Genomic DNA, 56,010 nt, shown 5'->3' with positions numbered 1-56,010 from the left:
ATGGAATCTTCAAAGCGCCACGTACTTCGTAACCGCCTTCCCCGTCTTCCTCGAGCCAGCCGCCTAGGATAAGCTCAGCTTCCGAGGAGGTTTCAAAGTGCCACTCCGCAGCCGCTAATTTGTCCGGCTGGTACTTCGCCAAGTATTTCCCTGAGAAGTCCCCGACAAGAGCAGTCGCGATTGCGAAGATGAGTGCGACGGTCATCGTCAAGCGTAGTCCTTTTTTGTGATACTCGATTGACAACTTGTCGAGCTGGTTCCGTCGCTGACGGAGCAGCTGGACGGCCGCGATCGCCGCAAGGATGAACGCCGACGTCAAGATAGCCGACGTCAAGACGTGTGCCATTTTCGTTGGCATCGCTGGGCTGAACATCGCTTCAAGCGGGCTCACGTTGGCAAGCCGTCCGTCGACGATATCAAATCCGACCGGTTGGTTCATGAAGCTGTTCACGGTCGTAATGAAGAAACCTGAGAACAAGGCACCGACCGCGACCGGAATCCCGAGAAGCATATGGTGCCACGGGTTTTTAAATCGATCCCACGTGTACAAATAAATTCCGAGGAAAATCGCCTCAAAGAAGAACGCGAACGTTTCCATGAACAATGGGAGTGCAATCGTTTGACCGGCTACCCGCATCAAGTTCGGCCAAAGTAAGGACAGCTGAAGCCCGATTGCCGTACCCGTCACAACACCGACCGCTACTGTGACAACATAGCCCCGTGACCAACGACGGGCCATCAAGGTATATTTCGGATCTTTCTTTTTAATGCCTAGAAACTCTGCCAATAAAATTAAAAGTGGAACCCCGACGCCGATTGTGGCAAAAATCACGTGGAAACCCAACGTGAGTGCCGTTAACGCCCGGCTCATCAGGACAGGATCTTGAAACATCTATTGATTACCTCCTATCTCTCTCTAGCGCTTTAAACCAATGTCTATCGCGCAACATCACAGATGATTTCCCTTGGATACCCTTATCATAATGATTTTATATAGCGCTGTAATGTCTCAATGCTTGAGTTCGCAAAATGTTCACATTTGAGCATGATTAACAATATCGACGCTTTACAAGTCTTATTTACTTCCCGAATTTTTAACCGTTCACGCACAATTCAACACATTTCGCACAAAAAAGCGGACACCGTCGTGTCCGCTCCCTTCATTTAATGATCGCTGTTCGAAAGAAATGATCGAACAGCTCGATGGCGACATCGATCGCCCGCTCGTCCGGATTGAGCGTTGATTGATGGAGCCCTGAACCCATATCGTTCACGCCGAGCCAGACCATGAAGCCCGGTACTTGCTTCAACATGTAACCAAAATCTTCGCCGGTCATGGCGGGGACACACGTCTTGTACGAATACCCGACTTCTTCGACTACTTCTTCAAACTGGAACAAATAACGTTCGTCATTGACGACCTCGTGATAGCGATTGCCGAACTCAAGGTCGATTTGAACGTTATACGTCATCTCCACTCCGGCGATGATTTGACGGATACGCCCTTCGAGCACGACCATCTCCTTATCCGACAGCGCACGGATCGTCCCGTCGAGTTTCGCCGTATCGGCGATGATGTTCTCTTTCGTCCCGGCCGCGACCTTACCGATCGAGATGACAGCACTTCCCATCGGATCGATGTTCCGTGAGATGACCGTTTGAAGTTGCATGATTAAGGCAGCTTGGACGATCACGGCGTCAATCCCGGCATGCGGGAAGGCCCCGTGCCCGCCTTTTCCGTGAATCGTCAGATGCAGTTCACGCGCACTCGCGAACAAGACACCCGGGCGCGAGGCGATCGTGCCGACCGGATATTCCGGAGCCACATGAAGGCCGAACATCGCATCGGGGCGGAAATGATAGAACAGTTCCGACACGGCCATCGGCTCGGCACCGCCCGGACCTTCCTCTGCCGGTTGGAAAAAAATGACGAGGTCGTGATCGAGCGGCTCCTCAACGGCACGTTTGATCAACCCAAGGGCAATCGCCATGTGAACGTCGTGGCCACAGGCGTGCATCATCCCTTCATGGACCGAGGCGAACTCAAGTCCTGTCTCTTCTGTGATCGGCAAGCCGTCCATATCGGCTCGGTACCCAATCGTCTTCTCACCGACAAGACCATCGACACGGACGAACAGACCGGTGCGCCAGTGTGAAATATGCACCCGTGGCGAGTTCAAGGAACGAATCAACTCCTCAAGCGTCGCCTGTGTCTTGAACTCTTCATAACCTCGTTCTGGAATCAAATGTAACTGCCGTCTTGCTTCAATTGCCCAACTCATTCCACACTCTCCTTTGTCACTTCATCCACGATTTCCCAAAATGCCTTCACTTGCGCCAACTCGAGCATCGATTCGGTCGACAACATCCACGTATCTCGGACGAGCGGTGTCCCGTTCGACGAGGTGAGCGGAATCTTATTGATCGCCTCGACATCGCGGATCGTCGACTCCGGCAAAATCGCGAAGCCGATTCCATGGAGCGCCATCTGTTTGCACGTCTCAATCTGATCAACGACGAGCGTTGTCAGCGGCGGGCTCGAGAATCGTTCCTGCCACCATTCGAGAATCTCTTGATAATAGGTCGAGTCGCTCTTGAATTGAATGAATGAGCGCTCGTTGTTTTTTAATTGTTTCAAATCGGTCATCCGCATATCGACCAAGTGGAGCGAATCTGAGAACAGTTTCATCTTCTCGCCGCGCCAGTCAGGGTTCCCCCGGATGATACCGATATGAAAATTTTCTTCTAGCATATAGCGCATCATCTCGCTTGACCAGCCCGTCACGAGTTTGACCCGGACCGACGGATACCGCTCCATGAATCGTTTCAAGACGCGGGGCAGCCAATACTGTCCCATGATGGACGCGACGGCGATTTTTAATGTACCGTACACCTCACCTTGTTGCGCCGTCAACTCCCCACGCAGCTCCTGTTCTTCGCTGTACATCTTCTTTGCGAAGTCGATGATTTTTTCTCCGTCTGGTGTGAGCGCGAGCCCGCGCGTCGAACGGACGAATATCTTTTTACCCCATTGGTGCTCGATCGTGACGAGACGTTGACTGAGCGCGGGCTGGGAGACGAATAACCGCTCCGCTGCTTTGCGCATGTTCAATTCCTCGGCGAGGACGATCAATACTTCCACTTCTGATACTTGCATGACGTCACCTGTTTCTCTATCGTTTCAAAGATTGTATACTGGATACGTTATTGCTTCACTGTATCATATCATGTTTATCGATTAGTTTTGAATCGTCAGGAGGAAATCAGATGCAACGTCATCATTTTGCCTTTATTGTCGCCACCATCGCGACGCTCGGCAGTCTTTATTTCTCGGAAATCATGCTTTACGTGCCATGCAAGTTATGCTGGTTCCAACGCATATTTATGTATCCGCTCGCCATCTATTATTTGACGGTTATGGTCTCAAACCGTGCTGTGAACAAATTGTTCGTCGGTCTCATGGCCGGGGCGGGTTGGGCGATTGCCCTCTATCACGTCGTTCTCGAACGCATCCCGAACGGCGACGCGTTCTGCAGTAACGACTGTTTGATTCGTTGGGTGAACTATTTCGGGTTCATCACGATCCCGCTGCTCAGCTTGATCGCGTTCACGCTCATCTTGCTCATCCAATTCATGCCGACACGCTCGAAGCGCTAATACGTGATACACAAAAGAACCGGTCTAAGGATCGGTTCTTTTGTGTGATTAAATCGCGCGTCCTTTTCGGCGCCCATGCTTTCCGCGGGCAATCACGGTGCCCCATCGCGACGGTCTGACTGTCCAGTGCCAAGGCCGGCACCCGAACTCCTAGGGGAGAGCGATGCAAGGATGACCCCGTAAAGCGCGATTCGCGCTGCGGAGGCATCGCATCGCCCCAGGAACGGAGGGTGCCGGCAAAGGCAATACAGAACTTGGCTCATCATACAAAAAGAACCAACCCGTGGGCTGGTCCTCTATGGTCACTGCCACCACTCGTCGTAGAGCGAGGCTGGCATATGATGCTTATGGCGCGACCGCTTGAAGATCGTCTCGATCCGCTCGGCGATGGCCGGGTCGATCTCTTTGCCTTCTAAGTAGTCATCGAGCTGATCATACGTCATCCCGAGAGCGACCTCGTCCGGGAGTCCCGGCTTGTCATCTTCTAAGTCAGCCGTCGGCACTTTATAGATTAAACTCTCATGCGCTCCAAGTTCATGGAGTAATGCCTTGCCTTGGCGTTTGTTGAGTCCGGTGAGCGGCGTCAAGTCGGCAGCCCCATCGCCGTGCTTCGTGTAAAAGCCCGTCACATATTCAGCCGCATGGTCCGTACCGACGACGAGCGCGCCGAACGTGGCGGCGATGTCATATTGAACTTTCATCCGCTCGCGTGCTTTCGTATTCCCTTTATGGAAGTCACCGAGTTCAAGACCGGTCGCTTGTGCGAACGCTTCAGCCGAGGCGTCGACGGCCGGCTTCACGTTGACCGTGAACGTCTTGTCCGGACGGATGAATTCGAGGGCGCGCTTCGCATCCGCTTCGTCATGTTGTTCCCCATACGGAAGACGGACGGCGTAGAACGTGTACTCCGCGCCCGTTTCTTGACGCAACTCTTCCATCGCCTGCTGACAGAGTTTACCGGCGAGCGTCGAGTCCTGTCCACCCGAGATGCCAAGGACGAGCCCTTTCGCCCCGGCCCGTTTAACATAAGCCTTTAAAAAATCGGTCCGAAGACGAATTTCTTCGGCCGGGTTAATCGATGGTTTGACATGTGTCGATTCGATAATATGTTGCTGCATACTCAACTTCCTCCCTAACTGATATCGGTTTGCCTAATTGTCTGACAATCTGGCGGTGTCGTCAACTTGTTTCATTCCCGAAAAAAAACGACGGAAACCTCAGTTTCCGTCGTTCGCTTATTGGATGCGGAACGAGGCTACGTCTCCGCCAATCGGTGTCATCTCCAAGAACAGCGTTTTCCCGGCCGGAGGTTCTTCGTCCAATAGAGCGCCGAACGTAAAGCCGCCGCTCGTCACTTCTGCCGCGCCTTGAGCATACAGGTTATGACCGTCCGACACACTCCACTCAAACTCTTCGACGTCCGTGTAGCCAGACACGTCGATCGCGTTACCGTTCAGTTTGATGGCGACATCGCGGAACGCACCGTTCGTTTGGGCCGGCTGATCGCTCGGCTCTTCCGTCGGCTCTTCCGCCGGTTCTTCGCTCGTTCCCTCTTCTGCCGGTGGCTCCGCCGCTTCGACCGTCAATGTCTGTTGATCCGTGACCGCCATTTCAGGTGCACCGTCGACTTGGGCCAGTCCGACGAAATCGACTGTATAGTCCCCGGCTTCGAGCGTGAGCGGGAACACTTCATCGAACACTTTCTTCTCGCCTGGTTCCCACGTCTCTTCGATAATCGATTCCGTGAACATATATTCACTGCCGTAATCGAAGACGGTCGTATCACCGTTCATCACCGTCATCTGAAAGCGTTGCGACGAATTGAACGTCACGTTGACGGGCTCCTCGTTCGGATTCGTCATCGACACCGTCGTCGACAGTTGTTTCGATTCGGCATCGTAGCTCACGTCCGTATCGAGCGTCAATAAAGCAGGCGGTGTCGACGCGGTGTCGTCCACATCGCTCGGGTTCGCTTCTTCTTTGCTGCACGCCGCCACAACCAATATCATCGCCGTGACGATGGCCAATAACCAAGTCTTCTTCACGTATCCCACTCTCCTCTGAAAAATAAAAAAAACGTCTATAGCACTAGTGTAAACGTTCGTGCAGACGTTTGTAATGGGTTTACGTATATTATTCACCTTTATTATGAAACTTGGACGTTTTCCACGTACTGTTGCCAACCAGTCATGAACAACGCGTCGGCGACGTCGATGTCGGAACGAACTTGTGCAGAGATCGAGAACGTCTCACTGTGAATCGACTCAAAGATGACCGTGATCATACCATCGACGACTTCCTTATAGGCTACGAGTTCTGGGGTTTCTGCAAAAAGCATCATGAGTATGGCTCCTTTGTTGGTATAAGATATGTTTAGTGTATCAACGATTCGCAAGGAAAAACGTCCCATCGTTCGACAGGCCAAAAGACCCGTTTACCCAACTGTCGAATAACTGGTATCGATTGTTAGTCATTTGGATGAATTATCAAATTGAATACGAGAAAAGAGAGACGAATCGCATGAGGATTCGTCTCTCTTCCCTGTAACTGTAAAAAAATTAAATATTTGTTTGTCGAATGATTGTTACTTCGTTCGATTCGAAATTTGTTGCCACACCGTCCCAAGCGCTGTCTCTCCACTCGTGATTCGCTCCTTCGCGAGACGAGCTTGAAGGGAAACCTCGAACTCGCGGTCGTCCTCGGCAATTTTCAATGCCGGCACCGCTTGCTCATCTCCACAATCGAACAAGAACCGGGCGGCCCGCCAACGGACAAGCTTGCTCTTATCTTTGAGCGCCTCGATCATCGACGGCTGCGACTGCGGCAACGCCCAATCCGATACCGTATCGCCGGCCGTACGACGGACGATCGGTGACGAGTCCACGAGCGCCTGTTCGATATACGTGACGTACTCTTCGCGGTTCTCTTCGAACATGCCGATCATGACGACCGCTTGTCGACGGATCGCCATCACTTTATCCTCGAGCGCACGGCGGAAGTACACCATGTTGTCCGGAACGATCTCGAGTTCGTCCAAGAACGCCAATCGCGCTTTCCAATCGTCTGATTGCAACTGGTTCGCATTCGCTTCATAGTCGGCTTCCCGGCCGAACGCACGGGCGACGATGCGCGCGACCCGTTCTTCGGGATAAGCCGCCTCGAGTTCTTCTTGCGCGACGACGCTCACGTCCTCGAGCTCTCCGTAACGCGGAGCTTGCTCGACCCAACGCCGGTCTTGAATGACGTTTTTCACTTGTGCTTGCACGTCGAGCGCAGCGTCGACGAACCTCTTCGACAGACCGACACGTTTTTCGGTGTCACCTTTGACGAGTTTTAACTGCATCGGGACGTCGAGTACGAACTGGACCGATACGTGGACCGGTTCATAGTCCGCCGCCATCTGGTTCGCCTCGACTTCCGGGACGTCTTCCCCGAACGCGCGACGAATCTCGTTCATAACGTCGTGCCAATCATGTTTTGGATGGCGTTCGACGGCGAGGAAGTCGGAAACCGCATAGACCGACTTGACCCCTCGCAACCCAACGATGTCCTCGATAATCGGAGGCATGTCACGGCTCGCCTTGTCATACGTGACGCCTCGGCCAGTGAAAGCCGGCTCCACGATAATCTTCAAGTTATTTGGACTTGGAGTTGGTTCAATTGCTACTAGTTTCATCCTCATCACCTCACCTTCAATCGTGACGAAAACGACAAAAAAACGCAAGCGAGTCGCTTGCGTCGTGAACATCAAAATAGGGCGATGAACTGTTGGAGCGAATAACGATCCCCTTCGACGATGAACGTATCGTCCCCGGCGACCGGTTCGAGGAAGAAACGTTTCTCTCCATCGGCCTTAACGTATCCGAAAATATGGCCCGTCTGATAGAATAATTCCACAATCGTGATCCGGCCGAACGTCATCCCGTCATTGATGACTGCCCGGTCCTCTAACTCGCCGCCATTGTACAGTTCAATATACGTTTCCATTTTTGCTGTCGCTCCCTTTGTGTTTGTTTTCACAATTCATTTCTATCAAACAATCAGGGCGACTTCAAGTTAATTTTTTGCTTGACGCTTCCAAAATTCAATCCAATTGTAATACTCCGATAATACTCGGTCGATTTGTTGCCGCGACTTTTCATCATGCAATCCAGTATCATCAATCTTTTCTTTACAATGCGTGATAAAGATTTCATTTCCTGGTAAAACGTTAGCGCGATTTGTGGCAAATACTTGACGGAGATGAATTTGACATCGCGCCGTCCCGAGCATGCCCGGAGACGCCCCGGCAATCATGACCGGTTTCTCACGGAGCGGCGTGCCTGGTTCGAGCGACAGCCAATCGATTGCGTTCTTCAACACACCCGGGATGCTGTGGTTATATTCCGGGGTGACGACGAGCAGACCGTCCGCCTCACGCACAGCTCGTTTGAAGTCGCGCACGACTTCGGGTTCATCCGGGTCGATCAAGTCGCCGTTATAGAGCGGCATCTCAATCGAAGCGATTTCGACATCGAAGCGGTCACGGCCGAGCTCGATAATCGAGTGGAGCAACGCCGTATTGAACGACGCTTTCCGAAGACTCCCTGACACGGCGACAAGTTTGAATTTAGACATGTCGCACCTCCTTAAGCCAATCGTTGATGAGTCGCGCTTCTAATTCAGGCTCCTCCATCATCCCCATATGGCTGCTTGGGACGGTTTGTTTCGTGTGATGTTCTGCGCCTAAGAAAGCACGATCCGCGCCCATGTTCGGATCCTTGTCCCCATAGAGGAATAGTCCGGGCAATCCCGTTTCACGCACGGTCTCCGTTTCGTCGGCCCGATCGCGGATCGCGAGCTGGGCAGACATGACCCCTTCCTTCGACATCTCATACCCGATTTGTTTCGCGCGTTCAATCAAGTTAGTGTCGGAATTAGCCGCAAACACGCCGGGAATCATCGTATCGATGAACGGATGGACCCCTTCTTCCATCACTCGTTCGATCGCTTGATTGCGTTTGGCTTTTGCTTCTTCCGGGTCAGCCGCTGCCGTCGAGTGGATCAAACCGAATCCCGACAACTCGGTCGGATAACGGCGGACGAGGTTTGTCGTGATGTAGCCGCCGAATGAATGGCCGAGCACGATCGGCCGGTCGAGTTCTCGGAGCCGCATCTCGGCGACCACCCAATCCGCGAACTGGTCCATCGTCTCAGGTCCTGCTTCGGTTCCAGCATGACCTGGCAGCGTCAGCGCATATACTTCCGCATCAAGCAACGGGATAAGTTCCTCAAAGTAGTCAGGTGACCCACATAAACCGTGTAACAGCACAAGTTGTCTCATCATCTTTCCTCCCTCTCATTCCATTCCTCTTTCAAGAGACGATACATCGTCAAGTCCATGAAACGGCCATGACTATAGGCATAATCATGAAGTAGCCCCTCTTCCGTGAATCCAAGCTTCTGCACCAACCGGTTCGACCCTTCGTTTTCCGGGGCGACGAGCGCCGAGATGCGATGAAACTTGAACTCGTCGAACCCGTGCCGGATGACGGCCGATGCCGCCTCATGCGCGACGCCGCGACGCCAGTGGTTCGGCGCAACCTCAAAGCCGATCTCGGCACGAAAGTATTGGGGCGTCCAGTTATGAAAGCCGATGGTCCCGACCAGTTCGTTCGTCTCACGGTCGCAGATCGCCCAGCGGATCGCTTTGCCTTGTTGAAACTGGTCTTTGAAATAAGCGATAACGTTCTTCGCCTCATATACGGCCAATAAAGGGTCAGACCCGTAATAGCGCATCACTTCCTCGGTCGAGAGAATCACATAGAGCGCCCTCGCGTCACGGGGTTCGAGTTCTCTTAAGATGAACCGACTCGTTATGAGTTCAGGAAAACTTTTTTTCAACCCCCACATATGGAATCCGCCTTTCTGCTTCTTTTCCTCAATTATAACCATTTTCCCAAAAAAACCATCATCTCAATCCTCCCGAACCGCTCAAACATGGCGCTCTCGATAGGGATTTGCTAAAATCAAACTATAGTGACTTTGAACTGAGGGGATAAACATGTCAAAACAGTTGTTCTATATTAAACAAGACCGAGAACTGCAACGTTTTACACTTCACGGCGTGACGCTGAGCGATGTCACCGAGGCGCTATCACTCGCTCGCCCGATGATCATCTGTCGCACGGACATAAAAGGGATGAGACAGTCGTCCCGGACCCGGTTTCGCTATATCGAGGCGCACGAACTGTCGACGTTCTCGACGAAATACTTAAACAATCAAACAAGCTTCACTGCTATCGACTTTCCCGACTACCACCTGCTCGAATCGTTATCAGACCATGAAATCGCCGAGATTTTGTTCCTCAGCCACATGGAACGAGGTTTGAAGGGGCCGTTCCTCAACTCGATTCAAAACGAGATCGCTTTCTTCAACGAGTCGAACGACCGTCACAGCAGCCTCTACATCAGAGACTGGTCGACGATTAGCCAGTTTCTCCAAAGCGTCTTGCAAAGCAAACTCGATCGGGACATCCGTAACATCAGTTTTGTCCCCATCCCCCTCCCGGTGATCGATGAAATTTTGGCGTTGTCACCGCAAGGCTTGATCATCGATTTTGACCATACGAAACGGAGTCTATTCAATCGCCACGTGTCGATCGCCTTCTATGTCGCGGGACGTTACGAGGACATGTCCGTCCTCGAGGAAGACTTTGACGCGAAGAAGGAATCGATTGCGTTGAAGGGACAATTGACGTATCGCCGGCGCACGTGGGAGATCGAACGCTTTTGAGTTCATCCCTGCATGAATCTTTGTCGAACCTGATCTCATCAGGTTCTTTTTTGTTATCCCACCCATACGGATTACACCTTAAATCCCTTAGCGATGCGCCTGTGACACTATTTTTAAAAATTGATAACAAATTGTCTTAATTTTTCGTTAAATTAAGTCTTTTCTTTTATCGCGAGGACGGTATACTAGGAATAACCTTCTGGAGGAATGGAAGGCAATATAGAGAAAGCGAGGTGAAAATCTATTCATCATGCGGATGGATAGATACACGAGATGGAACAACTGAAAGTACAGGGAATGTCTTCGTTCACCAAGTTTGCGACGAATGGAAAAGTGCTGAAACTAAAAGATGCAGTAGCCGGCGAGCAACGGATTTCGCTTCAAGAAGCGACCAATATTCAAGTATCGATGCTCGACGAGGACCATTCGCGCTTCACTATATTCGGTCAGTCACACCCGCTCGTTGAACTGACCCTTCCTCACCATTCTTGTGAAGTGTTACATGCCTGGTTATTACACAAGTTAAAACGACAAAAAATCAAGTTGGCTTCTAACGCCTAAATGCCTAAACAAACAAAGCGCGTTCCTCTTAAGAGGACGCGCTTTGTTTGTTCTTCCGATAAATTGTGACGCCCCCGTGTTTCGCTTCCCCGACGACTTCAAACATCCAGCCCTTGTCGATCAACAGCGAGCGGACCGTCAAAAAATCGTCTTTTGGCACGAGTAACTCTTCGACCGAACCGTCGAGTAGTGCTTGGATCTTTTGTTCCCACTCGTTCATCGTACGTCACCTCTCTCCGCTTGTTGTCGGTTCGCCCAAGCGAACAGCCGTTCACTTGTCTGCATCACATTTCCCGGTACGCATACGTCATCTGGCACGCGGGGATGCGACGTGATCGCCTCATCGATGGCGAGTATGACCGGTTCACCAAGTTCCCGTTCAAGGTAATCCGCTGCGAACGCGATCCGCTCGCGGTCTGTCGTGACACCTGCGTCGCGCAGGGCGCCTTCATAGGCCTCATCCCGCTCATTGTCCTTCATCAATACATGTCCCGATTCAAGGATGGCGAACGGAGGCTTGGCATCGACATGAAACACCTCGTAGGCTCGATAAGCCGCTTCATCACACGACAAGAGCGGCACGAAGCGGTGTTGCCCTGTCCATTTCTTCAGTTGGAACAATGTTCGCATCGCGGTGAACGATTTGGCTCCGGACGCATCCTTTTCGACCAGGATCGTCGGCGCTTCCGCCGCATCAGCCCGGTCGCGGTCCATAAACAACCATGTTTCGACTTGTGTTACAAGAATCAAATTTGTTTCCTCCTTACCATTTCTGACCCCGCCACGATGACAAGGGCGACGAGCCAGCCTCCGATGACGTCACTAAAATAATGGACGTTCAAGATGACCCGGCTGAACGAGACGGCCAACGTCAGTGTGACGAGCAGAATCAAGCCGGCGACGGTCTCATTACGTCGATACACCAATACGGCGAGCAGTCCATACAACGCGAGTGACCCTGAGGCATGACCGCTTGGGAAACTGTACGTCGTCGCGTCGAGCGCCGCATCGATCGACGGCCGGTCGACACCATAGATGAGTTTCAGCCCTTGCGTCACAAGTAGCGTCGTAATGACGACAATCGGTAAACGAAACGCCTCGAACCGGTCGCCCCGCCACAAAAAATAAAGCATGCCGATAAACGACAGGCCGATCAATACCTTCACGCTGCCGAGCTCGGTCACATAGACGAACAGCGGACCGGCGAGCGGGTCAAGCGTAGACGTGACGAAGCGATCAACCGGCACCACCCAACCTAAAACAACGACCACCGAGAAGAGCACGAAACTGATCGCCCCGGTGATCGCCAACATGTTTGAGCGCGGTGTCATTAATACAAGCCTTTCCGTTCCCGCATCTCGTCTTCGCCAAAGTCGGTCATATCGCGCAAGCGGTGCGCCAAGCGTCCCGATGCGTTCGCCGCGATCGCGCCGACGAGGTCGTCCATGAACGTATGGACTTGACCATCTTCCATTTTCGTGTCGAGCTGTTTGATGATGCCGATTTTCGCTTTGTCTAAGTATCCGAACGTCGTGACGGCGATGGAACCATATGTGTTGACGGCCCCGATGGCAATCGTCTCATCGACACCGAACAAGCCCTCGTCCGATGCCACGATTGACAACAGTGGCTCGGACAACTGTCCGCGTTCGGCGAGAATATCAAGTTCTGATCCGACGAGAATCGCATGTTGGAGCTCTCGTTTATCTAACACGGCCTCGACCGATTCCGTGCAGTCTTTCAATGACAAGTGTGGCGAATACGGCGCCTGCATTTGATAGACGATCTCGGCGATCGATTCAATCGATACGCCCCGTTCAATCAAGCGAGCCCGTGCGGCCTCGCGTACGTCTCGTGAGTGTGGTACATGTTTCATCATCTAGGCGGGAACACTCCCGCTACACATCCTTTCATCTCGAGAAGGTTTCTCCCGAAGTACTCAACCTCTATTATACTGAAAACTCGAAAAAAAGACTAAGCCCGCTTTGACTTCATTCAATAAATCGGTCATCATAAAAAAGTAGACCACTTTATAAAGGGGGAACTGGAATGAAGATTGGGGTAGTCTTATTTCCATCAAAACAAGTTCAAGATTTCGCCAATTCGTATCGGAAGCGGTACGATACGAAGTACGCCTTGATTTCACCACACGTGACAATCAAGGAACGCACGGAGATTGACGAAGCCGATTTACCGAAAGTGCTCGAGTATTTGCAACAAGTCGCGGACTCGACCAAACCGATCCAATTAAAAATTGATGGGGTCCGCTCGTTCGCACCGACGAACAACGTCCTCTACTTAAAAGTGTTGCCGACGCGCGAACTGTCAGCGCTCCAAGACAAGCTCCACGAGGGGCTTCTCAACCAGCCTCCCAAATACGAGTTTCTCCCGCACATCACCATCGGGCAAGATTTGACCGATGCCGAACTGTTCGACGTGCTCGAACGGATGCGCATGGAGCAAGTTCATTTCGAGGAAACGGTCAACCGTATGGCCGTCATGTATGAGCTCGAAAACGAAACATGGAACGTCTATGAGACGTTCCGGTTCCGCGGATAAGATTACACGCTCCGGTCGACAAATCGACCGGGGCTGTTTTGTTGTTCGGCTTCTAGCCATTCTTCTTGGCGCGGCCGGATTCGTTGGACACGCTGAATCCGCGTGACCGGCTCGATATTCGCCCGTTCTGTCGGTTGAACTTGGCGATTTCCATATTGGACGACCGTGAAATCAATCTGATAAGGACCCATGATCCAACCTCCTTCACAGGTCCTTACCCGAAATCAGGTCGGAATAATACAAAAAAGAGCGCATCGCTGCGCCCTTCCCCTATATTTACAAAATATGATAACCGCTGTCGACGTGGATGACTTCTCCTGTCACACCGCTGCCCATGCTCGATAACAAGAACAAGCCCGTCGAGGCCACTTCTTCTGCCGAGACGTTGCGACGCAGTGGCGCCTTCTGTTCAAGCTCAGACAAAATGCTGTTAAAGTCGCCGACACCTTTGGCCGATAACGTGCGAATCGGTCCTGCCGAGATCGCGTTAACGCGGACGCCGTGAGGTCCGTACTCGTTCGCCAAGTATTTGACGCTCGAGTCGAGGGCTGCTTTTGCGACACCCATCAAGTTGTAGTTCGGGACGACGCGCTCACCGCCGAGGTACGTGAGTGTGATGACCGAAGCGTCTTCTGCGAAATACGGCTTGGCCGCTTTGACAACTGCCGTCAAACTGTACGCCGAAATGTCAAGCGCTTGCGCGAACTGCCCGCGCGTCATTTCCGAGAATTCGCCGCGTAGTGCTTCTTTGTCAGCGAATGCGATTGAATGGGCGATTCCTTGAATCGGCCCTGCTTGTTCGTGAATCGTACGGAACGTCGTATCGATCGCTTCGTCGTTCGTGACGTCGCATTCTAAAAGTAGGGCCTCTCCGTTCAAATCGGCCGCAAGCGACTCAAGACCTGATTTGAAGCGTTCGGCCGCATACGTAAGGACGAGCTTCGCACCTGCCGCGTCGAGCGTCTTCGCGATCGCCCATGCGATCGAGCGTTTATTGGCAATTCCCATGACGACATACGTCTTATTCGTTAACGTTGGATAGATTGACATCGTAAACTCCCCTTTTTAGTACCTGGTTATAACATCTGTTATCAGATTACAGAATGGTGTCTGTTTTGTCAACTAGCGCGTAACGTATTGCGATTTTTTTAACTTACGGTAAGATAAAATACGTATAGAAAGGGTGAGACGACTTCATCATGAACCGCATTCAATCTTATTTAAGAAGTTTAGACACGACACTTTTGACAATCGTCTTTTTCTTGATGGTCATAAGCCTTGGCGCCATTTACACGGCACAACCGATGTTGCCGACACGATTACAACATATCAACTTCGCATTCGATCAAGCAATCCGTTACATCATCGGGTTCGTGGCCATGTTCGCCATCATGACGATCGAGTACGAACAGTTGCGAAAAATTCACTGGTATCTCTATTCCTTCGGGCTCTTGCTGCTAGTGGGCTTGATACCGCTCCGGGATACGACACTCGTTCCAAACATCAACGGGGCGTACGGCTGGTACAACGTGCCAGGTTTCAGTTTTCAACCGGCCGAATTCATGAAGTTGTTTTTGCTCATCTCCATGGCTACGATCGTCTACGACCATAATAAACGCTACGGCTCATCCCAACAGGACACGTGGCTGTTAATGAAGCTCGTCCTACTCGCCATTCCGCCGCTCGGACTGATTGTGACGCAACCGGATTTAGGGACCGGGCTGGTTCTCATCACGATGCTCGGGGCCATCATCATCGTCTCCGGAATCGGCTGGAAATGGTTGCTCGGTCTGTTCAGCGCCGCTGCCGTGACAATCGGCGGTTTCATGTACTTGTTCTTCTCCCATTTCGAGGTGTTGCAAAGCTTTGTTCCGGGACACGCCTTGAATCGATTCCAAGCGTGGATTTATCCGTATGAGTATTCCGACGACTTGGCGTTCCAATTGATTAAATCGCTTCAGGCGATCGGGTCCGGTCAAATGTTCGGGGCCGGGTACGGTCAAGGTTTGGTCTATTTGCCGGAGTCGCAGACCGACTTCATTTTCGCCGTCATCGCTGAACATTATGGGTTCATCGGTGCGGCCATCGTGATAATCGTCTTCTTCCTGTTCTTATACCGGATGATTCATATCGCGCTTGAGGCAAGCAGTCCGTTCGGCAGTTACATCGTGACCGCAGTCATCGCCATGTTCACGTTCCAAATTTTCCAGAACATCGGCATGACGATCGGTGTCCTTCCAATCACCGGTCTGACGTTACCGTTCATCAGTTACGGCGGGACCGGGATCATCATGAACATGATTGCCATCGGCCTCGTCATGAACGTCGCGTCGAAATCAAAATCGTATATGTTCGACGACGATTGAAAAACAGTCCCGCGCTCAGCTGAGTGCGGGACTGTTTGTATTATGCTTCAAGTCGAAAATCATGCGGGTATGTCGCCTCAATGACGAGTCTCTCGCCCGTCATCGGGTGGCAAAACGTCGCCGAGGCGCTGTGGAGCGCGTGACGGTCGAGTACGGTCTTACCACCGTACATCGTATCCCCGAGGAGCGGATGCCCGATATGGCGCAGATGGACGCGGATTTGATGCGTCCGTCCGGTCTCGAGGGCGATCGTCAGCGCTGTATATGCCTCGTGCGGCTCTACTTCGAGAATATGGGTCACGGCGTGCTGTCCGTCTGCCGTCACGATTCGTTCCATGATTGAATCCGGGGCACGGCCGATGGGAGCGTCAATCGTCTGTGGCGAAACCTCACCTTCGACGAGAGCGAGATACGTCCGTGACAAGTCCCCGGTCTGTTGCAATTCACTGAACCGATGGTGCACGTACGCATATTTTGCGAACAAGACGACGCCGCTCGTGTCACGATCGAGTCGATTGATGACGTGAATCGCCGACTGTAATCCGATTCGCTCGTAATATCCGAGCACCGCATTGGCAAGCGTGTCGTCGGGATGAAGCCGGGACGGGATCGTCGCGATCCCAGCCGGTTTATCGACGGCGAGCAAATAGTCGTCCTCAAACAGGATCGTGAGCGGGCGTGACGAGCGGACCATCGTCTCCGCCGGCTGTTCGACCGGGAAATGGACCGTCACATCATCTCCTTCGCTGATGTCATAACGTACCGTCCGCGGCTCTCCGTTGACGAGGATGAGCCCCCCTTGTTTGATTTGGGTCAACATCTTGCGCGAGATGCCGCAGTCTGTCATTAAAAAATCGCGCAGCGGGACGTTCGCCCCCGCGACGCGATGCAATGTGAATCCGTACATCGGTTACTTCCCTTCCTCAATGAACGATTCCCGGACCCGTCGCCAAAATGGGAACGGGCGGAACCGGGCAAATGTCACTTTTTCTTTCGCGACCGCACAGCGAATCGAGCGCACGTTCGACCACGACAATGCTTCTTGGTGATCGAACGCGAGTTCGAATTCTGTTTTCGTGTGCGGCTCGATCTTCACTTGATGATGCTTCGGCAACAAGAGCGGTGAACCGATCGTCCGGTACACCAAGTTATTGATTGACGCCATCTCCGTCACTTGGATTGCTTCAATCGACGGATGGACGATGGCACCCCCGAGTGCTTTGTTATAGGCTGTCGACCCGGATGGTGTCGAAATACATAACCCGTCACCGCGGAACGTCTCGAAATAATCGTCGCGAATCGACAAGTCACAGACGAGCGTACGTTTATAGTTTTTAATCGTACACTCGTTCATGGCGAGTTGTCGTTCGGTCGTCCCGTCCTCGTAATCGATGAGCACCTCGACGAGCGGATAAGACACCGGTTCGAACGATTCGCTCGTGATCATTTCCGTCAACTCGTCGAGCTCGTCTGGTTGCCAGTCGGCGTAAAAACCGAGATGGCCCGTATGAATCCCGACGAGCAGCGTATCATCGAGCCGGTCGATATATTCGTGGAACGCTTGGAGCATCGTCCCATCCCCACCGACCGAGACGACGATCCGCGGCTCTTTCGAGACCGAATGCCCCGCTTCGGTCAATTTATTCGTCAACTCGCGCGCAATATCGGCCGAACGCGCGTCTCCCCGTGCTACAATCGCAAACTGCATGCCTTGGCCCCCTAGTCTTGGTCCGTTTGGACGTTCATTTCTTTATCCCGGAACACTTGCTGTGCATCTTGAATCTCGACGCGGAGCTGACTCATCTCGGCATCGAGCAAAAATGCCGCTTCAGCCGCCCGGCGCAGGCGCTCCTGCACCTCGACCGGCATATCCCCGTCGTATTTATAGTTGAGCGAGTGCTCGATCGTTGCCCAAAAGTTCATCGCAAGCGTCCGCACTTGTACTTCGACAAGCGTCGGGAACTCGCCATGAATCGTTTGAACCGGGTATTCGAGAATCAAATGGTAAGAGCGGTAGCCCGATTCCTTTTGGTTCGTGATATAGTTACGTTCCTCGACGATTTTAAAGTCGGTCCGGTGATGGAGCAGTTCAAGGACGTGGACGATATCGTCCACGAATTGGCACATGATGCGGAGTCCGGCGATGTCTTGCATCTCCGTCGACAACTTGTCGTAAGGGATTTGCTTTCGCTTCGCCTTCTCGAGAATGCTACCGACCGGTTTGACCCGTCCCGTGACAAACTCGATCGGTGAGTGGTCGTTTTGAGATTTATATTGTTTCCGAATCGCCTTGAATTTAACTTTCAGTTCATCGACCGCGATTTGATACGGCACTAAAAATTGATCCCAATCCATTGATTGCATATGCTGTCACCACTTTCGTTCATTTCGGAAAACCCTGCTTTTTCCGTATGTATCCGATTGTATGGTATCATAAACGAACAATTGTTCATAGAATGGAGCGATGATTTATGACCCAAGAAGTGGAAATTGAATTCAAATCGATGTTGACGAAAGACGAGTATGAGACCTTGCTCACCGCCTACGATTTAACGGACAAAGTGAAATGGCAAGCGAATGACTATTTCGATACACCGACGTTCGAACTGAAGAAGCACGGCGCCGCCCTACGAATTCGCGAGAAAAAACATGGCCAAGTGTTGACACTCAAACAACCGCATGACGTTGGACTGCTCGAGACGCATGCCCCAATCAATGAGGCAGAGGCCGAAAACTTGTTCAAATACGGCATCATCCATGACGACCAAATGAAAGAGGCGCTCGCCGCGTTCGACTTGTCCGGCCCGCTCGAACATCTCGGTCGCCTTGAGACGAAACGCGCGGAAATCGAGACACCAGACGGTCTGCTCGTCCTCGACGAAAGTCATTATTTGGAGATTCACGACTATGAAATAGAATTTGAAGTGACCGATGAAGCGAAGGGCAAAATCGCGTTCGAACAGCTTCTTCATCGCCATGGCATTCCCCTCCGGCCCGCCAAAAATAAAATCGTTCGATTCATGGAAGAAAAGATGCGTCGAAACCAAGGTTGAGCAGATACGTTGCCAACCTTTTTTTTTCGTTGCTACAATGAGCATACGATATATTTGATTTTTGTTTACGAGAGGAGGCGACACAATGGAACTTGAACAATGTAATGAGTCATCCTGTTCATTGGAAGAATCTTCTATCCAAGTAACATATAAGCCATTAGAGTTATTCTATTTCATGGACATCTCAGATCCAGACGGGCTTCACGTGATGACACTCATTAAAAAACTCGAACTTGAATACGGGCACTTGATTCGTTTCCGTATGGTTTCGACGGTTCCTAGTTGTGTTGGCGGATGTCAAGAAGAGGTTCGCCTTCTCACGATGATCAAGGCTATGGAGTTACAAGGGAAACGTCATGCGATGCGCTTCATGCGCCATCTGCATATTAACGATATCTTTTTGAAGGATGGCTCTAGCGACAGCGACTTATGGGAAATCGCCCGCTCGTTCGTCAGTTATGGACTCGACATCGATGAGTTGGCTGCCGATATCCAATCCAATCAACTGCTGAGCGCACTGGCGGTCGATCATGAGATCTTGAAAGACTGGGAAATCGAATCGCTTCCCGCCTTGACGTTCGTCACGCGTGACGAGGCGCTCAAAATCGAAGGACTCTATCCGTATGACGTCTATCAGGCTGTCATGGCCGAACTGCTCGGCTATGTACCGACCCGTGAGACCGATTGGAGCGTCGAGAAAGTGTTAGGACACTATGACGCCTCAACGATTACCGAGCTCGCTTTCATTTTAGAGCTCGACAAGCCTGTCATCGAAAGAGAATTAAAAAAACTGTCGCTCCAACAACGTTGTCGGCCTGTCCCGGGCTGCAGCGGCGAAGCTTGGGCGACGAATAAATGACACAACAAAACCCACGGCCGGGGAGCCGTGGGTTTTTTCGATGTTTCCCGCGGGGACGGAAAACATCGTACCCGAGTATCTATACAGATCACAGGTTGGGAGAAAGTTTACGGTCAAAAAAGGGGTTTGTGATTGATTTCACACTTATAATATACCGAGACGAGCGCACCGTGACAAGCACTTTGTTCATATTGTCACATAATGTTCACGCCCCGCTTCTTTTATTGGAAAAGTAACGCTTCCATCTCGTCTAGCACGGCCTCGAACTGATCGAGCGCTGCGAGCACCGGTGCTTTCGTCGTCATATCGACTCCAGCCGCCTTCAATACTTCAATTGGATAATCGCTCGACCCGGCCTTCAAGAACTTGTCGATGTAACGACGGACGGCCGGTTCCCCTTCGTCCATGATCTGTTGCGACAATGCGGCCGACGCCGAGATGCCCGTCGCATACTGATAAACGTAGTAGTTGTAATAGAAGTGCGGGATCCGTGCCCATTCGAAGGCGATCTCCCCATCGATGACGAGCTCGTCTCCGAAGTATCGCTTGTTGAGCTCGAGGTACGTCTCATTCAAGTACTCAGGTGTGAGCGAGACGCCATCTTGGGCCGCTTTATGGATCATATGCTCGAACTCGGCGAACATCGTCTGACGGAACAACGTGCCACGGAACGTCTCGAGCTGATTGTTCAAGAGATAGAGCCGCTCTTGGCGGTCTGTACGCGCCTTCAGTAAATAGTCGTTCAAGAGCGCCTCGTTCGTCGTCGATGCCACTTCGGCCACGAAGATCGAGTAGTCCCCGTATGGATACGGCTGCGACGCACGCGTGTAATGGCTATGGACCGAATGACCGAACTCATGGGCGAGCGTGAACAAGTTGTTGACGTTGTCTTGCCAGTTCATCAAGATGAACGGCTGCGTGTCGTACGCGCCTGAAGAGTAAGCACCGCTCCGTTTGCCACGCGTCTCACGGACGTCGACCCAGCGTGAATCGAGACCGTCCTTGACGATTTGGACGTACTCGTCACCGAGTGGTGCGAGACCCTTGACCATCAAGTCTTTCGCTTCGTCATATGGGATTTTCATGTCCACGTCTTTCACGAGCGGTGTATACAAGTCATACATATGCAGCTCGTCCACACCGAGTGCCCGTTTCCGGAGCGCGACGTAACGATGCAACAAGTCGAGGCGCTCGTTCACCGCTTCGACGAGACCGTCGTATACCGCTTCCGGGATGGCGTTATGATAGAGCGCCGCTTGACGGGCACTCTCGAACTTACGGACCGTCGCATAGAAGTTATCCTTCTTCACGCTGCCTGACAACGTCGAGGCGAACGTGTTCAAATATTGCTCGTACGTGCCGTACATCGCCTTGAACGCCCCTTCGCGGACGCTACGGTCGCTCGACTCGAGGAATGTGATGTAACGGCCATGCGTCAATTCGACGTCTTCACCTTTCTCGTTCTTCACTTTCGGGAATTTCAAATCGGCGTTGTTGAGCATGCCGAACGTCGAACTCGACTGGCCGAGCACGTCACCAGCTTGAGCGAGAATCGCCTCTTCGGCTTCCGTCAACACGTGCGGACGCTCTTGCGCCAACTCGTCGAACGCATGGCGATAGACGTTGAGCGATTCGTGTTCCGCCATGAACGCCTCGATTTGACTCTCATCGATGGCGAGCAGTTCCGGCGTCATGAATGCGAGCTGAGCCGAGATTTGGGCCGCGAGCGAGCCCGCCCGGTCGTTCAACGCTTGATAATGACTGTTCGACGTATCTTCGTCATAACGCATATGGGCGTATGTATACAGTTTATGCAATTGACGCGAGATGTCGTCGCGAAGTTGTAGGCCTTCAAACAAAGTAGAGGCTGATTCCCCGAGTTTACCTTTAAACTCGACCAAGGCCGGCACGTTTGCTTTCAATGCCTCAAAATCGTGTTCCCACGCCTGATCGTCCGCATAAATCGTCTCCAAGTTCCACGTCTCCTCGACGGGTACTTCTTTTCGTGTGAGTACTTCTGACATATGTCCACTTCCTTTTCCTAGTTTGTATACGATTTCGCCATGAATCGCTGAAACCCTTGAAATAATCGAAGATCGTGGAGAAGGGCCGTCTCTAGCATCTTTGGGACGTGCCAATCCCGCACCGACTCCGTCACATCAAACACGTTCAAGAGTTGTCTCCATTGTACTTCAAACGCTTGAAGAAAGTCGCTTGTCGGGGTCACGTCAAACTGGCGGCACGTCTTTTCGATACTCCACGCGACGGAGTCGCCGGGACGCTCACGCCGATTCAAATAAAACACCGTCTGAAACGTGAACGGATGGACGTGGATGCCCCAAAGCGAGGATAACGGCAAGTAACAGCAACTCGGCATAAGAGACGGTAGCATTCCGATCGGATACAACCGGTTCAAGACGAGCCGGCGGTACTGCGGCGTCGGATAGGGCGGGGTCATCCGGCGGCGCCGGACGAGTTGAACCCATTGTTGGGCGTCGAAACGATAATAACATTCGAACGGCGAACTCGAGAATGACGATACAGTCTGCCAATGACCAACGCCGCGTCTAACCGATATCGGGAAGCCAATGAAACGATAAAGTGATTGCTTGTAAGGGACATGGAGGCCATGCCGTCTAAACAGTTCGTGACGCATCCACGGCTGCAATGAAGGCCAAGCACTAGGTTCTAATCCGCTCGCCAGCCAGACGACATCGAGTCCGTTGTCGCGATAATGTCTCGTCCGCTCGACGTAAGACTCGATTGTGAGCGTCGACGCTTGAATTTCGATGACGAGACTCGTATCGTCGCGTCGGGCCAGCAAATCGGCACGACGTGCGCCGATGACGACTTCTTGTTCGACGGCGTAACCTTGTGTCTGAAGCCACTGCCGAACACCCCATTTGTCTTCGTGGTGCCCCGTCGACTCGCCTCGTCCACACGGATGGACATGTGCGAAATGAAGCCGTCGCCTCACACCTTGCTTGACGATGACCCGTTCCCCGCATTCTGGACACACAAAAGGGGCAAACGGTTCGATCCGCCCCCGACTTAACGTAAGGGCATCGACATACCCCCCTGTCCGATCGATGGCAAACCGCATCCCGCTTCCCCCTCATAGTAGTGGTGAAAACATTCGGGCCAATGACTCGACGAGTTTGATGAAGTACGACCGTTCCGAGAACGCCTGCAACTCCAACTCGTGTGACCCTTCAAAGTCTTTATAGAGATCTTGCTTGAGCTGATGGACGGAATTCGTGTTGTATAAGAGCGCATTCACCTCGAAATTGAGGTGGAAGCTCCTGAAGTCCATGTTCGCCGTCCCAATCGTCGCCAGCCCATCGTCGACGACGATGACTTTCGAGTGCATGAACCCTTCTTCATACAGATAAATCTTTACACCGGCGCTGAGCAGCTCCTCGAAGTACGACCGGCTCGCATAAAACACGATCTTATGGTCCGGATAACTCGGGAGCACGATCCGGACATCAATACCTGATAGCGAGGCGGTCTTGAGCGCGCTCATGATGTCCTCATCGGGAATCAAATACGGCGAAGAGATATAGACCGATTTTTTCGCGGCGTTGATCAGCGCAAAATAGATCGACTTCATCGTCTCATACGGTTCATCCGGTCCGCTCGCCACGATCTGCACACCCCCGCTCGCGCTGCGTACCGTCTCGAGCGGTTCGAGATAAAACGGAGTGAACAGGCGCTCGCCCGTCATATAGTACCAGTCCTGCAAAAAGATCAGTTGCAGTTCCGACACCCCTTCCCCTCTGACGTACAGATGCGTGTCACGCCAGAAGCCGAACTTCGAATGTTCGCCCAAATACTCGTCACCGACGTTCAACCCGCCGGTGAACGCCTCCGTGCCGTCGATGACGACAATCTTCCTGTGGTTGCGGTAGTTCGTCTTGCTCGACACGAGCGGCAAGACGACGGGGAAGAAGGCTTGGACGTGGACGCCTGCTTGCCGCATCTCGTCGAAGAACGTCCCGCTCGTATGGATCGAGCCGACGGCATCGTACAAGAAGCGGACCTCGACCCCCGCCCTCGCCTTGTCGATCAAAATGCGTTGAATTTCCCGAGAAATACGATCTTCCCGGAAAATATAATATTCGAGATGGATGTGGCGGGTCGCGCCTTTCAAGGCGGGCAACAGTTTCGAAAACTTTTCTTGCCCGTTCGTCAGCACTTGCGTATACGTGTTTGACGAGACGGGTAATTGATTGAGTGACGACGTCAAATGGAGCAATTTCTCATAATCATCGTGGGAGAACATGAGTGACGGCGACAACGTCATCGCCTTCTGACGATAGGCGAGGTATGTCTCTTCATCGAGCATCGCTTTCTCTTTGAACATCCGCTTCCGGCGATAGTTCTGTCCGAACACGAAATAAGCGAACAGACCGACGACCGGGAAGCCGAGCATGACGATCGCCCAAATGAGCGTCCGTTGCGGATTGCGGTTCTCGAGCAAGATGACGAGCAAAATGCTGAACGTCGTCAAAAAGACGAGCACCGAGAACAAGCCAATCACTTGGGAGCTCCAGTAATATGATAATACGGCAATGAGACCTGCGAGCAAAATCAGGGATAAAAGGACTTGTATGCGTCGCAACATATTATAAACTGACCCCGTTTCTATCTTGTATTATCATAATTATACAACTTAACGCCATCTTTTGAGGGGAGCGAACGAAATATGGGCACATTTTTGATTACGGGAGCGACGAGCGGGATTGGACGGGCCGTCGCCCTCCGGTTAGCAGAGGAAGGACATGACGTCATCGGCATCGGCCGAGACGAGGCACGAGGCGAAGAAATCGAGGCGGCATCCGCTCGCGTCACGTTTATGGCATGCGATTTGTCCCAACACGACGACATCGAGGCGATGATGGACGAACTCAAAGACCGGGCCATCACGTTAGACGGACTATTCAATAACGCGGCGACGTTCGGGCGCCCCGGGACACCAGAACGGTTGCCTGCGTCCGCGTTCGATGACGTCTTTGAACTGAACGTGCTCGCGACAAACCGACTTATCCAACGCGCTATCCCGCTCCTCGCGAATGGAGCGAGCGTCGTCAACAACGCTGCCATCGTCGGCCACGTCAAATTCCCACCGATGCTCGGTCCATACGCCGCCTCCAAAGCGGCCGTCATCGCCTTGACGAAGACGTTCGCCCATCGAATGAAAGGCAAAATCCGCTTCAATGCGGTCTGTTTCGGTCCGGTCGACACCCCGCTCAGTCACAAGTTGTACGGCGGGGAAGCCAAGTTCCAAGAGGCGATGACCCATCATTTCCGGGGACATGCCGCTAAACCGGATGAAGTGGCGCCGGTCGTGACCTTTTTGTTGAGTGAGGCGTCGAGCTATATCAACGGCCAAGCCATTACGGTCGATGGGGGCTATACCCTCTCATGATGCACAGAAAGGAAGGGGTCTTCTCGGACCCCTTCCTTTCTCGTTAATCACGTATTTTCCGTGCTTTCGTCATCTGATTCGTCAAGAACGCTTTCTCTCGTGGATGCAACTCATCCAAGTCGAGCGCTTCCTCAAAGTAGTCGATGAAGTCCTCGAACGTTTCATCATGCGAGGCGTGTGCCTGAATCCGCGCGATTCGGATCGCCTCGAAGACGGATGCCATCACGAAAATGTCGTGACTCGCATACGTCTTCACAGGAGCGAACGCCTCGAACAATGTCGCTTCCATCGTTTTACGTTTGGCATGCCAGTTACTCTTGTCGTTGGAGAATAAAAAGTCGCCTGCCGGCAATCGGCTCAGTTCGCGTAAAATATCGCCGATGTAGTGAATCGCGTGAATCGCCGTATTCGGATCATTGATGCCCGGTGAGACGCCTTTCAGCGCGATCTCACTCAACTTCTCGATGACGAACGCTGGGTCTTGAATCGATGAACGGATTTCACCGATTTGGAACACGTCGATATCGGGCGCTTCTTCTGCGAGCCAATAGCCGAGAATATCTCCTTCCGCTACAAAGTCCCCGACGGCCACGACCGATTCGAAGTCGACGTCACGGCTCTCCTGCTTCCCGCTCGAGAACAGTTGGACGTAGCCCGTTCGAGAGGCATAGACCGCCTGTCCTTCGAACGTGTGAACCGTTCGTTTCGGGACGATGTACATGTCTTCCTCTTCGACCGCCCGTCTTTGGTTTTCGATGACAGATAGCGCTTCGCGGTGCAATGCCGATAAGAGGCGTTCCGCTTGAATCGAGACGCTGATTGTTTGAATGAATTTAACGAACGCCCAAATTGAGCTGACGACGAGCAGGACACTGATGCCTGAAGCGAGTACGACGTCTTCATCCGATGTCCGGATAAGGAACAAGTTCGTTATGCCGTACACCGTCGTCATGATGAACAGGCCGAGTGTATGCTTCGACGCCGAGTTCGTCAAAAAGTTATTGATCGTCCGAGGCGAGAACTGCGACGAATACGTCGTCAAGACGACGAGGATCGTCGAAAAGCTGAACGTCATCATCGTCATGAGGCTCGTGAACGACGAAGACAGGACAGAAGCTGCTGAATCCTTGTCTAAATAAATGATTTCCGGTAACAGCTCCCGAAAGAAGCTTCCAAAATATTGAGTCAGGAACGTTAACGCGATCCCTCCCACTCCGTATAAAAACGGGACGAACCAGGTGCTATCTTCCAACTTTAATTGAATCCGCTTGAGCATCACGACACCTCTTCATATGTATAAATTGGTAAAAAAATCGCCTGTCCACATGAACAGGCGATTAGGGTTTAGAAATAGTGACGGACTTTTGAGAAGACATCCCCGTCGAGAATGAGCTTGCCGTATTCTTCAAGCATCGCTAACGTCTGCGTGCTGAACGTCAAATACTCGGCTAAGAGACTTAATACGTTCTCTTCTTCTTCCGGTTCCATCTCGTCTGGGAAGTCAATCCACAAGTAATACCGATTGTCGTAATGGAATAACTTAAGGTTGACGTTGTTCAACGCCTCTCCTGCTCGTTTACTGAGCGAGATGATCGCCTCAAAGTCATCCGTTTCCATGGCGAGCGGAGCCCACGCCTCCGGCTCGGCTTCGATTTCATCAAGTTCACTCAATTGATCAAGCACCGATTGCTGATCGCGCGCCTCGTCGATTGCCGAGCGCAACAGTGACCCGAGCTCCGAATCGTCATCAGAGTCAATCACATTTTTCGCGATCGTCACGGTCACTTCAAGTCCTTTTTCAAACGCTTGTACTTGTATCCATAGTGGACCATCAAACGAGATATCTTCTCGTTCGTGCGCTTCGTCCATCATCTGCCAGAACAGCTGCTCACCACGTTCTCGGTTATACCAGATTTCATCACGAGCGAAACCGCGTTTCTCGATATCGACATACGTAATGAAAAATTTGACGGTGTTGTCGTTGATGCGCTCAATTTTCACGATTGTCCACTCCCTTCTCACCTCACTCCTACTTCAACAATTAAGGAGGAGAGGGGAAATTGTCTTGTTATCATAGTACCCTTTTTTTAACGTGTCAATCTATTGATGGTGGGGTTGTTACTATTATTTTATCGGAAAAACGGAATAATAAAAAGCACACTGCTTAGACAGTATGCTTCCTCACTCGTTGACGAGTCGTTGCGCTTCTTGAAGTTGGAACGTCCGGACCTTGCGCGGCAAGAATCGACGAATCTCATCTTCGTTGTATCCGACTTGAAGACGTTTTTCATCAATCAGAATCGGACGGCGGAGCAATCCTGGATATTCTTGAATCAAATCATATAGTTGTTGGAGTGAAAGCGCATCGACCGATACGTCGATTTTCGAGAAAACTTTAGATCGGGTCGAGATGATTTCATCTGTCCCATCTTCTGTCATACGTAGGATTTGTTTGATCTCATTGAGTGAGAGTGGTTCTGAAAATATGTTCCGTTCCGTGAATGGAATATCATGCTCCTCGAGCCATGCCCGTGCTTTTCGGCACGATGTGCAGCTCGGAGACGTGTACAATGTGACCATTTTCGTTCCTCCCTGATCAAGTGTTCGTTCATCTTTTTCAAGTGACTCTATTTGTATACCCAAAAATTCGTCCACTTAATTATAATAATTCTTATTTATTGAAACTTCAATGATAACTTTTCTCACTCGGGTAAGAAAAGAGGACGCATTCAGGAGAATGCGACCCTTGAACGACCGTTCTAGGACGCCGGCATTCGAGAAACCGGTTGTGATACCGTCTCTTTGCCAGGCTTCACTTGTAAGTCTTTCAATTTCTTCTTGAGGACTTCCTTCAGAAGTTTCTTTTTCTGTTGCAATACTTTGTCACGCTCTTTCATGGTCTCTCACCCCCAACGCCATAAGGACTCGACCCACCGACCGTTACTGAATCTGAAAATCTTGAACTTGCACTAATCTACAATTAAATTATAGCACATTCTTATGAAAATGAATGAACAATCTCGAAGATTTTCATCATTTCACACGTTCCAAATTTGCTTTTCTTTTTCAATTCCCGTATAGTTAATAGAAATTACCTTTGAAATCACCAAGGAGGAGAGCGAATATGAGAATTACGCTAGAGACGATTATGCAACATCCGGTCACCCAAAAATATTTGACCCGTTCCGGTCTGAAACACGCCGTCGACGTGTGTGAACGCGCTCTCGAATTGGCGACGCGACGAGGGCTTGATACGGATTTAGCGACGAAAGCCGCTCTGCTCCATGACATCGGTCACTACGAATGGTACACCGAAGGCAAATGGAACTACGATTTATACCGTCAAAACGACATTCATGCCATTAAAGGGGCCGAACGCGCCCATAAGCTATTGATTCGTCTCGGGGAAGACCCGGCGCGCGCGAAAGAGATCTCGGTCATGATTTTGCTTCATACCGATTCCTATCTCCCGCCTAACCGGATTCAACGTACCCCACTCCAACAGCTCGTCCATGATGCGGATACGTACGTGGAACAACCTGGCGGACTGCATCACTATGAGACGATGGAAATCGAAGATGCCCTTGCCCGTGTCCGCCTGATTGACGCGGTCGTCGAACGGCTCTCGAACTTGCCACGCATCTCAAACGCCTGACACCGTCCTTGGATGGTGTTTTTCTTTGCGTTCAAAAAAGTCCCGAATCCGGTTGGATTCGGGACTTTCTAATTATACGAGTTGCGCTTTATATGCTTCGTATTCTTCGTCTGTCAATGAGACGTAATGGCCTGGCTCGACTTCACGGAGCGGTGGGATGCTTGAATCCTCATCCGAACGTCCGACGGCACCGAGTGACTTCGACTCATACACGATCCGCTTACGTGTGCGCTCGTGCTCTGGATCCGGAAGCGGGATCGCCGAGAGAAGCGACTTCGTATAGGCGTGAATCGGGTTCTCATACAAACGCGCTGCTGGAGCGAGTTCGACGAGGTGACCTTGATACATGACACCGATCCGGTCTGAGATATACTTGACCATCGACAAATCGTGGGCGATGAACAAGTACGTCAAGTCACGGTCGCGTTGCAATTCTTTCATCAAGTTGACGACCTGGGCTTGGATCGATACGTCGAGAGCCGAGATTGGCTCATCGGCGATGATGAAGTCTGGTTCAACCGCGAGAGCGCGGGCAATCCCGATCCGCTGACGTTGACCGCCCGAGAATTCGTGCGGGTAACGGCTCGCGTGCTCTTTCGTAAGACCGACCGTTTCGAGAAGGTCATAGACACGGTTCATCCGGTCTTCTTTCGTCTTGGCAAGGCCGTGGATATCAATGCCTTCAGCGATGATATCAGCGACCGTCATCCGCGGGTTGAGCGATGCGTAAGGATCTTGAAAGATCATTTGCATGGCCCGGTTGAATTTCAACTTCTCCGCTTTCGACTTCTTGCCATGAACGTTTTCGCCTTTGAAGACGACATCACCGTCCGTCGCGTCATAAAGACCGATGATGGTACGACCTGTCGTCGATTTCCCACAACCTGACTCCCCTACGAGACCGAGTACTTCACCTTTGTAGATATCAAACGAGATGCCATCGACCGCTTTAACGACGCGGCCTCGGCCAATTTTAAAGTGCTGCTTCAGGTCTTTTACTTCGAGTAATTTCTCGCGTTCCATTATTCAGCACCACCTTTCAAAATCGATTTGGCGAACGCGCTGTCCGGACGATACTTGAGTGCAAGGTCACGGATTGCTTTCGGCGGGCTCACTTGCGGTGCTTGCGGGTGCAATAACCAACTTGCCGCATAGTGCGTGTCGCTAATTTGGAACATCGGTGGTTCTTTTTCAAAGTCGATCTTCATCGCATACGGGTTACGTGGTGCGAACGCATCGCCCTTTGGCGGGTCGAGCAAGTTCGGCGGCGTACCTGGGATGGCCGGAAGCGCCTCGTTCGGGTCATCAGATGGGCGCGGCATCGATCCGAGCAGTCCCCATGCGTATGGGTGACGCGGCTCGTAGAAGATCTCATCGACCGTTCCCTTCTCGACGATTTTACCAGCGTACATGACGGCAACACGGTCAGCCATGTTCGCAACGACACCAAGATCGTGCGTGATGAAGATGATCGCTGTGCCCGTCTTTTGCTGGATGTCTTTCAAGAGCTCCAAAATCTGAGCTTGAATCGTTACGTCGAGGGCCGTCGTAGGCTCATCGGCAATTAACACTTTCGGATTACATGCAAGCGCGATCGCGATAACGATCCGCTGACGCATCCCACCTGAGAGTTGGTGCGGATATTGTTTGAGGCGTGCCTCTGGGTTTGGAATCCCAACGAGTGTGAGCAATTCAAGCGTACGCTTCTTCGCATCTTCACCCGTAAGACCTTGGTGTTGCTTCAATCCTTCAGCAATCTGTTTGAAGATCGTCATCGTCGGGTTGAGTGATGTCATTGGATCTTGGAAGATCATGGCGATATCACGGCCACGGATCTTCAACATTTCTTTTTCCGACAACTTCGCCAAGTCTTTACCTTCGAACAAGATTTCTCCGTTCGTGATTTCACCTGGCGGGTTCGGGATCAGACGCATGATCGCTTTTGAAGTGACGGATTTACCAGAACCCGATTCACCAACGATGGCGAGCGTCTCGCCTTTTTTCAAATCAAACGATACGTTGCGAACAGCTTGTACCGTTCCAGCATACGTATGGAACGAGACCGCTAAGTCTCGGACAGATAAAATCGTTTCCATTCACGAGTCCCCCTGTTTCTATAATTATTTACGCATTTTCGGGTCGAACGCATCACGCAAGCCATCGGCGAGCAAGTTGAAGCTGACCATGAGCAAGACGATGATGACTGACGGGATGACGAGCAAGTACGGGAAAGTCCGTAGCTCTTTATATCCGTCGTTGATCAACGTACCAAGTGACGCTTGTGGCGGTTGAAGTCCGATCCCGATGAAACTGAGGAACGCCTCGAAGAAGATGGCAGATGGAATCGTGAACATGAGTGTGATGATGATGGCGCCGAGCGTGTTCGGGATCAAGTGTTTGAAGATCAAACGGTTACTTGAAGCACCGAGCGTACGAGCTGCCAAGACGAACTCTTGGTTTTTGAGTTTCAAGATTTGACCGCGGACGAGTCGACTCATCCCAATCCAGCCGGTGATCGTCATCGCGAGGATGATCGTGAACACCCCTGGGTCAAAGATCAAGATGAACAAGATGATCAAAATCAAGTTCGGAACACCTGTCAAAATTTCAACGACACGCTGCATGATGTTATCTGTGCGGCCACCGAAGTAAGCCGAAATCCCACCGTATGCGACACCGATGACCGTATCAATGATCGCAGCCATCAAACCGATGAAGAGCGAGATGCGCGTTCCTTCCCAAACACGTGACCAAAGATCACGGCCGAGGTAGTCCGTACCGAACCAGAAGTTTTCTTCGACATTTTTCTGTTCATAGAAATCGATGTCGCGTCCACCTAGGTTGGCCATCCCATCAAACCCTGCCCACTCAAGTCCAGTGACTTTAGGTGGAAGTTTGGCTTGTGAGATGTTTTGCGTATAAGCGTCACGGCCAGACAACATCGGGCCGAATAGCGCGAGCAAGACAAGGATGACGATAATCGATAATGACAAGATGGCTGCTTTGTTTTTCTTTAAGCGCATCCATGCATCTTGCCAGAAGTTCAAACTTTTACCGGCAATTCGTTCACCGAGCTGTTCGTTCATCTCGACACGTTGGAACATGTCTTGGTCGAACTGCTCGAAATTCTTTTTGTTTTCAATCATCAGTTATTCCCCCCAAGACGAATACGTGGGTCAACGACTCCGTAGAGCAAGTCGACTAGTAGAATGATAATAATGAACAGGCCAGAGAAGAAGAGCGTCGTGCCCATGATGACCGAGTAATCATTCAACGTAATAGATGTGACGAACAATTCACCGAGGCCAGGTACCGCAAAGATTTTTTCGATGACGAACGTACCCGTCAATAGACCGGCCGTCATTGGTCCGAGAATTGTGATGGCTGGAATCATCGCGTTACGCACCATGTGTTTCCAAACGATCGCATTTCCGGTCAATCCTTTCGCTTTCGCGAGCGTGACGTAATCTTGTCCGGTCACTTCTAGCATCTCGGTCCGGACGAAACGGGCGATCGATGCCGTAACCCCGAGCGAGAGCGAGATGGTCGGTAAAATCGTATGAGCCGGTGAATCCCAGAACGCGACAGGGAGGATTTGCAACTTAACCCCTACATAGTACTGAAGGAGGGCTGCAAATACGAATGATGGGACAGAAATCCCGATTACCGATACGAACATTGAACCATAGTCGATGTACGTGTTATGACGGATGGCTGCAACAATCCCGAGGAGCAATCCGACAAACGTCCCGAGGACGAGCGCTTGAATTCCTAGTTGAGCTGAAGGTCCGATCCGTTCCATAATCAAATCCGTCACTGGCCGGTTGGCCGTACGGAACGATACACCGAGGTCACCTTGCACAAGGTTCCCTAAGTAAGTCGCATAACGAACTGGAAGTGGATCATTGAGTCCGTAACGCTCGTTCAAGAGTTGAATTTGTGATTCAGTCAATTTCTCCTGGTTTTGGTACGGCGAACCTGGAAGCAGGTCCATCAGGAAAAACGTGAACGTCGCAATCAAGAAGAACGTGATGAGGCCGTAAGTCAGCCGTTGCAGAATATAACGTCCCATAAATAAATACCCCCTGTTTTTCTAATGTGTCTATGCTTGCACCAACAGCGTCACTATGACATATTGCCCTTTTCTTGAATTCACAAAATGAAAGGAATTTTCTGAAAGAATAGGTCAAACGTCATCTCAAGGCTCTTAGCACAGCACATGAAAATTGAAGAATTCTTAGTTTGTAAAGTATTCTGAATTTTCACTGTTACTACATTATACTTTACCAACAAAACATTTGAATAGTATTTTCTCTCATTTCCGGATTTTTTTTTAGAAAAGGGGGGACATGCACGTTGCATGCCCCCTTCTCATTTAGTTGATATCGACGTATTTGTACTGGTAATCAGCACCGAATAGTTGACGGTTGAAGTTTTCGACGTTCGGACGGAGCAAGTAAGCGACACCAGCTTGGTAAATCGGCATGATGGCTTGGTCTTGTTCAATCAAGAGCGTCTCTGCTTCTTTAAATTTGTCATAACGGGCATCGATTGCTGTTTCAGCAGATGCTTCATCAATCAACTTGTCGTAGGCAGCAGACTTGTAGTTGATGTCGTTTTGACCGTTGTCAGACGTGAAGATGCCAAGGTTTGTGAGCGGATCTTGATAGTCAGGTCCCCAAAGGGCGAATGACATTTGGTACTCTCCGTTCGCTTCGAGCTCGAGCTTGTTGTTGAACGGTTGTTGGGAGATGTTCACGGTCACGTTCGGCAAGTTCGATTCGATTTGGCCTTTCATGTACTCTGAGATTTGTTTCGATACTTCGCTGTCGAATGAGAGAAGTTCGATTGTAGCAGCTTCGCCGCCAGTCGCCTCTTCCCAAAGTGATGCCGCTTCGTCAGCGTTCGTTTCAAAGTGCGTCACGCCTTCCGTGTAATCCGTGCCGTCTTCATACTTGATGAAGTCTTTCGGGATGAACGAAGTCGTGGCGATTGAACCGTTGTTCAAGAGTTGGTCGATGATTCCGGCCGGGTCGACCGCACGAGCGATTGCTTTACGGGCATTGACGTCAGCGAAGACTTCATCTTCATGGTTGAACTTGAAGTAACCGACGCTTGAACGAAGGCCTGTGTTGTAGTCGTCGTTCTCTTGGAAAGCAGCAACTTGTTCAGATGAGAGGCCGGCGTAGTCGACTTCTCCTGCTTCATACAAGTTGACGACAGTCGATGTGTCTTTGACGACGCGAACGTCGACTTTCTCGAGGGCTACATTTTCAGCATCCCAATACGATTCGTTTTTCGCTAACACGTATCCTTGCTCGCGATCCCACTCCGACCATGTAAATGGACCGTTGTAGATGTGGTTTTCTGGTGACGTTGAGAAGTCTGCGCCTTTTTCAGTGGCGAACGCTTCGTTGATCGGTGTGAACGTACCGAACGATGTGAGTGAGATGAACGATGGGTCTGGACGCTCGAGTGTAACTTCAAGTGTCTTCTCATCGATCGCCTTCACACCGAGATCTTCTTTAGGAAGTTTACCAGTGTTGATGGCTTCGGCATTTTTTACTGTGTTCATGATGTACGCGTATTGTGAACCAGTTTCTGGATCCACAGCGCGTTGCCAAGCGTAGACGAAGTCGTTCGCTGTGACAGGTTCGCCGTTAGACCATTCCGCGTCGCGGAGTGTGAACGTGTAGACCGTTTCGTCTTCGTTCACTTCTGGTTCTCCTTCGGCGATTGCTGGAACGGCATTCCCGTCTTGATCCAGACGGTAAAGACCTTCCATCGTGTTGGCGATCAAGTTGAACGCGACTGCGTCCGTCGCGAGCGCCGGGTCAGCCGTTGTAATATCAGACGTGTCCGTCAAGCGGAGAACTTTTTCTCCGTTCGAAGACGAACCGCCGTCAGAGTCTCCGCCAGTCGAGCAAGCGGCGAGCACTGAACCGAGTGCCAAGATGAGTGTCATCATAAGCAGAATCGATTTTTTCTTCATTGCGATGTCCCCTTTCTGAATCGTGAAGCATGGCGTTTCGTCGGACCGTAACATCTTACTTTTTCTTTAATTTTCTGAATATTTCATTTTGTATCCGACGAAAGAACGTTAGGGCTATTGTAAAAAATTTTTAATCAAACTGTCAACTCCCCAATAAACCGCTGTCATTTTTAACACGAACTTCTCGCCTTCTCCACCAAGCAACAGGTATCATAGAGCCATAGGGCGGATGACTCGCTGGAGCGCATCCACGCTGAAAGGAGTTTGTCACATTGAAAAATTTTAGAAGTATATTAATCGTTTGGGGAATTGTCACAATTGCCTACACCGTTTGGTCGAACTTGTCATACTACCAAGACGAGACAATCGGGTTCCATTTGAGTGGCGGCTTGTTCGTGGCCGGTATACTCGTCTTCGCGGTCGGGATGTTCTCTCATATGGGTGCCACCGGATTATTTGACGGGTTCATGTACGGGTTCAAACGCAATCGTCGGGCCAAGTTGAAAGAGATTGACCCGGATTACGAAGAAGACGAAGAAGCCTCACCGGAAGATCGAGCCAATCAAAAACGTTCGGCGTGGCGTTGGGTCTATGTCGGTGTCACGAGCGTCGTTCTTTCTTACGTAATCACCCTCGTTTGACCTTCCGATTTCACTGTCGATATGCTACACTATGGCTAGAACAATAGGAAACACAATGAAGAAGACAAGTACCTCGAATCCCCTTTCCCCCAGAGAGTCTACGTTGCTGCGAGTAGATGGAAACCTTCGAGCGAATGGACTTCGGAGTGGCTCGCCTGAACGATAGTACGGCGAGACGGTCACGCCCGTTAACGCGATCAAGTGGCATGAGTTTCATGCAAATTTGGGTGGCACCGCGGTTATTCGTCCCGATTTATCGGGCGGGGAACCGCGGTTTTTTATATTCTCTGGAGGTGTAATCATGGCAAAAATCTTTTCTGGCATTAAGCCGACCGGCGTCGTGACGCTCGGTAACTACTTAGGCGCGATGAAGCAGTTTGTTGAGCTGCAAGAAGAACACGAAGCGTTTTACTGTGTCGTCGATCTCCATTCGATCACGGTTCAACTCGACCGCGTCGAGTTGATGGACAACACGCGCAAGCTCGCCGCACTCTATCTCGCTTGCGGTCTCAATCCTGAGAAGTCGACGATTTTCGTCCAATCGGAAGTGAAGGCGCACGCCCAGCTCGGATGGATGTTGACATGTATCGCCGGCATGGGTGAACTGAGCCGGATGACGCAGTATAAAGACAAATCACAAAACAGTGAAAACATCGGCGCCGGCTTGTTCGTCTATCCGACCTTGATGGCGGCCGACATCCTCTTGTACGGCACGGAACTCGTCCCGGTCGGCGATGACCAAAAACAACACGTCGAATTGACGCGTGATTTGGCCGAGCGCTTCAACAAACGATACTATGAGACGTTCACGATTCCGGAGCCGCTCATTCAAAAAGAAGGTGCGCGCATCATGAGTTTGACGAACCCTGTCAAAAAAATGTCGAAATCAGACGCGAATGCGAAGGGCTTCATCTCGATGCTCGATGAGCCGAACGTCATCCGTAAAAAAATCAAGAGCGCGGTCACGGACTCGAGCGGTGTCATCAGCTTCGACCGTGAGAACAAACCGGGCATCTCGAACTTGCTTGAGATTTACTCGCTCTCGACCGATACCCCAATCGCTGAACTTGTCGAACGCTACAAAGACTCGAACTATGGAACGTTCAAGCAAGACGTCGCCGAAGCCGTCGTCGCCATGCTCGAGCCTATCCAAAATCGCTATCACGAACTCGTCGACTCAGCTGAGCTCGACGCCATCCTCGATGCGGGACGTGAGAAAGCGGAAGCCGTCGCCAACAAAAATCTCGCGAAAATCGAGAAAGCGATGGGACTCAACCGGAAACGGGCCAAAGTGAAGAAATAAAAAGTAGCCGCCCTTTGCATGCAAAGGGCGGCTTGTTCGTGCAACGTGATTGGTCAAACTGAAGACACAAAAAAAGAGACAGGCGTCCCCGTCTCTTTTTTGTATGCGTGTTGTTTCTTATTACTCTTTGCCTTCGATAGATGCCCACTTGTACGAGTAGTCAGCGCCGAACGCGTGTTCAACGATTCCTTTAACGTATGGCTTCGTGAGGCGAGCCGATCCACGTTGGTAAACTGGCGAGATCGCGTTCTCTTCAAGAACGATTTTCTCTGCAGCTTGAAGGTCAGCCCAACGCTGTTCAGCATCTGTGCTTGATTTCGCAGACTCGATGAGCTTGTCGAATTCTTCGTTCGACCACTTACCACGGTTGTATGGTCCGTCAGTGACGAAGAGGTCAACGAATGTCATTGGATCCTGGTAGTCAGGGCCCCAGCCAGCGAATGTCAACTCGAACTCACCTTTGTTCTCAAGGTCAAGTTTGTTGTTGAACGGTTGTTGCTTGATTGTGAGCGTGATCCCTGGAAGGTTCTTCTCAAGTTCACCTTTGATGAACTCACCGATTTGCTTCGCAGATTCTGAGTCATAGTTGAGGAGCTCGATTTCGACAGAGTCTTGACCGAGTTCTTCAAGTCCTTTTTCCCAAAGCTCTTTCGCTTTGTCCACGTCGTAGCCGCCGATGTCGCCGTTCGCTTCACGGAAGTCTTTACCGTCTGGTCCAGTGACGAAGTCTTTAGGTACGAGGTAGTTGGCAGGGACTGAACCGTTCGCAAGGAGCGTTTCAGAGATCGCTGCTTTATCGTATGCCGCGTCAATCGCGTTACGGATGTTTTGGTTGTCGAGCGCTTCAACCTCAGTGTTGAACTGAAGGTAGAAGAGTGTTGGCTCGACGACAGTTGAGAAGTCTTCGTTATCTTGGTATTGAGCAACGAGTTCAGAAGTCAAACCAGTGCGGTCAACGTCGCCGTTTTCGTACAAGTTAACACCTGTTGAAACTTCTTTAACGACTTTAACGTTGATTTCTTCAAGTTTGACGGCTTCAGCATCCCAATAGTCGTCGTTTTTGACCATTTTCCAGCCTTGCTCGCGCTCCCAGCTTTCGAGTTTGAACGGTCCGTTGTAGAGCGTTGTCTCTGCAGACGTACCGAAGTTCTCGCCTTGCTCTTTGTCGAACGACTCAAGTTTAGGCATGAATACGCCGAAGCTTGTGAGACCGAGGAAGTAATCAGCTGGTGCAGTCAATTTAACTTCAAGTGTCTGCTCATCAGTCGCAGTGACGCCGACAGCGTCGCGCTCGCCTTCGCCAGTGTTGTAGGCTTCAGCACCTTCGATGATTGACATGACGTAAGCATATTGTGAAGCGTTGTCCGGGTTAAGGACTTCTTTCCAAGCGTATTCGAAGTCGTTAGCTGTTACAGGCTCACCGTTAGACCAAGTTGCGCCTTCACGGATTTTGAACGTGTACGTTTTACCGTCTTCAGAAACTTCGTGTGACTCCGCGATCCCTGGTGTCGGGTTATCGTCTTTATCCATACGATAAAGACCCTCGTTAACGTTGTTCAACACGTTGAACGAAACCGCGTCTGTCGCGAGTGTAGGGTTAAGTGAAGGGATGTCAGAACCATCGAGCAAGTTGAGGACTTGCTCCTCGTCTGCGCCGCCTTCAGAACCTTGTTTATTTGATGATGTCTCTTCTTCCCCACCCGAGCAAGCTGCTAGGAATGCGCTAGATAGAAGCGTTACCGACGTTGCTAAAGCAAAACCTTTTTTCTTATTCATTGCGATGACCCCCTGATTTTTTTCGGTTTAACGAAATGAACGATGGTAGAAAATTCAGATATCTCACTTTACAAAATTTGCTACCACAATCCCGTTGAAGCAATAATACAATATTCTGATAATTTTGCAAAGTGTTTATTTTGATTTTTCTAAAAAATTTTTATTATAGGCTAAAAGCCCGCCTAGGGAGACGGGCTTTAAGCTCATTTTTCATAAACTTTAGAAAAAGTTAGGACGTACGAAGGACCGATGACCGGAAAACCGATTTCCGCATATTTGGAATCGACTGCGTAAGATCTTCCAGCTTGGTAGATTGGGATAACGACAGCTTCTTCCAACAGCCGTTTTTCCGCCTGTCGATACGTCTCGTTCCGGTCCGCAAGTACTTCTGTCGAGCGGGCCTCATCCATCAAACGATCGAACGTTTCGTCCGTGTATCCGCTCGAATTCAAATAGTTATTTGTCTCGAATTGGGTCAAATAGGCACTGAATGCCGGGTAGTCCGGTTGCCACCCTGATAGTGACAACGCGTAATCGCCTGCGACTTCTTTCCTAACTTTGTCACCGAGCGGCAACTCGACGACGTTCACTTGAAGACCGGGAAGTTGTTCAAGCTCTGTTTCAATCGTCTGGGCGATTTGTCTCGCCTCTTCATCGACAAAGCTGAGCAACTCAATCTCGATTTCCTCTTCTTCGAGCCGATCAAGCACGTCTGCGAACAGTGTCGCCGCCTCTCCTTCAAGCGTCGGCTCCGTCTCCGTTTGATCGGTGACGAGCAATCGTTCTGTCGTCCGTTCGGCTCTTGCGAGTGACCCTTCCACTGCTTCGCGATCTAAGGAGAGCGCGAGCGCGCGTCGGAAATCGGCATCATCGAACGGATACTCGTCGACGTTCGGTTTTAAATAGAAGACGCCGCTTCGCGGAACATCAACGAGCTTACCTTCGAGTGATTCGATTGTCCCCTCGTCCGTGCCGTAAGGGATCGGGTGAATACCGTCGGGCTCTGAACTTAGACCTTCATCCGCCCAGATGATAACTTTTTCGAGCGTGACGCGATCTGCATCATAATAATCCTCGTTTTTTATCAACGTCGCCTGGGCCGCGTCGATTGACTCGATTTGGAACGGTCCGTTCGCGTCGAGTTCTTGCCACTCCCCAATCATCGTCTGCGGCAGAAAGGCCGGCATCGCTAACATCTGCTCGAACCCTTCCATCGGCCGCTCGAGCGTCAGCTCAAGTGTCTGTTCGTCAATCGCTTTCACGCCGAGCGTCTCTGGTTCTTTCGTCCCGAGACTGATCGCTTTCGCGTTCAATACATCTCCGAGGAGGAAACTGAACGGGGAATTCGTATCGTCATCGGCGAGCATGCGAAAATGCTCGACGAACGTTTCAGCCGTGATCGCATTTCCATTCACAGTTTGACTTGCCTTCAAGTTAAACGTATATGTCGCCCCGTCCTCGGAACGCGTCATCGTCTCAACGAGTCCCGGTTCAATCTCACCGTCCGCTCCGAAGCGATACAATCCTTCATAAATATGCGATAACACAGTTTGCGAACTCGGATCGATCGCGAGCAGTGTGTTCGGCTGCTCCGGCAACGTCTCTCCATGGATCGTCACGATTTGTTCTTCTGGTGGTAGTAATTCTCGTGCCTGCTCTCGTTGTCCGTACCAAATAACGAAAAAAAGGATAAGGACTGAACCCAACAAGGCGGCACCGATGAAAAATCGTTTCATCTGGCATTCTCCTCTCTGTTAGACCAACCCTTATACCCTACCCGTTTTTGTCACTTTTTTCTACTATTAGTCGTTCACTTTCGCGAATGCGAGCGTCGCGTTGTGGCCCCCGAAGCCAAGCGAGTTGCTCAGTGCGTACTGGATATCAAGTTCCCGATTTCCATCACGGACATAGTCTAAATCGCAATCATCAGCTGGTGTCTCACAGTTGATCGTCGGATGAATCCGTCCCTCATGAATCGATAGCGCCGTGATGACGGCCTCGACTCCGCCGGCTGCGCCGAGCAAGTGCCCGATCATCGATTTTGATGAGTTGACGGCCAAGTTGTGCGCGTGGTCACCGAAAACGTTGTGGATCGCTTTCGTCTCGAGCATGTCGTTGAGTGGTGTGCTCGTCCCGTGTGCGTTGATGTATTGAACGTCTTCTGGACGAATTCCCGCGTCACGAAGCGCCTCGTTCATCGCTTTTGATCCACCTTCTGCCTCAGGTGACGGTGCCGTGATGTGGTAAGCGTCCGAACTCATGCCATACCCGACGACTTCCGCATACATTTTGGCTCCGCGCGCTTTCGCATGCTCATATTCCTCGAGAACGAGCACGCCCGCGCCTTCACCCATGATGAAGCCGTCACGGTTCTGATCGAACGGGCGGCATGCCGTGTTCGGGTCTGGATTCGTCGATAGTGCCTTGTTGGCACAGAATCCTGAGAATGAGAGCGGCGTGATTGGTGCTTCGGCCCCACCTGCGAACATCGCGAGGGCATCACCACGTTGGATGACTTTAAACGCTTCACCGATTGAGTTCGTTCCAGATGCACAAGCTGTGACCGAGCAGTTGCTCGGCCCTTTTGCTCCGAGGTAAATCGAAACTTGACCGCTCGCCATGTTTGGAATCATCATCGGGATGAAGAATGGGCTGATGCGACGTGGTCCCCGTTCATGCAAGATGCTCGCTTGTTTGTCGATTGTTTCGACCCCACCGATCCCGCTTCCGATCCAAATCCCGACATCGTCCGCGATTGCTTTCACATCTAGACCGCTATCCCGATGCGCAGCGTCAGCCGCAAGAATCGAATATTGAATGAATGAATCCATCTTGCGCGCTTCCTTCGGTTCGACCAAATGATCGATGTTCCATTCCTTTACTTCCGCCCCGACTTTCGCCGGATACTGGCTAATATCAATCTTTGTTAACGTATCGACTGCATTTTCCCCGTTCAACAGTCGCTCCCACATTGCCGTAACGTCGTTCCCGAGTGGGGAAACGACTCCTAATCCTGTGATGACTACTCGTTTCATGCGTTAATCTCCTCCGTGATGTTAGCGTTATTCCATGTTAAACAGCTCGCTCCCCATGTGAGCCCGGCGCCGAAGCCGGCGACGACGATCGTTTGACCGTTTGAGATTTTCCGTTGCTTGACCGCTTCGGCCAAAGCAAGTGGAATTGAAGCAGCTGACGTGTTCGCATGGTCTTGAATCGTGACGACAACTTTTGCTTCGTCAATCCCTAACCGTTCAATCGCTGCGTCAATGATACGACGGTTCGCCTGGTGCGGCACGAGGACGTCGAGGTCTTCAATCGTCTTCCCGGCCCCTTGCAACGCCTCTAAGACGATGTCAGGCATCTTACGGACGGCGAATTTGAACACTTCACGACCGTTCATGACAATCTTACCTTCTTCATTCTCATATAAGAACTTTCCGCCGGTTCCGTCACTTCCGAGAATGACCGACTCGATGGCGGCCACCTCGTCTTCGCCGAGAACGACGGCACCCGCCCCATCACCGAACAAGACGGCGGTCGAACGGTCGTCCCAATCGATCAAATTGCCCATCTTCTCAGCTCCAATGACGAGTGTGCGCTTCAACCCTTTCGCGAACATCATGCTCTTCGCCGTATCCATCGCGAAGATGAAGCCGCTACAGGCGGCGCTAACGTCGAAGGCGACCGCTTGCTTTGCCCCAAGGTTGGCTTGCACGAGACAAGCCGTCGCCGGGAATGATGGCGCCGTCGCCGTCGCGCAAATGATCGCGTCGATATCTTCAATCGACACACCCGCACTTTGAAGCGCCCGTTCGGCAGCCTTTGTGGCCATATCGGCAACGCTCAAATCAGCGTCTGCCAAATGGCGCGCCTCGATCCCGGTCCGGGTCCGAATCCATTCGTCGCTCGTATCCATTCGTTTTTCCAAATCGATGTTCGTGATCCGGTTGTCCGGAAGGAACGAACCGATGCCAATGATTCCAATGTTCATGTTGATGACCCCTATTCTTAGTATCTGGTACTAATATAAGGGAATAAAAAAGGGATGTCAACGCATCCCTTTCGATTATTCGCTTTGACCGAGTCGTTTTGTGACGGCCATGACCATTTTCGCCGAGTTAATCGATGCCGTCTCCAAAAATTCGTCGAACGACAAGTTCGCTTCCTCATCGGCGCTGTCCGAGATTGAACGAGTCACGACGAACGGGACACCAAACTGGTAGCACGTCTGCGCGATTGGAGCGGCTTCCATCTCGACGGCGGCGACGCCATCAAAATGTCCGAGGATGTCCGCCACCCGTTTCGAGTCATTGATGAATGAGTCGCCCGTCACGATGAGGCCCGTATGGACGTTCACGTCATGGAGACTCTCGATGACTTCTTTACAGACGTCCATCAAGTGCGCATCGGCCGTATACGCCGCCGGCATGCCTGGAACTTGCCCATACTCATAGCCGAACGCTGTCACGTCGACATCGTGGTGACGGACTTCTGTCGAGACGACGACGTCGCCGACTTTCATCCCTTTTTTGAAGCCGCCGGCTGAACCGGTGTTGATGACGACGTCCGGTTTGAACTTATCGATCAAGAGCGTCGTCCCGATGGCCGCGTTCACTTTGCCGATGCCTGACTTTAAAATGACGACTTCGACGTTGCCGAGGTATCCTTCATAGAAGTGATAGTTGGCGATTTCCGTGTCTGTCCGTTCTGTCAATTCGTTGCGGAGCAAGTTTACTTCTTCTTCCATCGCTCCAATGATTCCGATTTTCATGATATGTGCCTCCTCAGAAAGAGAGCGACCTCCAGATGGATGTCGCTCGTTAGTGTTACTTGATTTCTTTAATTTCGACGACCATGTCGCCGCCTGGCGTTTGAACGTTGACAACGTCTCCGACCGTACGGCCGAGAAGCGCTTTGGCGATTGGTGATTCGTTCGAGATTTTCCCTGTGAATGGGTCGGCCTCGGCGCCACCGACGATTGTGTACGTCTCGTCTTCGTTATCTTCTTGAATGAAGAACGTTACCGTTTTCCCGATGGCGACCATCGAGTTGTCGGCTACGTCATCTTGGATGATGACGGCGTTACGAAGCATCTCTTCAAGTTGGGCGATGCGTCCTTCGACCATTGCCTGCTCTTCTTTCGCCGCATCATATTCAGCGTTCTCAGACAAGTCTCCGAAATCGCGGGCGATTTTAATATTCTCAACGACTTCTTTACGGCGCACCGTCTTCAGTTCGTTCAATTCATTTTCGATCTTAGCTTTTCCGTCTAACGTCATGTAATGTTGTTTTTCAGCCATTTCTGTCACTCCTTCATTGTCTCCTAGTATATTACAGCTAGGTTAAATTGAAAACGATTTATTTCCTTATGCCCGGTTGCGTTCTGTGAGCACCCAGCGAATCTTCGTCACGAGCAAATCGATGGCGACAAAGTTTTCTCCACCTTCAGGTACAATGATGTCCGCATAACGTTTCGTCGGCTCACAAAATTGAAGATGCATCGGCCGGACGACATTCGTATATTGGGCGACGACCGAGTCGATTGACCGGCCCCGCTCATTGAGATCGCGCTGCATCCGGCGTAGGATGCGGACGTCCGCATCCGTGTCGACGAACACTTTAATGTCCATCAAGTCACGCAGACGATCGTCCTCGAGCGCCAAAATACCTTCGACGATGACGACGTCGACCGGCTCGATCAAAATCGTCTTGTCCGAGCGCGTGTGCGCCGCATAGTCATACACCGGTTTCTCGATGGCCTTGTGCTCTTGTAACTGCTTGATATGCTCGATCAAAAGATCGTTATCGAATGCGAACGGGTGGTCATAGTTCGTCTTATATCGTTCTTCCATCGTCATCTCTGACTGGTCTTTATAATACGCGTCTTGCTCGATCATGACGACCGATTGTCCTTTGAACGCATCCACGAGCGCGCGGGCCACGGTCGTCTTACCTGATCCGGTCCCCCCGGCCACGCCGATAATGACGGGTTTATGTTGCATCAAAGTTAAGTCCTCCTCATCGTAATTTACGACTGATTGCTAGGCCATCACCAAGGGGCAAAATTGCAGTATGATAATCGGTCCGTGCCATCAATTGCTCAGTAAACTCTTTTACGAGACGAACAAGCCGGCGGCGTCGACGGTCAAGCACTGACACATCCTCGAGCAGGACGTCCCCTCGTAAAAATAAATTATCGCTGTAAATCGTACCACCAATTGGTACTAAAGCGCCATACCCATCAAAGAATTTTTGATACTGACCTTTGGCCGCGTCGATAAAGACCGCATCGAATTCTCCTTCAATCGTCCCGATCAACTCCACCGCATCACCATGAATGACAGTGATTCGGTCCGATACGTCCGAGCGTCCGATAAAGCCGAGTGCCTCTTCGTGACGTCGTGCGTTTCGTTCGATCGTGACGATTTCCGCGTCCGGCAACAGTTCAGCCATTCGAATCGCACTGTATCCGATTGCCGTACCGACCTCAAGGATCCGTTTCGGACGTTGCATCGCGAGAAGCGACAGCAACACTTCAGATCCGGTCAAGTCCATGATTGGCACGTGATGTTCTCGGGCGAACGCCTCCATCTCCGCCAATAACGGCGACCGGGGCGTGACCAAGTTCTCCACGTAACCTTCATAGGATGAATGTTCCACGTCGTACACCTCTTACTCTCTAATCATTCAAACGACCGGAAGCCAAGGCTTCCGGTCGCATATCCGTCAATTGTTGTTTGCTTCTTCGAACGCTTCCCATTCTGGACGATACTTGTTGACGTTCTGTTGGTGCGCCTCGTACTCCACTTCGAACAAGACTTCCCCGTTCGGGAATCCTTCACGCGGTGGTCGGGCGTAGAAATAAACGTTATCCGTATCGTTCGGATTGAGCGTGGCGACGAATGCGTCACGACTGACCGCAGCGATTGGTCCGATTGGGATCCCTTCGTAGCGGTATGTGTTATAAAGTGAATCGTTTTGGAGATCGTTGAACGATGTGAAAATCGAAGTCTCCCCGGTACCATACCAGACGGTCGGGTCGGACTGCAACTTCATGCCATCGGCCAGACGGTTCTCAAACACACCCGCGATCTCTTGACGGTCTTCCGTCGAGACCGCTTCTTTCTCAACGATCGAGGCGAGCGATAACGTCTCATGGAACGTGCGTCCCGACGCTTCGACCGCATCGCCGTATTCGAGATAGAGCTGTTCGGTCGGCTTGAGCATCTCATCGATGATCTGAGTGAGCGTCACACCTTTATCGAACTCATACGTTGCCGGGAACAAGTAACCTTCGAGCGGGTGATAAATTCCGTCGGCGAGCACTTCGTCCGTCAGCATCTCATGCTCATTGACGAGCGAGCGGATATACTCCTCGTCGCTCAGTTGGTCCGAAATCTCTTCTTTCGGAATATCAGCCTGTTTTGCGAGACGCGAGATGACTTGGTCGATCGTAAAGCCTTCCGGGATCACCAATTTGATATCCGGGACGACGATGACTTTCCCCGTCTTCAACGTGGCGATCAACTCGTCAAGTGATTGTGACGGAGACAACGTATACGTCCCCGCTTGGAACGATGATTCATTTTTAAACCGTGTGTAAAAACGGAAAATCGTGCTATTCCTCACGAGGCCATTCTCTTCGAGTAGTTCGCCAATGTAACCAGAACCTGCACCGAGCGGAACCTCGACCTCGACCGTTTCGGTCGAAGCTGGGTCAACGGGTTCGAGCGATCGTTTCACGAACGCATAAGATACCGCGGCACCTGTGGCGATCACTAGAAGAAAGACAGCAAGGATGATAACCGTAATTCGCCGAACAATCCGGTTACGTGCACGCTTCTCATCAAACATCGATGGATGGTTCATGCGCATTTCTCCCCTGTTCTTCTGTTATGAAGATGGGCGACGAGGGTTTCCCCTAGTCGCCCGTCCACGTATTAGTCTAAACCAACTTCGTCATTGACGATATCGAACGCTTCCATGACTTCCTCGAAGTCATCATCGTCTTCGACGAGCTTCAAGATGAACTCGCCATCTTCAAGTTCTTCGATTTCAAACGCGTACACTTCGATTGTGTCGTCATCCTCGTCTTCTGTTTCTGGATTGCCGACCGGCTCAAGAACGACAAACGTCTTCTTCGAGCGGTCGCTCGTCATCCGGAAAATTTCTGCAAATAAATGCTCGTCTCCATTTTCGTCTGGAATACGGTACATTTCTTCTTCACGACGGATTTCTGCCATGAGTAATTCCTCCTTATTTGCCTGCACGATCCAGGTAATTTTGTAAAATCATGACGGCTGCCATCTTATCGATGACGGCCTTTCTCTTTTTTCGGCTGACGTCTGCTGAAATGAGCATCCGCTCCGCTTGCATCGTCGTCAAACGCTCGTCGACGAGAACCGTCGGCAAACCGGTCGCTTCGGTGAGGGCCGCGGCAAACGCCTGTGACGCCTCGCCCCGAGGTCCGATTGTCGCGTTCATGTTCTTCGGGAGGCCGACAACGACTTCTTTCACATCGTACTGCTCAATAATCGGTTGAAGCAGACGGACAGCTTCCTCAAAGTCCGGCTCGGTCCAGTAGACCGTCTCCACGCCTTGCGCCGTCCATCCCATGAGGTCGCTCACGGCGACCCCAATCGTCTTCGAACCGACATCGAGCCCCATGACTCGCTTCATATTAATCCTCTCTACGATCGTTCAAATACGATTTGACCAACTCTTCGAGCAGCTCATCTCGTTCGATTTTGCGAATTAAGTTTCGCGCATCGTTATGACGCGGGATGTAGGCAGGGTCACCTGACAACAAGTATCCGACGATTTGATTGATCGGTTGGTAGCCTTTCTCCTCGAGTGCTTGATACACCGTGATCAGTGTCTCCCGAGTGTTGGCTCGATTATCATCTTCTGGAAAATTGAATTGCATCGTGCGATCCATTTGGCTCACAAGAATCCACCTCTTTCCGTTTGCACTTCACACTCTATTATGCCAGTGATTGAACGTAATGTGAAGCAAACTTCAATGCTTCATCCAGTTTTGTCGCATCACGGCCTCCGGCTTGCGCCATGTCAGGACGGCCTCCGCCGCCTCCGCCACAACGTGTCGCCACTTCTTTGATCAATTTCCCGGCATGGAAGCCACGGTCGTTCAAGTCTTTCGTCACACCTGCGACGAGGTTGACCTTGTCGCCGTTCGCCGAGCCGAGCAAGATGACGGCCGAGCCGAGCTTGCCTTTCAATTCGTCGACCATGCCACGGAGCGCGTCCATATCTTGTCCGTCGACGCGCTTAGCGATCAATTGGACATCACCGAACGTCTCGATGGCGTCTGTGAGTGACGACGCTTCGATGTTGGCGAGTTTCGCTTTGAGCGATTCGCTCGCGCGTTCGAGTTCTTTCATTTCAGTTTGAAGCGCTTGGACACGCGTCGGCACTTCGAGCGGTTTTGTCTTGAGCAGTTTTGCTGCCGTCTCGAGCGTCTCGATGTGCTGGTTCATCACTTCGTAAGCACCAGCTCCTGTGACCGCCTCGATGCGACGTGTACCGGCTCCGATTCCTGATTCCGACAAGATTTTGAAGAGACCGATTTCCGCCGTGTTGCCGACGTGGCAGCCACCGCAAAGTTCGACCGAGTCACCGGCAGCGACGACGCGGACGACATCCCCGTACTTCTCACCGAAGAGCGCCATCGCACCTTTCGCTTTCGCATCGGCGATGTTCATTTCTTCGATATCGACAGCGATTGACGCCCAGATGCGTTCGTTCACTTGACGTTCGATCGATTGGAGCTCTTCAGCCGTCACTTGGCCGAAGTGCGAGAAGTCAAAGCGAAGACGGTCTGGTGTCACGAGCGAACCTGCTTGGTTGACGTGCTCACCGAGCGTGTCTTTCAACGCGCGATGCAACAAGTGCGTCGCTGTGTGGTTTTTGATGATCGCTTGACGCGAATCGAAGTCGACCGTAGCCGTCACCGCGACTTCTGCCTTGGCGACACCTGACGTGACCGTGACCGTATGCAAGTTTTGGCCATTCGGTGCTTTCGAGACGTCTTTCACGTGAAGGACGAAGTCCGACCCGACGATTTGTCCTTTATCGCCGATTTGACCGCCGCTCTCAGCGTAGAATGGCGTCTGATCGAGGATGACTTGCGCTTCTTCCCCTGCTGCGACGACGTCAACGAGCTCTCCATCATGAATCAAGCTGATGATTTTCGCTTCAGTTCCGAGGTTCGTGTACCCGACGAATGATGATGGAAGCGTAATTTCCGCAAGAACGCCTGACTGGATTTGCATCGACTCAACGTCGGCACGGGCAGTCCGAGCGCGTTCACGCTGAGCGTTCATCGCTTGTTTGAATCCATCCTCGTCGACCGTCAATTTGTGGTCTTCGGCGTACTCGATCGTCAACTCGAGCGGGAAACCGTACGTATCGTAGAGACGGAACGCATCTTCACCGCTGATGACGTTCGAACCGGCCGCTTTTTGCGCTTTCGCGACTTCGTTCAAGATAGCGAGACCGTCATGGAGCGTCTCGTGGAAACGTTCTTCTTCATTCTTGACGACTTTCTTGATGAAGTCTTTCTTCTCACGGACTTCAGGGTAGAAGTCGACCATGATGTCGCCGACGACGTCGACGAGCTCATACATGAACGGACGCTCGATGCCTAGCATCTTCGCATAGCGGACGGCACGGCGGAGCAAACGACGAAGCACGTAGCCACGGCCTTCGTTCGATGGGAGCGCCCCGTCTCCGATCGCGAACGAGACGGTGCGGATGTGGTCAGCGATGACTTTGAACGCCACGTCTTTGCTGCTGTCGGTGCGGTACGTCTCGCCGCTGATTTTCTCTGTCTCGCGGATGATTGGCATGAACAAGTCCGTGTCGAAGTTCGTCGGTACGTCTTGCATGACGCTCGCCATCCGCTCGAGACCCATCCCTGTATCAATGTTTTTCCGTGGGAGCTCGGTATAGTTGCCGTGCCCGTCATGGTTGAACTGACTGAAAACGATGTTCCAAATTTCAAGGTAACGCTCGTTCTCGCCGCCCGGGTATAGTTCTGGGTCGGTCGGGTCGTCGCCGAACGCAGGTCCGCGATCGAAGAAGATTTCTGTGTTCGGGCCAGACGGGCCTTCCCCGATTTCCCAAAAGTTCTCTTCGAGTGGGATGATGCGGTCGGCCGGCACGCCGAGTGCAAGCCAAAGTTGTTTCGCTTCTTCATCTTCCGGGTGAATCGTCACCGACAAGCGATCCGGGTCGAGCCCGTACCATTCGTCGCTCGTCAGAAGTTCCCAGCCCCATTTGATCGCGTCTTCGCGGAAGTAATCACCGACCGAGAAGTTCCCGAGCATTTCGAAGAACGTATGGTGACGCGCCGTCTTCCCGACGTTCTCGATATCGTTTGTCCGAATCGACTTCTGCGCGTTGACGATGCGCGGGTTGGCTGGAATGACACGGCCGTCAAAGTATTTTTTGAGCGTCGCGACGCCTGAGTTGATCCAAAGAAGCGTCGGGTCCTCGACCGGTACGAGTGAGGCACTCGGCTCGACACTGTGTCCTTTCGATTTGAAGAAATCTAAATACATTTGGCGAATCTGTGCGCCAGTTAATGGTTTGAGCGGTTTCATCAACAATTCCTCCTTCAGTTTAAACGAAACGAAAAAAAGCGATGCTCATCCCTGTGGAAAGGGACGAAAGCATCGCTTCGTGGTACCACCCTCGTTCGCACGGCAAAGCCGTGCCTCGAACATCCGATAACGCGGATGAGGCGCCCAGGGTGAGTGGGGACTCCAGACTAGCTTCGGTCGACCGGACCCCCATCTTCTCACAGCCTAGGAAGATGTCTCTGGTGAGGCGGTTACGACGTACTCATTTCCTTCATCGTCTTTAATCGTTTCAGTTTTCTATTCGTCATTATCACACGTCAATCGGGAGACGTCAAGACTTGCCGCCTAGCCGCTCGACGAGTTTCGTCCGCCGTACCGGCTCTTCTTCTCGCGTCGCCGCCTCGAGCGCACGGACGTCCCCGAACAAGAGCAAACTCTTCTTCGCCCGAGTGACGGCCGTATAAATCAAGTTGCGCGACGAGCGGAAGCCGCCGTTGAAGAAGACGGGCATGAGCACGATCGGGAACTCGGACCCTTGTGACTTATGGATGGTGATGGCATAGGCGTGGGTGAACTGGTCCCATTCGCTCCGGTTATACTCGACCTCGGTCTGATCGAAGCGGATATAGATTTTGTCGACCTTGTCGACGTTTTCTTTCGCATAGAAAATGTTCGTGATTTCACCGATATCGCCGTTATAAACGTTCTCCTCGGCGTTATTGACGAGTTGGAGCACTTTATCCCCATTCCGGTACGTCCGGTTGCCGTGTTTCACTTCCCGGACCGCCGATTTCGGATTGAACACGTTTTGGAGCGCCTCGTTCAATCCGTCGATGCCGCACACCCCACGGTACGTCGGTGCGAGCACTTGGATATCGAATGGGGAATAACCTTTTCGCAGTGCGGCCCCGGCCATTTGACAGATCGCCTGGAGTGCCGTCTCTTGGTTGGCCGTATAAAAGCGACGGTCCGGCAGTGCCGCGAGCAAATCGTCCGGCATCTGTTTCGCGTTGAGCGCGTGCGCCAGACGAAGGATGCTCGACTCGGACGCCTGCCGATGGACGACATCGAGCCGGACGACGGGAATCCCGTCGGTCGCCATCAAATCGGCGAGCACTTGGCCCGGTCCGACCGAAGGCAATTGATCCCGGTCACCGACGAAGAGGATTTTCATCCCGTTCGGCACAGCCCGAAGCAGGCTGCGGAACAAGAAGATATCAATCATCGACGCCTCGTCGACGATGAGCACTTTTCCGACGAGCGGATTCGTGTCATCGACTTGGAACGAGCTGCCATCAAACTTTAAGAGACGGTGAATCGTCGAGGCCGGCAAGCCCGTCGACTCACTGAGCCGTTTCGCGGCCCGGCCGGTCGGTGCGGCGAGCACGAACGGGAACGGTTGGTTCTGTACCGGTTCAAGCTTCCAGTCGAACACGTCGCTGAGCGCATGGATGATACCGCGGACGACGGTCGTTTTACCGGTCCCGGGTCCGCCTGTCAGCACCATGAGCGGCGACTTCAAGGCAAGTTCGATCGCCTCTCGTTGTTGCTTGGCATACTCGATCGAGAACATCTCCTCGACGCGACCGACCGCATCAAAGATCGTCGTCATATCGACGTCTTCCGTAGTCGATGTCGACATGATGCGCGCGAGTTCCTCGGCCGCTTTTTGTTCGGCCCGATAGACGCGTGGATGATAGACGACCCCGTCCTCGACGATGACACGCTCATCGTTCGCGAGTGTCTCAAGCGCCGAGACGAGTGCCTCGCCCGGGTCGCCACCGATGATGCGCGGCATCTCGCTCGCGAGTTGATCGGCCGTGACGAACAAATGCCCGTTGCCTTGCTCGAGCTCGAGCACGTATAATACGGCCGCGGCGATCCGCTCTGGGTGAATCCCTTGAATCCCGAAATGGGCGGCGATGGCGTCGGCCGTCTTGAAGCCAATCCCAGGGACGTCATACATCAAGGCGTAAGGGTTCTTTTCAATCGTCTCCATCGCCCGGCCTTCATACTCTTTATGAATCTTCGAGGCGAGTCGCGGTGTGACGTCGAACGGCGCCAAAAACAACAGCAACTGATCGACCCCATACAAGATGTTCAACCGCTCGGTGATGACACGGGCCTGCTTTTCTTTCAAGCCGTCGACGTTCGACAAGATACTCGGATGCTTGACGATTTGGTCGATGCAGTCGTCTCCGAGTGCGTCAGCAATCTTTTGGGCCGTCTTTTGCCCGATTCCCGGGAAAGAGCCGTTCGTCAAAAACCGGACGGCCGCGCGTTTTGTCATCGGGACGACACGGCGGATCCATTCCGCTTTCATCTGTTTCCCGAATCGGGGATGGTCGACGAGACGCCCGTGCGCTTTATACGTCTCGCCTTTCTCGATACCGACGCCGACACCGGCGATGACCATCTCGGTCTCGTCTGTCTCAAAGTTCTTTTCTTTTATACGTACGAGCGCGATCGTGTGCGCTTCTTCTTCCGATTGAAACAGGACGCGGATGACTTTTCCTGTCAACTCGTAAGGTGCTGCCATCATTCGAGCCACCTCCAGCTAGTTTTCCATCCCCCATTATAGCCCGAGTTTGAACGGTAGGACAAATCGCCTAACTGAACAGGTTGAGGATGCGCTCGAGCTGGTCGAGGTCGACACGTTCAAGAATCCGAATCAGCTGATCGACATCGATTCGGTTCAAGATGCGCTCAAGTTGCTCCAAGTCCACGGTTTCAAGCAGTCGTTCGAACCGTTCCAGCTCCCCCGAATTAACATAACCTTCGAGCCGCTCGAACAGCTCGGTCCGCTCGACACGAAACAGTTGCTCAAGCGATGGTCGCTGAATCAACAGCACAAGTCCCGCGGCGATGACGTGGACGCCCCAGTTCAACACGACGTGACCGAGCCGTACCGTCTGTCCGACGAACGGGACGAGCGGGATGAACGACAGCTGCAACACGATGATCCCTAGCTGGACGTACGGGTTCGGGATGAACCAAGCCACGAGGGCAAGCAGGGCCGGGACGACCCACGCCACCCCGACCGCACCAAACGTCACGGACCAGGACTTGTTCGCCGACAATATCCAATGCATGACGACACCGATTACAAAAAATGTCGCAAACAGGAGTAACAGCACGGTCGTCGCCCGTTCCGACTCGACGACGACCCGGAACAAGAGATTATTCGTCCACTCGCCCGTCGCGAGACGATTATTGACTTCGATGAACAGACGACCGAGCATGAACCATTCGATGATGAAAAAAATAACGACGCTGACCAAACTAAACATCCGCATATGCTTTCTCCCCTCTCACATTGCTAATCCATTTCCCGAACACTCGGACGGCTATGCACGTTTTTCGTCGAATCAAAGCGGGAACTGTTCGAGTGAACCTATGAAGGAGGGATTATGTATGACGAACCGTATTCCAATCAGTGGCCTGTGTGAACTCGTGTTAGAAGTGACCGACATGACCGAGGCCGTCGATTTTTGGCACGGCAAGCTCGGACTGCCCGTCGTCGAACAATGGGTCGGTGATGATGCCGAGCCGAGCGAGGCACAGGAGCACGCGGACGAACCTTGGGCGACGTGGCTCTATGTCGGTGGGAATACGCGCCTCGGCCTTTGGCTGAAACGAGATTTCACGTCAGAAGAAGAATTGAATCGCCAAGAGGACGTGACCGAATGGGACACGCTCTATGATGAAGGCGGCGCCCACGTCCACTGCGCATTTTTCGTTCCGATGGAGTCGTTCGACCAAGCGCTCGAAGTGTTAGAGGCGTCAAACATCCCGACGAAACTCCGGACGTGGGACGAGGACGAGACGGTCAACGGTAAAGAGCGCTCGGCCTACTTCAAAGACCCGAGCAAGAACGTGATCGAGCTATACACGAAAAACATGGACGAGGCCTACGGTGAGTTCGGCGGCGAGCCCGTAAAAATCACGACGAAACAGCTCTGATTCACATGTACGCTCGACAACCCACATGATACGATGAGAGAAAATGGAAAAGGTCGTGCTATATGCGTTTCTTCCCGCTTTTCCTCATGGCTTGTTTAGGCTTGCTCACCTTTGGGCTGTATTTTGTGATCGATGCGTTTCCCACGCTCGACCGACCCACTTCGTTTGCAGCGTTGGCGTTCGTCTCATTCGGGACGAGTTTCCTGATTTTGATGGATGGTGTACGACGAGCCAAGTCCGGAAAGCGTGTCCTGTGGAGCTACCTCGCGCTCTCCGGCACGCTTGTATTGATGACTTTTAATCTTTTGATTTGGGTCATCGGGGAGGTGTCCGCATGACGCTCACCCTCCCTGAATGTATCACCGGCTTTTCATACGGCGACTGTTCCGCCCCAGGGTCAGATTGGAAGACGTTCAAATCGATTTGTTTTGAGTTCACCCGGATTAAACGAGGAATATGTTCCTTTACCATTGGGGACGAAATCACTCCGAATTATCACCAGGCGAGTATCACATGGAGTGAGCAAACCATCTATGTCCTGCTCAGCAGAAACTATCCTGTCATCGGCATCTCCAAACTCGAACCGTTTCAATATGAATTCATCGATGTACCCGAACTGACCGACATGTTTCCTGACACCTATCAGATTCCGTTAGCGGCTGAGTTGAATGAGCGGTTCGATTTGTCGCTACAGCCGTTTCTGAACAAGGCGGAACGCGGAGAAATCAAATATTGGGAACCAGAGACGGTCGGTAACGTCATCTTCCATTATTGGGACTAACAAAAAGCGCCTCTCGCAAAAACTGCGAGAAGCGCTATATTAATTTAGTTACCGAGCAATTCATCCATTTTCGCTTTCGCGTCATACGCGAGCGCGTGGTCCGGTTGCAACTCGAGCACACGTTCAAGCTCGGCGTACGTCTTGTCCTGTTCACCGAGGAACGCGTAGGCGATCGCCAAGTTGTAGCGGGCATCCGTATGGCTCGCGTCGAGGTCGAGCGTATGCTCGAGCGCTTCGACGGCCTCGTCGAGCTGTTCGTTCTGCGCGAGCGCGAGCCCGTATTGGAACGAAATTTCGACGTCTTCCGGTGCCTGCTTCATCGCTTCGCGAAGACGCGGCAAGGCCCGGACGAAGTCGCCCATCGCCTTGTACGTCAAGCCGAGCATGAAATGAAGGTCGGCGTCGTCCATCCCGGCGAGCAGCGCCTGACGCAGAGATGCCTCGGCCAAGTCGAGCTGTTCGAGCTCATAGGCGAGCGCTCCCTTCGCGTAATGGGCCGCGCCGAACGCGTTGTCGAGTTCGAGCGCCTTATCGTAAAAGACGACGGCCCGTTCATGGTCGCCGATCGCTTGCAAGAGCGTACCCATGTTGACGTAACCGGTCGGGTCCGTCGGGTCCGCTTCGATGGCAGCATTGAACTGCTTGGCCGCCTGTTCGAACTCACCTTGTTGCATCGCTTGGATGCCTAATTCGTTTGCGTTCAAAGTCATCACCTCATCCGATATAGTCGAGTCGTTTTCCGTTTCGATACGCTTCGTCAATCGTCGCACCACCGAGGCAGATATCACCGTCATAGAAGACGACGGCCTGTCCTGGCGTGATCGCACGTTGCGGCTCATCAAATTTGACGAGCACTTCGCCATTTTCAAGTGGCGCGATCGTCACAGGCACGTCTTGTTGACGGTAGCGGAATTTCGCCGTCGCCCGGAACTCGCCTGTTGGGACGGCACCTGTCCATGACAGCTTCGATGCGAGCAACGCGTCCGAATAGAGCGCGTCATGATGGAACCCTTGGCCGACGTAGAGGATGTTTTC

General features: G+C 51.9%; 63 protein-coding genes and 1 other annotated feature (2 of these 64 cut by a window edge). Of the genes, 14 read left to right on the top strand and 49 right to left on the bottom strand.

Annotated features, from left to right (window positions below; translation table 11 throughout):
- From KNP74_RS06295 to KNP74_RS06285, 3 genes are all read right to left on the bottom strand, one after another.
- Positions 1-892: the 5' portion of a cytochrome ubiquinol oxidase subunit I gene (locus KNP74_RS06295; protein ID WP_034777000.1), read on the bottom strand. 497 nt of this gene lie to the left of the window's left edge; only the first 892 of its 1,389 coding nucleotides appear in the window; it begins with the start codon at positions 890-892; its stop codon lies beyond the left edge, outside the window.
- 268 nt (positions 893-1,160) lie between these two features.
- Positions 1,161-2,282, bottom strand: coding sequence for an N-acetyldiaminopimelate deacetylase (locus KNP74_RS06290; RefSeq protein ID WP_034776999.1), 1,122 nt, complete (start codon positions 2,280-2,282; stop codon positions 1,161-1,163).
- Positions 2,279-3,157: a transcriptional regulator CcpC gene (locus KNP74_RS06285; RefSeq protein WP_034776997.1), complete on the bottom strand. Its 879-nt coding sequence runs from the start codon at positions 3,155-3,157 to the stop codon at positions 2,279-2,281. Before KNP74_RS06285 ends, KNP74_RS06290 begins: the two co-directional genes overlap by 4 nt.
- Positions 3,158-3,267: 110 nt before the next feature.
- Here KNP74_RS06285 and KNP74_RS06280 point away from each other — a divergent pair, with 110 nt between their 5' ends.
- A complete protein-coding gene (locus KNP74_RS06280; protein WP_138859677.1) occupies positions 3,268-3,657 on the top strand; it encodes a disulfide bond formation protein B in 390 nt (129 codons plus the stop codon).
- A gap of 302 nt (positions 3,658-3,959) precedes the next feature.
- Here the strand turns inward: KNP74_RS06280 and nadE are convergent, their stop codons facing one another.
- The 8 genes from nadE to KNP74_RS06240 form a co-directional block, all read right to left on the bottom strand.
- Complete coding sequence (gene nadE, locus KNP74_RS06275) at positions 3,960-4,775, bottom strand: ammonia-dependent NAD(+) synthetase (protein ID WP_138859678.1); 816 nt, start codon at positions 4,773-4,775, stop codon at positions 3,960-3,962.
- A 117-nt stretch (positions 4,776-4,892) separates the two neighbouring features.
- On the bottom strand, positions 4,893-5,702 hold the full coding sequence (locus tag KNP74_RS06270; RefSeq protein ID WP_240731243.1) for a BsuPI-related putative proteinase inhibitor: 810 nt from the start codon (positions 5,700-5,702) through the stop codon (positions 4,893-4,895).
- Positions 5,703-5,803: 101 nt separating this feature from the next.
- A complete protein-coding gene (locus KNP74_RS06265; protein WP_021066980.1) occupies positions 5,804-5,998 on the bottom strand; it encodes a hypothetical protein in 195 nt (64 codons plus the stop codon).
- A 243-nt stretch (positions 5,999-6,241) separates the two neighbouring features.
- The gene (locus tag KNP74_RS06260; RefSeq protein ID WP_138859679.1) at positions 6,242-7,333 is read right to left on the bottom strand and encodes a virulence factor; all 1,092 of its coding nucleotides are present in this window, start codon (positions 7,331-7,333) and stop codon (positions 6,242-6,244) included.
- A 71-nt stretch (positions 7,334-7,404) separates the two neighbouring features.
- Entirely contained in the window at positions 7,405-7,644 is a 240-nt protein-coding gene (locus KNP74_RS06255; protein ID WP_138859680.1) for a hypothetical protein, read from the bottom strand.
- A 69-nt stretch (positions 7,645-7,713) separates the two neighbouring features.
- Positions 7,714-8,274, bottom strand: coding sequence for an NADPH-dependent FMN reductase (locus tag KNP74_RS06250; protein WP_214763844.1), 561 nt, complete (start codon positions 8,272-8,274; stop codon positions 7,714-7,716).
- A complete protein-coding gene (locus KNP74_RS06245; RefSeq protein WP_214763843.1) occupies positions 8,267-8,980 on the bottom strand; it encodes an alpha/beta fold hydrolase in 714 nt (237 codons plus the stop codon). The genes KNP74_RS06250 and KNP74_RS06245 overlap by 8 nt, the downstream gene beginning before the upstream one ends.
- Complete coding sequence (locus tag KNP74_RS06240; protein ID WP_034776985.1) at positions 8,980-9,549, bottom strand: GNAT family N-acetyltransferase; 570 nt, start codon at positions 9,547-9,549, stop codon at positions 8,980-8,982. Before KNP74_RS06240 ends, KNP74_RS06245 begins: the two co-directional genes overlap by 1 nt.
- A gap of 151 nt (positions 9,550-9,700) precedes the next feature.
- On the opposite strand from KNP74_RS06240, the gene KNP74_RS06235 reads away from it, so the two are divergent.
- Both KNP74_RS06235 and KNP74_RS06230 read left to right on the top strand, forming a co-directional pair.
- Positions 9,701-10,432, top strand: a complete 732-nt coding sequence (locus tag KNP74_RS06235) for a hypothetical protein (RefSeq protein ID WP_138859683.1) — start codon at positions 9,701-9,703, stop codon at positions 10,430-10,432.
- A 273-nt stretch (positions 10,433-10,705) separates the two neighbouring features.
- A complete protein-coding gene (locus tag KNP74_RS06230) occupies positions 10,706-10,993 on the top strand; it encodes an FHA domain-containing protein (protein WP_214763842.1) in 288 nt (95 codons plus the stop codon).
- 28 nt (positions 10,994-11,021) lie between these two features.
- Here the strand turns inward: KNP74_RS06230 and KNP74_RS06225 are convergent, their stop codons facing one another.
- Genes KNP74_RS06225 through KNP74_RS06210 form a run of 4 tightly spaced genes read right to left on the bottom strand, consistent with a single transcriptional unit; the run spans position 11,022 to position 12,869 of the window.
- A complete protein-coding gene (locus tag KNP74_RS06225) occupies positions 11,022-11,213 on the bottom strand; it encodes a nucleotidyltransferase family protein (protein WP_138859685.1) in 192 nt (63 codons plus the stop codon).
- A complete protein-coding gene (locus KNP74_RS06220; RefSeq protein ID WP_214763841.1) occupies positions 11,210-11,743 on the bottom strand; it encodes a hypothetical protein in 534 nt (177 codons plus the stop codon). The genes KNP74_RS06225 and KNP74_RS06220 overlap by 4 nt, the downstream gene beginning before the upstream one ends.
- Positions 11,740-12,324 (bottom strand): phosphatase PAP2 family protein, encoded by a 585-nt coding sequence (locus KNP74_RS06215; RefSeq protein ID WP_138859687.1) that lies wholly within the window; start codon positions 12,322-12,324, stop codon positions 11,740-11,742. Before KNP74_RS06215 ends, KNP74_RS06220 begins: the two co-directional genes overlap by 4 nt.
- Positions 12,324-12,869: a phosphatidylglycerophosphatase A family protein gene (locus KNP74_RS06210; RefSeq protein ID WP_034779805.1), complete on the bottom strand. Its 546-nt coding sequence runs from the start codon at positions 12,867-12,869 to the stop codon at positions 12,324-12,326. Before KNP74_RS06210 ends, KNP74_RS06215 begins: the two co-directional genes overlap by 1 nt.
- A gap of 173 nt (positions 12,870-13,042) precedes the next feature.
- Between KNP74_RS06210 and KNP74_RS06205 the strand changes: the two genes are divergently transcribed.
- A complete protein-coding gene (locus tag KNP74_RS06205; protein WP_034776969.1) occupies positions 13,043-13,552 on the top strand; it encodes a YjcG family protein in 510 nt (169 codons plus the stop codon).
- Positions 13,553-13,554: 2 nt separating this feature from the next.
- Here KNP74_RS06205 and KNP74_RS06200 read toward each other — a convergent pair whose 3' ends face one another.
- Together KNP74_RS06200 and fabI are read right to left on the bottom strand one after the other, a co-directional pair.
- Complete coding sequence (locus tag KNP74_RS06200; RefSeq protein ID WP_021066964.1) at positions 13,555-13,743, bottom strand: hypothetical protein; 189 nt, start codon at positions 13,741-13,743, stop codon at positions 13,555-13,557.
- Between the two features lie 85 nt (positions 13,744-13,828).
- Positions 13,829-14,602, bottom strand: a complete 774-nt coding sequence (gene fabI / locus KNP74_RS06195; RefSeq protein ID WP_131433674.1) for an enoyl-ACP reductase FabI — start codon at positions 14,600-14,602, stop codon at positions 13,829-13,831.
- A gap of 149 nt (positions 14,603-14,751) precedes the next feature.
- Between fabI and KNP74_RS06190 the strand changes: the two genes are divergently transcribed.
- Positions 14,752-15,918: an FtsW/RodA/SpoVE family cell cycle protein gene (locus KNP74_RS06190; RefSeq protein ID WP_214763840.1), complete on the top strand. Its 1,167-nt coding sequence runs from the start codon at positions 14,752-14,754 to the stop codon at positions 15,916-15,918.
- A gap of 40 nt (positions 15,919-15,958) precedes the next feature.
- On the opposite strand, the gene KNP74_RS06185 is transcribed toward KNP74_RS06190, so the two are convergent.
- Genes KNP74_RS06185 through yjbM form a run of 3 tightly spaced genes read right to left on the bottom strand, consistent with a single transcriptional unit; the run spans position 15,959 to position 18,282 of the window.
- On the bottom strand, positions 15,959-16,825 hold the full coding sequence (locus tag KNP74_RS06185) for an RluA family pseudouridine synthase (protein ID WP_214763839.1): 867 nt from the start codon (positions 16,823-16,825) through the stop codon (positions 15,959-15,961).
- 3 nt (positions 16,826-16,828) lie between these two features.
- The gene (locus KNP74_RS06180) at positions 16,829-17,626 is read right to left on the bottom strand and encodes an NAD kinase (RefSeq protein WP_034776962.1); all 798 of its coding nucleotides are present in this window, start codon (positions 17,624-17,626) and stop codon (positions 16,829-16,831) included.
- 11 nt (positions 17,627-17,637) lie between these two features.
- A complete protein-coding gene (gene yjbM, locus KNP74_RS06175; RefSeq protein WP_034776960.1) occupies positions 17,638-18,282 on the bottom strand; it encodes a GTP diphosphokinase in 645 nt (214 codons plus the stop codon).
- A gap of 107 nt (positions 18,283-18,389) precedes the next feature.
- On the opposite strand from yjbM, the gene KNP74_RS06170 reads away from it, so the two are divergent.
- Positions 18,390-18,971 (top strand): CYTH domain-containing protein, encoded by a 582-nt coding sequence (locus KNP74_RS06170; RefSeq protein ID WP_205729338.1) that lies wholly within the window; start codon positions 18,390-18,392, stop codon positions 18,969-18,971.
- Positions 18,972-19,056: 85 nt separating this feature from the next.
- Complete coding sequence (locus KNP74_RS06165) at positions 19,057-19,830, top strand: DsbA family protein (RefSeq protein ID WP_138859691.1); 774 nt, start codon at positions 19,057-19,059, stop codon at positions 19,828-19,830.
- Between the two features lie 221 nt (positions 19,831-20,051).
- On the opposite strand, the gene pepF is transcribed toward KNP74_RS06165, so the two are convergent.
- Genes pepF through cls form a run of 3 tightly spaced genes read right to left on the bottom strand, consistent with a single transcriptional unit; the run spans position 20,052 to position 24,457 of the window.
- Entirely contained in the window at positions 20,052-21,854 is a 1,803-nt protein-coding gene (gene pepF, locus KNP74_RS06160; RefSeq protein WP_214763838.1) for an oligoendopeptidase F, read from the bottom strand.
- A 17-nt stretch (positions 21,855-21,871) separates the two neighbouring features.
- The gene (locus KNP74_RS06155) at positions 21,872-22,933 is read right to left on the bottom strand and encodes a competence protein CoiA (protein WP_214763837.1); all 1,062 of its coding nucleotides are present in this window, start codon (positions 22,931-22,933) and stop codon (positions 21,872-21,874) included.
- A 12-nt stretch (positions 22,934-22,945) separates the two neighbouring features.
- The gene (gene cls / locus KNP74_RS06150) at positions 22,946-24,457 is read right to left on the bottom strand and encodes a cardiolipin synthase (protein WP_034776952.1); all 1,512 of its coding nucleotides are present in this window, start codon (positions 24,455-24,457) and stop codon (positions 22,946-22,948) included.
- 81 nt (positions 24,458-24,538) lie between these two features.
- On the opposite strand from cls, the gene KNP74_RS06145 reads away from it, so the two are divergent.
- Positions 24,539-25,261: an SDR family NAD(P)-dependent oxidoreductase gene (locus tag KNP74_RS06145; RefSeq protein WP_214763836.1), complete on the top strand. Its 723-nt coding sequence runs from the start codon at positions 24,539-24,541 to the stop codon at positions 25,259-25,261.
- A 43-nt stretch (positions 25,262-25,304) separates the two neighbouring features.
- On the opposite strand, the gene KNP74_RS06140 is transcribed toward KNP74_RS06145, so the two are convergent.
- The 4 genes from KNP74_RS06140 to KNP74_RS06125 all read right to left on the bottom strand — a co-directional run bounded on the left by KNP74_RS06140 (position 25,305) and on the right by KNP74_RS06125 (position 28,158).
- Complete coding sequence (locus KNP74_RS06140; protein WP_138859695.1) at positions 25,305-26,537, bottom strand: DUF2254 domain-containing protein; 1,233 nt, start codon at positions 26,535-26,537, stop codon at positions 25,305-25,307.
- A gap of 68 nt (positions 26,538-26,605) precedes the next feature.
- The gene (gene mecA / locus KNP74_RS06135; RefSeq protein ID WP_214763835.1) at positions 26,606-27,262 is read right to left on the bottom strand and encodes an adaptor protein MecA; all 657 of its coding nucleotides are present in this window, start codon (positions 27,260-27,262) and stop codon (positions 26,606-26,608) included.
- 180 nt (positions 27,263-27,442) lie between these two features.
- Positions 27,443-27,841 carry a transcriptional regulator SpxA gene (gene spxA / locus KNP74_RS06130; RefSeq protein ID WP_015881217.1) on the bottom strand — a complete coding sequence of 133 codons (399 nt, stop codon included), beginning with the start codon at positions 27,839-27,841 and terminating at the stop codon, positions 27,443-27,445.
- A 179-nt stretch (positions 27,842-28,020) separates the two neighbouring features.
- The gene (locus KNP74_RS06125) at positions 28,021-28,158 is read right to left on the bottom strand and encodes a hypothetical protein (RefSeq protein ID WP_016510424.1); all 138 of its coding nucleotides are present in this window, start codon (positions 28,156-28,158) and stop codon (positions 28,021-28,023) included.
- Positions 28,159-28,385: 227 nt separating this feature from the next.
- Here KNP74_RS06125 and KNP74_RS06120 point away from each other — a divergent pair, with 227 nt between their 5' ends.
- Positions 28,386-28,916, top strand: a complete 531-nt coding sequence (locus KNP74_RS06120; RefSeq protein ID WP_034776944.1) for an HD domain-containing protein — start codon at positions 28,386-28,388, stop codon at positions 28,914-28,916.
- A gap of 72 nt (positions 28,917-28,988) precedes the next feature.
- On the opposite strand, the gene KNP74_RS06115 is transcribed toward KNP74_RS06120, so the two are convergent.
- From KNP74_RS06115 to KNP74_RS06095, 5 genes are all read right to left on the bottom strand, one after another.
- Positions 28,989-29,939 (bottom strand): ABC transporter ATP-binding protein, encoded by a 951-nt coding sequence (locus KNP74_RS06115; RefSeq protein ID WP_034776942.1) that lies wholly within the window; start codon positions 29,937-29,939, stop codon positions 28,989-28,991.
- Entirely contained in the window at positions 29,939-31,012 is a 1,074-nt protein-coding gene (locus KNP74_RS06110) for an ABC transporter ATP-binding protein (protein ID WP_034776940.1), read from the bottom strand. The genes KNP74_RS06115 and KNP74_RS06110 overlap by 1 nt, the downstream gene beginning before the upstream one ends.
- 24 nt (positions 31,013-31,036) lie before the next feature.
- Positions 31,037-32,062 carry an oligopeptide ABC transporter permease gene (gene opp3C, locus KNP74_RS06105; RefSeq protein ID WP_371816319.1) on the bottom strand — a complete coding sequence of 342 codons (1,026 nt, stop codon included), beginning with the start codon at positions 32,060-32,062 and terminating at the stop codon, positions 31,037-31,039.
- Complete coding sequence (gene opp3b, locus KNP74_RS06100) at positions 32,062-32,988, bottom strand: oligopeptide ABC transporter permease (protein WP_214763834.1); 927 nt, start codon at positions 32,986-32,988, stop codon at positions 32,062-32,064. Before opp3b ends, opp3C begins: the two co-directional genes overlap by 1 nt.
- Before the next feature lie 303 nt (positions 32,989-33,291).
- The gene (locus KNP74_RS06095; protein WP_214763832.1) at positions 33,292-34,908 is read right to left on the bottom strand and encodes a peptide ABC transporter substrate-binding protein; all 1,617 of its coding nucleotides are present in this window, start codon (positions 34,906-34,908) and stop codon (positions 33,292-33,294) included.
- Positions 34,909-35,180: 272 nt separating this feature from the next.
- Here KNP74_RS06095 and KNP74_RS06090 point away from each other — a divergent pair, with 272 nt between their 5' ends.
- On the top strand, positions 35,181-35,549 hold the full coding sequence (locus KNP74_RS06090) for a DUF3899 domain-containing protein (protein WP_021066943.1): 369 nt from the start codon (positions 35,181-35,183) through the stop codon (positions 35,547-35,549).
- Between the two features lie 46 nt (positions 35,550-35,595).
- Positions 35,596-35,803 (top strand) — a binding site (T-box leader).
- Between the two features lie 47 nt (positions 35,804-35,850).
- Positions 35,851-36,852: a tryptophan--tRNA ligase gene (trpS, locus tag KNP74_RS06085; protein WP_214763831.1), complete on the top strand. Its 1,002-nt coding sequence runs from the start codon at positions 35,851-35,853 to the stop codon at positions 36,850-36,852.
- A 120-nt stretch (positions 36,853-36,972) separates the two neighbouring features.
- On the opposite strand, the gene KNP74_RS06080 is transcribed toward trpS, so the two are convergent.
- From KNP74_RS06080 to KNP74_RS06010, 15 genes are all read right to left on the bottom strand, one after another.
- Positions 36,973-38,628, bottom strand: coding sequence for a peptide ABC transporter substrate-binding protein (locus KNP74_RS06080; protein ID WP_214763830.1), 1,656 nt, complete (start codon positions 38,626-38,628; stop codon positions 36,973-36,975).
- 203 nt (positions 38,629-38,831) lie between these two features.
- On the bottom strand, positions 38,832-40,364 hold the full coding sequence (locus KNP74_RS06075; RefSeq protein ID WP_138859703.1) for a peptide ABC transporter substrate-binding protein: 1,533 nt from the start codon (positions 40,362-40,364) through the stop codon (positions 38,832-38,834).
- A 66-nt stretch (positions 40,365-40,430) separates the two neighbouring features.
- A complete protein-coding gene (fabF, locus tag KNP74_RS06070; RefSeq protein ID WP_029595790.1) occupies positions 40,431-41,663 on the bottom strand; it encodes a beta-ketoacyl-ACP synthase II in 1,233 nt (410 codons plus the stop codon).
- On the bottom strand, positions 41,660-42,619 hold the full coding sequence (locus KNP74_RS06065) for a beta-ketoacyl-ACP synthase III (RefSeq protein WP_214763829.1): 960 nt from the start codon (positions 42,617-42,619) through the stop codon (positions 41,660-41,662). The genes fabF and KNP74_RS06065 overlap by 4 nt, the downstream gene beginning before the upstream one ends.
- A gap of 75 nt (positions 42,620-42,694) precedes the next feature.
- Positions 42,695-43,399 carry a 5'-methylthioadenosine/S-adenosylhomocysteine nucleosidase gene (mtnN, locus tag KNP74_RS06060; protein WP_029595792.1) on the bottom strand — a complete coding sequence of 235 codons (705 nt, stop codon included), beginning with the start codon at positions 43,397-43,399 and terminating at the stop codon, positions 42,695-42,697.
- A gap of 55 nt (positions 43,400-43,454) precedes the next feature.
- Positions 43,455-43,928 carry a transcription elongation factor GreA gene (gene greA, locus KNP74_RS06055; protein ID WP_029595793.1) on the bottom strand — a complete coding sequence of 158 codons (474 nt, stop codon included), beginning with the start codon at positions 43,926-43,928 and terminating at the stop codon, positions 43,455-43,457.
- Between the two features lie 66 nt (positions 43,929-43,994).
- Complete coding sequence (gene udk / locus KNP74_RS06050) at positions 43,995-44,630, bottom strand: uridine kinase (protein WP_034776924.1); 636 nt, start codon at positions 44,628-44,630, stop codon at positions 43,995-43,997.
- A 16-nt stretch (positions 44,631-44,646) separates the two neighbouring features.
- The gene (locus tag KNP74_RS06045) at positions 44,647-45,288 is read right to left on the bottom strand and encodes an O-methyltransferase (protein ID WP_138859710.1); all 642 of its coding nucleotides are present in this window, start codon (positions 45,286-45,288) and stop codon (positions 44,647-44,649) included.
- Between the two features lie 66 nt (positions 45,289-45,354).
- Complete coding sequence (gene mltG, locus KNP74_RS06040; protein ID WP_138859711.1) at positions 45,355-46,497, bottom strand: endolytic transglycosylase MltG; 1,143 nt, start codon at positions 46,495-46,497, stop codon at positions 45,355-45,357.
- A gap of 71 nt (positions 46,498-46,568) precedes the next feature.
- Positions 46,569-46,871 carry a DUF1292 domain-containing protein gene (locus KNP74_RS06035; protein ID WP_034776918.1) on the bottom strand — a complete coding sequence of 101 codons (303 nt, stop codon included), beginning with the start codon at positions 46,869-46,871 and terminating at the stop codon, positions 46,569-46,571.
- 13 nt (positions 46,872-46,884) lie between these two features.
- Positions 46,885-47,307, bottom strand: coding sequence for a Holliday junction resolvase RuvX (gene ruvX, locus KNP74_RS06030; RefSeq protein WP_034776916.1), 423 nt, complete (start codon positions 47,305-47,307; stop codon positions 46,885-46,887).
- A gap of 1 nt (position 47,308) precedes the next feature.
- Complete coding sequence (locus tag KNP74_RS06025) at positions 47,309-47,575, bottom strand: IreB family regulatory phosphoprotein (protein WP_029595797.1); 267 nt, start codon at positions 47,573-47,575, stop codon at positions 47,309-47,311.
- 37 nt (positions 47,576-47,612) lie between these two features.
- Entirely contained in the window at positions 47,613-50,252 is a 2,640-nt protein-coding gene (alaS, locus tag KNP74_RS06020) for an alanine--tRNA ligase (RefSeq protein WP_034776913.1), read from the bottom strand.
- A gap of 310 nt (positions 50,253-50,562) precedes the next feature.
- A complete protein-coding gene (gene recD2, locus KNP74_RS06015; RefSeq protein ID WP_138859713.1) occupies positions 50,563-52,770 on the bottom strand; it encodes an SF1B family DNA helicase RecD2 in 2,208 nt (735 codons plus the stop codon).
- A gap of 70 nt (positions 52,771-52,840) precedes the next feature.
- Entirely contained in the window at positions 52,841-53,527 is a 687-nt protein-coding gene (locus KNP74_RS06010) for a magnesium and cobalt transport protein CorA (RefSeq protein WP_214763828.1), read from the bottom strand.
- Between the two features lie 118 nt (positions 53,528-53,645).
- Here KNP74_RS06010 and KNP74_RS06005 point away from each other — a divergent pair, with 118 nt between their 5' ends.
- The 3 genes from KNP74_RS06005 (at position 53,646) to KNP74_RS05995 (ending at position 54,975) form a co-directional block, all read left to right on the top strand.
- Positions 53,646-54,194: a VOC family protein gene (locus KNP74_RS06005; protein ID WP_251129315.1), complete on the top strand. Its 549-nt coding sequence runs from the start codon at positions 53,646-53,648 to the stop codon at positions 54,192-54,194.
- Positions 54,195-54,280: 86 nt separating this feature from the next.
- Positions 54,281-54,532, top strand: coding sequence for a hypothetical protein (locus tag KNP74_RS06000; RefSeq protein WP_214709599.1), 252 nt, complete (start codon positions 54,281-54,283; stop codon positions 54,530-54,532).
- The gene (locus tag KNP74_RS05995) at positions 54,529-54,975 is read left to right on the top strand and encodes a hypothetical protein (RefSeq protein ID WP_214763826.1); all 447 of its coding nucleotides are present in this window, start codon (positions 54,529-54,531) and stop codon (positions 54,973-54,975) included. Before KNP74_RS06000 ends, KNP74_RS05995 begins: the two co-directional genes overlap by 4 nt.
- Positions 54,976-55,019: 44 nt before the next feature.
- Here KNP74_RS05995 and KNP74_RS05990 read toward each other — a convergent pair whose 3' ends face one another.
- Both KNP74_RS05990 and mnmA read right to left on the bottom strand, forming a co-directional pair.
- Entirely contained in the window at positions 55,020-55,685 is a 666-nt protein-coding gene (locus tag KNP74_RS05990; protein ID WP_214763825.1) for a tetratricopeptide repeat protein, read from the bottom strand.
- A gap of 4 nt (positions 55,686-55,689) precedes the next feature.
- A protein-coding gene (gene mnmA, locus KNP74_RS05985) for a tRNA 2-thiouridine(34) synthase MnmA (RefSeq protein ID WP_034776905.1) crosses the window boundary here: on the bottom strand, positions 55,690-56,010 show its final stretch. The gene runs 801 nt beyond the window's last position; the window shows 321 of its 1,122 coding nt (coding positions 802-1,122); its start codon lies off the right edge, out of view; its stop codon occupies positions 55,690-55,692.

It is taken from the genome of Exiguobacterium sp. s141 (assembly GCF_018618085.1).
GTDB classification, from domain to species: domain Bacteria; phylum Bacillota; class Bacilli; order Exiguobacteriales; family Exiguobacteriaceae; genus Exiguobacterium; species Exiguobacterium mexicanum_A.
This window is presented reverse-complemented; position numbering and strand designations above follow the sequence as displayed.

Bases quoted from the DNA above. Each gene is read 5' to 3' on its own strand.
- KNP74_RS06290 (WP_034776999.1), bottom strand. From the start codon at position 2,282: ATGAGTTGGGCAATTGAAGCAAGACGGCAGTTACATTTGATTCCAGAA.
- KNP74_RS06285 (WP_034776997.1), bottom strand. From the start codon at position 3,157: ATGCAAGTATCAGAAGTGGAAGTATTGATCGTCCTCGCCGAGGAATTG.
- KNP74_RS06280 (WP_138859677.1), top strand. From the start codon at position 3,268: ATGCAACGTCATCATTTTGCCTTTATTGTCGCCACCATCGCGACGCTC.
- nadE (WP_138859678.1), bottom strand. From the start codon at position 4,775: ATGCAGCAACATATTATCGAATCGACACATGTCAAACCATCGATTAAC.
- KNP74_RS06265 (WP_021066980.1), bottom strand. From the start codon at position 5,998: ATGATGCTTTTTGCAGAAACCCCAGAACTCGTAGCCTATAAGGAAGTC.
- KNP74_RS06260 (WP_138859679.1), bottom strand. From the start codon at position 7,333: ATGAAACTAGTAGCAATTGAACCAACTCCAAGTCCAAATAACTTGAAG.
- KNP74_RS06255 (WP_138859680.1), bottom strand. From the start codon at position 7,644: ATGGAAACGTATATTGAACTGTACAATGGCGGCGAGTTAGAGGACCGG.
- KNP74_RS06250 (WP_214763844.1), bottom strand. From the start codon at position 8,274: ATGTCTAAATTCAAACTTGTCGCCGTGTCAGGGAGTCTTCGGAAAGCG.
- KNP74_RS06245 (WP_214763843.1), bottom strand. From the start codon at position 8,980: ATGAGACAACTTGTGCTGTTACACGGTTTATGTGGGTCACCTGACTAC.
- KNP74_RS06240 (WP_034776985.1), bottom strand. From the start codon at position 9,549: ATGTGGGGGTTGAAAAAAAGTTTTCCTGAACTCATAACGAGTCGGTTC.
- KNP74_RS06235 (WP_138859683.1), top strand. From the start codon at position 9,701: ATGTCAAAACAGTTGTTCTATATTAAACAAGACCGAGAACTGCAACGT.
- KNP74_RS06230 (WP_214763842.1), top strand. From the start codon at position 10,706: ATGGAACAACTGAAAGTACAGGGAATGTCTTCGTTCACCAAGTTTGCG.
- KNP74_RS06225 (WP_138859685.1), bottom strand. From the start codon at position 11,213: ATGAACGAGTGGGAACAAAAGATCCAAGCACTACTCGACGGTTCGGTC.
- KNP74_RS06215 (WP_138859687.1), bottom strand. From the start codon at position 12,324: ATGACACCGCGCTCAAACATGTTGGCGATCACCGGGGCGATCAGTTTC.
- KNP74_RS06210 (WP_034779805.1), bottom strand. From the start codon at position 12,869: ATGAAACATGTACCACACTCACGAGACGTACGCGAGGCCGCACGGGCT.
- KNP74_RS06205 (WP_034776969.1), top strand. From the start codon at position 13,043: ATGAAGATTGGGGTAGTCTTATTTCCATCAAAACAAGTTCAAGATTTC.
- KNP74_RS06200 (WP_021066964.1), bottom strand. From the start codon at position 13,743: ATGGGTCCTTATCAGATTGATTTCACGGTCGTCCAATATGGAAATCGC.
- fabI (WP_131433674.1), bottom strand. From the start codon at position 14,602: ATGTCAATCTATCCAACGTTAACGAATAAGACGTATGTCGTCATGGGA.
- KNP74_RS06190 (WP_214763840.1), top strand. From the start codon at position 14,752: ATGAACCGCATTCAATCTTATTTAAGAAGTTTAGACACGACACTTTTG.
- KNP74_RS06185 (WP_214763839.1), bottom strand. From the start codon at position 16,825: ATGTACGGATTCACATTGCATCGCGTCGCGGGGGCGAACGTCCCGCTG.
- KNP74_RS06180 (WP_034776962.1), bottom strand. From the start codon at position 17,626: ATGCAGTTTGCGATTGTAGCACGGGGAGACGCGCGTTCGGCCGATATT.
- yjbM (WP_034776960.1), bottom strand. From the start codon at position 18,282: ATGCAATCAATGGATTGGGATCAATTTTTAGTGCCGTATCAAATCGCG.
- KNP74_RS06170 (WP_205729338.1), top strand. From the start codon at position 18,390: ATGACCCAAGAAGTGGAAATTGAATTCAAATCGATGTTGACGAAAGAC.
- KNP74_RS06165 (WP_138859691.1), top strand. From the start codon at position 19,057: ATGGAACTTGAACAATGTAATGAGTCATCCTGTTCATTGGAAGAATCT.
- pepF (WP_214763838.1), bottom strand. From the start codon at position 21,854: ATGTCAGAAGTACTCACACGAAAAGAAGTACCCGTCGAGGAGACGTGG.
- KNP74_RS06155 (WP_214763837.1), bottom strand. From the start codon at position 22,933: ATGCGGTTTGCCATCGATCGGACAGGGGGGTATGTCGATGCCCTTACG.
- cls (WP_034776952.1), bottom strand. From the start codon at position 24,457: ATGTTGCGACGCATACAAGTCCTTTTATCCCTGATTTTGCTCGCAGGT.
- KNP74_RS06145 (WP_214763836.1), top strand. From the start codon at position 24,539: ATGGGCACATTTTTGATTACGGGAGCGACGAGCGGGATTGGACGGGCC.
- KNP74_RS06140 (WP_138859695.1), bottom strand. From the start codon at position 26,537: ATGCTCAAGCGGATTCAATTAAAGTTGGAAGATAGCACCTGGTTCGTC.
- spxA (WP_015881217.1), bottom strand. From the start codon at position 27,841: ATGGTCACATTGTACACGTCTCCGAGCTGCACATCGTGCCGAAAAGCA.
- KNP74_RS06125 (WP_016510424.1), bottom strand. From the start codon at position 28,158: ATGAAAGAGCGTGACAAAGTATTGCAACAGAAAAAGAAACTTCTGAAG.
- KNP74_RS06120 (WP_034776944.1), top strand. From the start codon at position 28,386: ATGAGAATTACGCTAGAGACGATTATGCAACATCCGGTCACCCAAAAA.
- KNP74_RS06115 (WP_034776942.1), bottom strand. From the start codon at position 29,939: ATGGAACGCGAGAAATTACTCGAAGTAAAAGACCTGAAGCAGCACTTT.
- KNP74_RS06110 (WP_034776940.1), bottom strand. From the start codon at position 31,012: ATGGAAACGATTTTATCTGTCCGAGACTTAGCGGTCTCGTTCCATACG.
- opp3C (WP_371816319.1), bottom strand. From the start codon at position 32,062: ATGATTGAAAACAAAAAGAATTTCGAGCAGTTCGACCAAGACATGTTC.
- opp3b (WP_214763834.1), bottom strand. From the start codon at position 32,988: ATGGGACGTTATATTCTGCAACGGCTGACTTACGGCCTCATCACGTTC.
- KNP74_RS06095 (WP_214763832.1), bottom strand. From the start codon at position 34,908: ATGAAGAAAAAATCGATTCTGCTTATGATGACACTCATCTTGGCACTC.
- trpS (WP_214763831.1), top strand. From the start codon at position 35,851: ATGGCAAAAATCTTTTCTGGCATTAAGCCGACCGGCGTCGTGACGCTC.
- KNP74_RS06080 (WP_214763830.1), bottom strand. From the start codon at position 38,628: ATGAATAAGAAAAAAGGTTTTGCTTTAGCAACGTCGGTAACGCTTCTA.
- KNP74_RS06075 (WP_138859703.1), bottom strand. From the start codon at position 40,364: ATGAAACGATTTTTCATCGGTGCCGCCTTGTTGGGTTCAGTCCTTATC.
- fabF (WP_029595790.1), bottom strand. From the start codon at position 41,663: ATGAAACGAGTAGTCATCACAGGATTAGGAGTCGTTTCCCCACTCGGG.
- KNP74_RS06065 (WP_214763829.1), bottom strand. From the start codon at position 42,619: ATGAACATTGGAATCATTGGCATCGGTTCGTTCCTTCCGGACAACCGG.
- mtnN (WP_029595792.1), bottom strand. From the start codon at position 43,399: ATGAAAATCGGAATCATTGGAGCGATGGAAGAAGAAGTAAACTTGCTC.
- greA (WP_029595793.1), bottom strand. From the start codon at position 43,928: ATGGCTGAAAAACAACATTACATGACGTTAGACGGAAAAGCTAAGATC.
- udk (WP_034776924.1), bottom strand. From the start codon at position 44,630: ATGCAACATAAACCCGTCATTATCGGCGTGGCCGGGGGGACCGGATCA.
- mltG (WP_138859711.1), bottom strand. From the start codon at position 46,497: ATGAACCATCCATCGATGTTTGATGAGAAGCGTGCACGTAACCGGATT.
- KNP74_RS06035 (WP_034776918.1), bottom strand. From the start codon at position 46,871: ATGGCAGAAATCCGTCGTGAAGAAGAAATGTACCGTATTCCAGACGAA.
- ruvX (WP_034776916.1), bottom strand. From the start codon at position 47,307: ATGAAGCGAGTCATGGGGCTCGATGTCGGTTCGAAGACGATTGGGGTC.
- alaS (WP_034776913.1), bottom strand. From the start codon at position 50,252: ATGAAACCGCTCAAACCATTAACTGGCGCACAGATTCGCCAAATGTAT.
- recD2 (WP_138859713.1), bottom strand. From the start codon at position 52,770: ATGGCAGCACCTTACGAGTTGACAGGAAAAGTCATCCGCGTCCTGTTT.
- KNP74_RS06010 (WP_214763828.1), bottom strand. From the start codon at position 53,527: ATGCGGATGTTTAGTTTGGTCAGCGTCGTTATTTTTTTCATCATCGAA.
- KNP74_RS06005 (WP_251129315.1), top strand. From the start codon at position 53,646: ATGACGAACCGTATTCCAATCAGTGGCCTGTGTGAACTCGTGTTAGAA.
- KNP74_RS06000 (WP_214709599.1), top strand. From the start codon at position 54,281: ATGGCTTGTTTAGGCTTGCTCACCTTTGGGCTGTATTTTGTGATCGAT.
- KNP74_RS05995 (WP_214763826.1), top strand. From the start codon at position 54,529: ATGACGCTCACCCTCCCTGAATGTATCACCGGCTTTTCATACGGCGAC.
- KNP74_RS05990 (WP_214763825.1), bottom strand. From the start codon at position 55,685: ATGACTTTGAACGCAAACGAATTAGGCATCCAAGCGATGCAACAAGGT.